This window comes from Sphingosinicella microcystinivorans (assembly GCF_003634215.1).
Taxonomy (GTDB): Bacteria; Pseudomonadota; Alphaproteobacteria; order Sphingomonadales; family Sphingomonadaceae; genus Sphingosinicella; species Sphingosinicella microcystinivorans.
Window position 1 is genome coordinate 1 of sequence record NZ_RBWX01000012.1, and the last position, 57,671, is coordinate 57,671.

At 62.8% G+C, this 57,671-nt stretch carries 49 protein-coding genes and 3 pseudogenes (1 of these 52 running past the window's edge); 30 read left to right on the plus strand and 22 right to left on the minus strand.

What is annotated here, in order from left to right:
* The 3 genes from DFR51_RS17335 to DFR51_RS17345 form a co-directional block, all read left to right on the plus strand.
* Positions 1 to 1,504, plus strand: a 1,504-nt coding sequence (locus tag DFR51_RS17335; RefSeq protein ID WP_121053445.1) for a DUF3363 domain-containing protein, incomplete at its 5' end; no start/stop codon positions are given.
* A gap of 90 nt (positions 1,505 to 1,594) precedes the next feature.
* The gene (locus DFR51_RS17340) at positions 1,595 to 1,993 is read left to right on the plus strand and encodes a ribbon-helix-helix protein, CopG family (protein ID WP_121053446.1); all 399 of its coding nucleotides are present in this window, start codon (positions 1,595 to 1,597) and stop codon (positions 1,991 to 1,993) included.
* Between the two features lie 29 nt (positions 1,994 to 2,022).
* Entirely contained in the window at positions 2,023 to 2,190 is a 168-nt protein-coding gene (locus tag DFR51_RS17345; RefSeq protein ID WP_276330583.1) for a helix-turn-helix domain-containing protein, read from the plus strand.
* Positions 2,191 to 2,303: 113 nt separating this feature from the next.
* On the opposite strand, the pseudogene DFR51_RS17350 reads toward DFR51_RS17345, so the two are convergent.
* The 3 genes and pseudogenes from DFR51_RS17350 to DFR51_RS17360 form a co-directional block, all read right to left on the minus strand.
* Positions 2,304 to 3,673, minus strand: a pseudogene (locus tag DFR51_RS17350) (IS1380 family transposase).
* Positions 3,674 to 3,731: 58 nt separating this feature from the next.
* A complete protein-coding gene (locus DFR51_RS17355) occupies positions 3,732 to 4,838 on the minus strand; it encodes a TonB-dependent receptor (RefSeq protein WP_121053448.1) in 1,107 nt (368 codons plus the stop codon).
* A gap of 123 nt (positions 4,839 to 4,961) precedes the next feature.
* A complete protein-coding gene (locus DFR51_RS17360; protein WP_160119102.1) occupies positions 4,962 to 5,939 on the minus strand; it encodes a TonB-dependent receptor plug domain-containing protein in 978 nt (325 codons plus the stop codon).
* A 135-nt stretch (positions 5,940 to 6,074) separates the two neighbouring features.
* Here DFR51_RS17360 and DFR51_RS17365 point away from each other — a divergent pair, with 135 nt between their 5' ends.
* A complete protein-coding gene (locus tag DFR51_RS17365) occupies positions 6,075 to 7,898 on the plus strand; it encodes a DUF885 domain-containing protein (protein ID WP_121053449.1) in 1,824 nt (607 codons plus the stop codon).
* A 33-nt stretch (positions 7,899 to 7,931) separates the two neighbouring features.
* Here DFR51_RS17365 and DFR51_RS17370 read toward each other — a convergent pair whose 3' ends face one another.
* The 3 genes from DFR51_RS17370 to DFR51_RS17380 all read right to left on the minus strand — a co-directional run bounded on the left by DFR51_RS17370 (position 7,932) and on the right by DFR51_RS17380 (position 11,888).
* Positions 7,932 to 9,278: a metal-dependent hydrolase family protein gene (locus tag DFR51_RS17370; protein WP_121053450.1), complete on the minus strand. Its 1,347-nt coding sequence runs from the start codon at positions 9,276 to 9,278 to the stop codon at positions 7,932 to 7,934.
* Positions 9,262 to 11,049: a gamma-glutamyltransferase gene (locus DFR51_RS17375; RefSeq protein WP_121053451.1), complete on the minus strand. Its 1,788-nt coding sequence runs from the start codon at positions 11,047 to 11,049 to the stop codon at positions 9,262 to 9,264. The genes DFR51_RS17370 and DFR51_RS17375 overlap by 17 nt, the downstream gene beginning before the upstream one ends.
* A 179-nt stretch (positions 11,050 to 11,228) precedes the next feature.
* The gene (locus DFR51_RS17380; protein WP_170151807.1) at positions 11,229 to 11,888 is read right to left on the minus strand and encodes a TetR/AcrR family transcriptional regulator; all 660 of its coding nucleotides are present in this window, start codon (positions 11,886 to 11,888) and stop codon (positions 11,229 to 11,231) included.
* Positions 11,889 to 12,043: 155 nt separating this feature from the next.
* Between DFR51_RS17380 and DFR51_RS19095 the strand changes: the two genes are divergently transcribed.
* Both DFR51_RS19095 and DFR51_RS17385 read left to right on the plus strand, forming a co-directional pair.
* Positions 12,044 to 12,211: a hotdog family protein gene (locus DFR51_RS19095; protein ID WP_160119100.1), complete on the plus strand. Its 168-nt coding sequence runs from the start codon at positions 12,044 to 12,046 to the stop codon at positions 12,209 to 12,211.
* Positions 12,171 to 12,533, plus strand: coding sequence for a MaoC/PaaZ C-terminal domain-containing protein (locus tag DFR51_RS17385; protein ID WP_121053453.1), 363 nt, complete (start codon positions 12,171 to 12,173; stop codon positions 12,531 to 12,533). Before DFR51_RS19095 ends, DFR51_RS17385 begins: the two co-directional genes overlap by 41 nt.
* A 452-nt stretch (positions 12,534 to 12,985) precedes the next feature.
* On the opposite strand, the pseudogene DFR51_RS17390 reads toward DFR51_RS17385, so the two are convergent.
* Together DFR51_RS17390 and DFR51_RS17395 are read right to left on the minus strand one after the other, a co-directional pair.
* Positions 12,986 to 14,175 (minus strand): annotated as a pseudogene (locus DFR51_RS17390) (IS91 family transposase).
* A gap of 3 nt (positions 14,176 to 14,178) precedes the next feature.
* Positions 14,179 to 15,087, minus strand: coding sequence for a tyrosine-type recombinase/integrase (locus tag DFR51_RS17395; RefSeq protein ID WP_121053454.1), 909 nt, complete (start codon positions 15,085 to 15,087; stop codon positions 14,179 to 14,181).
* A 159-nt stretch (positions 15,088 to 15,246) separates the two neighbouring features.
* On the opposite strand from DFR51_RS17395, the gene DFR51_RS19530 reads away from it, so the two are divergent.
* Positions 15,247 to 15,603, plus strand: a complete 357-nt coding sequence (locus DFR51_RS19530; RefSeq protein ID WP_121053455.1) for a DUF4238 domain-containing protein — start codon at positions 15,247 to 15,249, stop codon at positions 15,601 to 15,603.
* A gap of 38 nt (positions 15,604 to 15,641) precedes the next feature.
* Positions 15,642 to 16,322: a DUF4238 domain-containing protein gene (locus DFR51_RS17405; RefSeq protein WP_243445629.1), complete on the plus strand. Its 681-nt coding sequence runs from the start codon at positions 15,642 to 15,644 to the stop codon at positions 16,320 to 16,322.
* A gap of 446 nt (positions 16,323 to 16,768) precedes the next feature.
* Here the strand turns inward: DFR51_RS17405 and DFR51_RS17415 are convergent, their stop codons facing one another.
* The 3 genes and pseudogenes from DFR51_RS17415 to DFR51_RS17425 all read right to left on the minus strand — a co-directional run bounded on the left by DFR51_RS17415 (position 16,769) and on the right by DFR51_RS17425 (position 19,648).
* Positions 16,769 to 17,959 (minus strand): IS91 family transposase, encoded by a 1,191-nt coding sequence (locus DFR51_RS17415; protein WP_121053458.1) that lies wholly within the window; start codon positions 17,957 to 17,959, stop codon positions 16,769 to 16,771.
* Positions 17,960 to 17,963: 4 nt separating this feature from the next.
* A pseudogene (locus tag DFR51_RS17420) lies at positions 17,964 to 18,880 on the minus strand (tyrosine-type recombinase/integrase).
* A gap of 366 nt (positions 18,881 to 19,246) precedes the next feature.
* On the minus strand, positions 19,247 to 19,648 hold the full coding sequence (locus DFR51_RS17425) for a RidA family protein (protein WP_121053459.1): 402 nt from the start codon (positions 19,646 to 19,648) through the stop codon (positions 19,247 to 19,249).
* Positions 19,649 to 20,188: 540 nt separating this feature from the next.
* Between DFR51_RS17425 and DFR51_RS17430 the strand changes: the two genes are divergently transcribed.
* The gene (locus DFR51_RS17430) at positions 20,189 to 21,532 is read left to right on the plus strand and encodes a hypothetical protein (protein ID WP_126494537.1); all 1,344 of its coding nucleotides are present in this window, start codon (positions 20,189 to 20,191) and stop codon (positions 21,530 to 21,532) included.
* Positions 21,533 to 21,536: 4 nt separating this feature from the next.
* On the opposite strand, the gene DFR51_RS17435 is transcribed toward DFR51_RS17430, so the two are convergent.
* Together DFR51_RS17435 and DFR51_RS17440 are read right to left on the minus strand one after the other, a co-directional pair.
* Positions 21,537 to 22,850 carry a hypothetical protein gene (locus tag DFR51_RS17435; protein WP_121053461.1) on the minus strand — a complete coding sequence of 438 codons (1,314 nt, stop codon included), beginning with the start codon at positions 22,848 to 22,850 and terminating at the stop codon, positions 21,537 to 21,539.
* Between the two features lie 166 nt (positions 22,851 to 23,016).
* Complete coding sequence (locus tag DFR51_RS17440; protein ID WP_197723735.1) at positions 23,017 to 24,255, minus strand: DUF4185 domain-containing protein; 1,239 nt, start codon at positions 24,253 to 24,255, stop codon at positions 23,017 to 23,019.
* Positions 24,256 to 24,751: 496 nt separating this feature from the next.
* On the opposite strand from DFR51_RS17440, the gene DFR51_RS17445 reads away from it, so the two are divergent.
* The 3 genes from DFR51_RS17445 (at position 24,752) to DFR51_RS17455 (ending at position 28,769) form a co-directional block, all read left to right on the plus strand.
* Positions 24,752 to 25,258, plus strand: coding sequence for a DUF6152 family protein (locus DFR51_RS17445; protein WP_121053462.1), 507 nt, complete (start codon positions 24,752 to 24,754; stop codon positions 25,256 to 25,258).
* 45 nt (positions 25,259 to 25,303) lie between these two features.
* Positions 25,304 to 26,140 carry a hypothetical protein gene (locus DFR51_RS17450; RefSeq protein ID WP_126494535.1) on the plus strand — a complete coding sequence of 279 codons (837 nt, stop codon included), beginning with the start codon at positions 25,304 to 25,306 and terminating at the stop codon, positions 26,138 to 26,140.
* A gap of 271 nt (positions 26,141 to 26,411) precedes the next feature.
* Complete coding sequence (locus DFR51_RS17455) at positions 26,412 to 28,769, plus strand: TonB-dependent receptor (protein ID WP_160119099.1); 2,358 nt, start codon at positions 26,412 to 26,414, stop codon at positions 28,767 to 28,769.
* A gap of 199 nt (positions 28,770 to 28,968) precedes the next feature.
* Here the strand turns inward: DFR51_RS17455 and DFR51_RS17460 are convergent, their stop codons facing one another.
* Genes DFR51_RS17460 through DFR51_RS17470 form a run of 3 tightly spaced genes read right to left on the minus strand, consistent with a single transcriptional unit; the run spans position 28,969 to position 33,481 of the window.
* Positions 28,969 to 30,342, minus strand: a complete 1,374-nt coding sequence (locus DFR51_RS17460; RefSeq protein ID WP_197723692.1) for an efflux transporter outer membrane subunit — start codon at positions 30,340 to 30,342, stop codon at positions 28,969 to 28,971.
* A complete protein-coding gene (locus DFR51_RS17465; RefSeq protein WP_121053465.1) occupies positions 30,342 to 32,291 on the minus strand; it encodes a MacB family efflux pump subunit in 1,950 nt (649 codons plus the stop codon). Before DFR51_RS17465 ends, DFR51_RS17460 begins: the two co-directional genes overlap by 1 nt.
* On the minus strand, positions 32,291 to 33,481 hold the full coding sequence (locus tag DFR51_RS17470) for an efflux RND transporter periplasmic adaptor subunit (protein WP_121053466.1): 1,191 nt from the start codon (positions 33,479 to 33,481) through the stop codon (positions 32,291 to 32,293). The genes DFR51_RS17465 and DFR51_RS17470 overlap by 1 nt, the downstream gene beginning before the upstream one ends.
* Before the next feature lie 130 nt (positions 33,482 to 33,611).
* Between DFR51_RS17470 and DFR51_RS17475 the strand changes: the two genes are divergently transcribed.
* From DFR51_RS17475 to DFR51_RS18870, 3 genes are all read left to right on the plus strand, one after another.
* Positions 33,612 to 34,292 carry a response regulator transcription factor gene (locus tag DFR51_RS17475; protein WP_243446581.1) on the plus strand — a complete coding sequence of 227 codons (681 nt, stop codon included), beginning with the start codon at positions 33,612 to 33,614 and terminating at the stop codon, positions 34,290 to 34,292.
* Positions 34,289 to 35,593 (plus strand): HAMP domain-containing sensor histidine kinase, encoded by a 1,305-nt coding sequence (locus tag DFR51_RS17480; protein ID WP_121053467.1) that lies wholly within the window; start codon positions 34,289 to 34,291, stop codon positions 35,591 to 35,593. The genes DFR51_RS17475 and DFR51_RS17480 overlap by 4 nt, the downstream gene beginning before the upstream one ends.
* A 97-nt stretch (positions 35,594 to 35,690) precedes the next feature.
* Positions 35,691 to 35,939 carry a hypothetical protein gene (locus tag DFR51_RS18870; protein ID WP_126494533.1) on the plus strand — a complete coding sequence of 83 codons (249 nt, stop codon included), beginning with the start codon at positions 35,691 to 35,693 and terminating at the stop codon, positions 35,937 to 35,939.
* On the opposite strand, the gene DFR51_RS17485 is transcribed toward DFR51_RS18870, so the two are convergent.
* From DFR51_RS17485 to DFR51_RS17500, 4 genes are all read right to left on the minus strand, one after another.
* On the minus strand, positions 35,929 to 38,271 hold the full coding sequence (locus tag DFR51_RS17485) for a TonB-dependent receptor (RefSeq protein ID WP_121053468.1): 2,343 nt from the start codon (positions 38,269 to 38,271) through the stop codon (positions 35,929 to 35,931). The two genes, DFR51_RS18870 and DFR51_RS17485, sit on opposite strands and share 11 nt — an antisense overlap.
* A 188-nt stretch (positions 38,272 to 38,459) precedes the next feature.
* Positions 38,460 to 39,248: an SDR family NAD(P)-dependent oxidoreductase gene (locus DFR51_RS17490; RefSeq protein WP_121053469.1), complete on the minus strand. Its 789-nt coding sequence runs from the start codon at positions 39,246 to 39,248 to the stop codon at positions 38,460 to 38,462.
* Positions 39,245 to 40,039, minus strand: coding sequence for an enoyl-CoA hydratase/isomerase family protein (locus DFR51_RS17495; protein WP_121053470.1), 795 nt, complete (start codon positions 40,037 to 40,039; stop codon positions 39,245 to 39,247). The genes DFR51_RS17490 and DFR51_RS17495 overlap by 4 nt, the downstream gene beginning before the upstream one ends.
* 15 nt (positions 40,040 to 40,054) lie before the next feature.
* Entirely contained in the window at positions 40,055 to 41,746 is a 1,692-nt protein-coding gene (locus DFR51_RS17500; RefSeq protein WP_121053471.1) for an AMP-binding protein, read from the minus strand.
* 117 nt (positions 41,747 to 41,863) lie between these two features.
* On the opposite strand from DFR51_RS17500, the gene DFR51_RS19100 reads away from it, so the two are divergent.
* From DFR51_RS19100 to DFR51_RS17575, 15 genes are all read left to right on the plus strand, one after another.
* Positions 41,864 to 42,379: an FAS1-like dehydratase domain-containing protein gene (locus tag DFR51_RS19100; RefSeq protein ID WP_160119097.1), complete on the plus strand. Its 516-nt coding sequence runs from the start codon at positions 41,864 to 41,866 to the stop codon at positions 42,377 to 42,379.
* A complete protein-coding gene (locus DFR51_RS17510) occupies positions 42,376 to 42,855 on the plus strand; it encodes a MaoC/PaaZ C-terminal domain-containing protein (protein WP_121053472.1) in 480 nt (159 codons plus the stop codon). Before DFR51_RS19100 ends, DFR51_RS17510 begins: the two co-directional genes overlap by 4 nt.
* 103 nt (positions 42,856 to 42,958) lie before the next feature.
* The gene (locus DFR51_RS17515; RefSeq protein WP_121053473.1) at positions 42,959 to 44,092 is read left to right on the plus strand and encodes an acyl-CoA dehydrogenase family protein; all 1,134 of its coding nucleotides are present in this window, start codon (positions 42,959 to 42,961) and stop codon (positions 44,090 to 44,092) included.
* Entirely contained in the window at positions 44,085 to 44,879 is a 795-nt protein-coding gene (locus DFR51_RS17520; RefSeq protein ID WP_121053474.1) for an enoyl-CoA hydratase/isomerase family protein, read from the plus strand. The genes DFR51_RS17515 and DFR51_RS17520 overlap by 8 nt, the downstream gene beginning before the upstream one ends.
* Positions 44,872 to 45,639, plus strand: coding sequence for an enoyl-CoA hydratase/isomerase family protein (locus tag DFR51_RS17525; protein WP_160119096.1), 768 nt, complete (start codon positions 44,872 to 44,874; stop codon positions 45,637 to 45,639). The genes DFR51_RS17520 and DFR51_RS17525 overlap by 8 nt, the downstream gene beginning before the upstream one ends.
* Positions 45,639 to 46,106, plus strand: a complete 468-nt coding sequence (locus DFR51_RS17530; protein ID WP_121053476.1) for a MaoC family dehydratase — start codon at positions 45,639 to 45,641, stop codon at positions 46,104 to 46,106. Before DFR51_RS17525 ends, DFR51_RS17530 begins: the two co-directional genes overlap by 1 nt.
* A gap of 14 nt (positions 46,107 to 46,120) precedes the next feature.
* Positions 46,121 to 46,588 (plus strand): Zn-ribbon domain-containing OB-fold protein, encoded by a 468-nt coding sequence (locus tag DFR51_RS17535; protein ID WP_121053604.1) that lies wholly within the window; start codon positions 46,121 to 46,123, stop codon positions 46,586 to 46,588.
* Entirely contained in the window at positions 46,585 to 47,553 is a 969-nt protein-coding gene (locus tag DFR51_RS17540; protein ID WP_121053477.1) for a VOC family protein, read from the plus strand. Before DFR51_RS17535 ends, DFR51_RS17540 begins: the two co-directional genes overlap by 4 nt.
* Positions 47,554 to 47,558: 5 nt before the next feature.
* Complete coding sequence (locus DFR51_RS17545; protein WP_243445554.1) at positions 47,559 to 51,044, plus strand: indolepyruvate ferredoxin oxidoreductase family protein; 3,486 nt, start codon at positions 47,559 to 47,561, stop codon at positions 51,042 to 51,044.
* Complete coding sequence (locus tag DFR51_RS17550) at positions 51,031 to 51,918, plus strand: SDR family NAD(P)-dependent oxidoreductase (RefSeq protein WP_121053606.1); 888 nt, start codon at positions 51,031 to 51,033, stop codon at positions 51,916 to 51,918. Before DFR51_RS17545 ends, DFR51_RS17550 begins: the two co-directional genes overlap by 14 nt.
* Positions 51,915 to 53,072 (plus strand): thiolase C-terminal domain-containing protein, encoded by a 1,158-nt coding sequence (locus tag DFR51_RS17555; protein WP_170151806.1) that lies wholly within the window; start codon positions 51,915 to 51,917, stop codon positions 53,070 to 53,072. Before DFR51_RS17550 ends, DFR51_RS17555 begins: the two co-directional genes overlap by 4 nt.
* Positions 53,073 to 53,086: 14 nt before the next feature.
* Positions 53,087 to 53,509, plus strand: a complete 423-nt coding sequence (locus DFR51_RS17560) for a VOC family protein (RefSeq protein WP_121053479.1) — start codon at positions 53,087 to 53,089, stop codon at positions 53,507 to 53,509.
* A gap of 14 nt (positions 53,510 to 53,523) precedes the next feature.
* The gene (locus DFR51_RS17565) at positions 53,524 to 54,207 is read left to right on the plus strand and encodes an SDR family oxidoreductase (protein WP_207790689.1); all 684 of its coding nucleotides are present in this window, start codon (positions 53,524 to 53,526) and stop codon (positions 54,205 to 54,207) included.
* A gap of 181 nt (positions 54,208 to 54,388) precedes the next feature.
* On the plus strand, positions 54,389 to 55,009 hold the full coding sequence (locus DFR51_RS17570; RefSeq protein WP_121053481.1) for a TetR/AcrR family transcriptional regulator: 621 nt from the start codon (positions 54,389 to 54,391) through the stop codon (positions 55,007 to 55,009).
* Between the two features lie 13 nt (positions 55,010 to 55,022).
* The gene (locus tag DFR51_RS17575) at positions 55,023 to 56,213 is read left to right on the plus strand and encodes an acyl-CoA dehydrogenase family protein (RefSeq protein ID WP_121053482.1); all 1,191 of its coding nucleotides are present in this window, start codon (positions 55,023 to 55,025) and stop codon (positions 56,211 to 56,213) included.
* Between the two features lie 9 nt (positions 56,214 to 56,222).
* On the opposite strand, the gene DFR51_RS17580 is transcribed toward DFR51_RS17575, so the two are convergent.
* Both DFR51_RS17580 and DFR51_RS17585 read right to left on the minus strand, forming a co-directional pair.
* Positions 56,223 to 57,452, minus strand: coding sequence for an acetyl-CoA hydrolase/transferase C-terminal domain-containing protein (locus tag DFR51_RS17580; RefSeq protein ID WP_126494531.1), 1,230 nt, complete (start codon positions 57,450 to 57,452; stop codon positions 56,223 to 56,225).
* An 11-nt stretch (positions 57,453 to 57,463) separates the two neighbouring features.
* On the minus strand, positions 57,464 to 57,671 hold the 3' end of the coding sequence (locus DFR51_RS17585; protein ID WP_160119095.1) for a cytochrome P450. Its footprint extends 974 nt past the window's final position; only the last 208 of its 1,182 coding nucleotides appear in the window; its start codon lies beyond the right edge, outside the window — the gene reads right to left on this strand; its stop codon occupies positions 57,464 to 57,466.

A 57,671-nucleotide genomic window follows, 5' to 3' on the forward strand; every position in this document is an offset into this window, starting at 1 on the left:
GAAGCCGCTGGTGCGGCGGCTGATGACCGACATGGAGGAGGACTTGGGCACGAAGCTCGACTGGGTGGCGGTCGATCACTTCAACACCGGCCATCCGCACAGCCATGTCATCGTTCGCGGCAAGGATGAACGCGGCCACGACCTCATCATCGCCAGGGACTATATCACCCACGGTATCCGCGCCCGCGCCGAGGCCATCGTCAGCCTCGATCTTGGCCCGAGAACGGAGCAGGAAATCATCGCGGCCGCTGCGCGCGAGGTGGATGCCGAACGCTACACGGGGCTCGACCGGAAGCTGATCCAAGCAAGGAGCGACGACAGCCTTGTCCATCCCGGCCACCGTGACGGCACCGAGCAGGCGCTGCGCACCCGGCGCCTGCACAAGCTCGCGCGGCTCGGCCTTGCCGAGGAGGTGCGCCCCGGCTGGTGGCGGCTCGATGAGAATCTAGAGCAGACACTCCGCCGCATGGGCGAGAAGGGCGACATCATCCGCACGATGCAGCGCCAGCTTACCGCGCACGCTCTGGTACGGTCTCCGGCCGAGCAGCGCATCCACGATCCGAGCACGATGGAGACCATCGTCGGCAAGGTCGTTGCGCGTGGCCTCTCCGACGAGCACGCCGACCGGCAGTACCTCATCGTCGATGGGCTCGGCGGCGAGGTTCACTATGTCGATATCGGCCAGGCCAGCACTGAGACCGGGCACGGCAGCATCGTGCGCATCGCACCCACACCGCACGGCGTGCGTGATGCCGACCGCACCATCGCCGAGGTCGCCGCCGCGAGTGGCGGACGGTACAACATCGACCTGCACCTCAAGCACGATGCCCGCGCGACCGAGGACTTTGCCGAGGCGCATGTGCGGCGGCTCGAAGCCATGCGCCGGAAGACGGGCGGGGTGACGCGCGAGCCGGACGGTACGTGGATCATCGCCGAGGATCACATCGAGCGGGTGCAAGACTACGAGGCCGCGCTCGCCAGGGCCCGGCCCGTCACGATCGAGATGCTGTCGACAAAGCCCCTCGAACAGTTGCCTGGCCACGACGGCGAGACCTGGCTCGACCGCGAGCTCGCGTCAGCAAAGCCTGAAGCGCTCCGGCGCGGGTTCGGCGCTGAGGTGCGTGCGGCGCTCAGGCAGCGTTTGCTCTGGCTGGAACGCGAGGGGCTCGGCCACGCCGAGGGCGAGGTGTTCACGATGAAGCCTGGCGCACTCGCTACGCTTCGCCAGCGCGAGCTGGGCCGTGTCGCCGTGCAGCTGTCGTCCGAGCTGGGCCTTTCCCACACACCGGCCCGAACCGGCGAGCACATCGAGGGCAGGGTGGCGCGCAGCGTCATGGTGGGCGACCACAAGTACAGTATCATCGAGAAGAGCCGCGAGTTCGCGCTCGTGCCCTGGCGCCCCGTGCTCGAACGCGGCATCGGAAAGCAGGTCTCCGGCATCGTCCGCGAAAGCGGCATCAGCTGGACGATCGGACGCAGCCGGGGGCTCTCGATCGGCATGTAGGGCTCGCCGCCAAGCTTGGCGGTGGAAAGGCGGTCCGTGACGGCAGTGAGGCCGTAGGCGCCCGCGCGCAGCGGCGCGATACTCCGCTCCATGAAGACGCGACACCAGTTCTACCTTCCCGATGACCTCACCGAGCAGCTGCATACGCTCGCGAAGAAGCCCGGCGCGTCGAAGACGCAGATCCTCACCGATGCGCTCCGCGCCTGGATCGACCGCAAGGCCGCGCGCGAACTCGACGCGCGGTTCGGACCCAGGCTCGACCGGCTCGCCACATACACCGAAGCGAACAGGCATAGCCTCGACGCCATCACCGAGATGCTGGCGCTGTTCATCCAGCACCAGCTGACCCTCGTCGCGCACCATCCGCCGTTCGATGACGACGCGCGGAAGCTTGGAGGTGAGCGCATCGATGCGTTCCTGGAGCTTGTCGAGCGGCGGCTCAGCGGCAAGGGCAAGCGGCAGCGGCTGCTTGGGGCGGATAGGACGTGAGCGTCGACACAAGCCCGCGACCCATCACCGTGCGCATCCCTGAGGCCTGCCGGATGACCGGGATTGGCAGGTCAAAGCTCTACGCGCTCATCAAGGCGGGTGACATACCCAGGATCAAGGTCGGAAGCATGACGCTCGTACCGGTCAAGGGACTGGAGGGCTTCTTGGAAAGGTGCGGGCCAGAAACGGCCAGTTAGCGCCCCAGTCTCAGCCGTAACTGGCCGCGAGACGCTTGTCTGTAAGCGGCCGTTCGTCACCACGAGAACAAGACGGCTGCCTCCCCGGGGTTTCGGCGGCACGGCCGCGCGGGCTATGTGGGCGCAGGCTTGAGCGCGAGAACGATGGCGCGCAGCAGATCGGCGTCGGGACAGGCTGAGGCGAACGCGACGCGGATGCGGGTGGCGCTTTCCATGACGCGGGCAGCAACCTTGAGCAGCCGCAGGCGCAGGGTGGTAAACTCTGCCCTCGCCAGAGCGGCGGTCTTGGGGATCGCCTGCTGGACGCGCCACAAGAGCCAGTAGGCGGCGGTGTGCAGGATCAGGCGCATCTGATTGGCATTGGCCGACCGGCACGAGGTGCGGTCACTGGCCAGCTGGGTCTTGTGCAGCTTGATCAGGTTCTCGGCCTGCCCGCGTGCGCAGTAGAGCGTGTCGTAGATGTGCTCGGCCGAGCCTTGGATCAGCGACGTGACGACATAGCGGATGTCCATGCCCAGCGTGCTGGCTTCGATCCTGGCGACGACACGGCGCTGGCAGTTCCAGCTCTTCGCACCGTAGCGGTCTCGGCATAGCTCCGCAGCACCACCCGGCCTTCCTCTGCGCGGCGGACCGCGCAGGCATCAGCGGCAGTGACGATGACCGGATCAGCGCGCAGCGCGGCATTGGTCGGCAGGCCGAACACATAATCGACGTCGGCCGCCTCGCAGAACGCCATGACCTCAGGGCGGCCGTAATGCCCGTCGCCGCGGATCGTGATGTGGGTATCAGGCCAGTGGCGGCGGATATGGCGCACCAGACGCCGGATATGCCCCGCCGCCTCCTTGCCCGATGGGGTCTTGCCGGTGCGCAGCAGCATCGCCACCGGCCTGCCGGTCGCGGTGTCGTAAACATGGATCGGCAGGAAGCAGCGCTCGCCATGATGGCCGTTCCAGAACGAGAGCTGCTGATAGCCGTGAACGACATCGCAGGTATCGTCGATATCCAGCGTCACGGCTTCCGGAGCAGCGGGATAGCTGGCGCAGTAGATATCGATCATGGCCGCCAGCATCTTGCCCAGCTCGCGCGTGGTCGGCGCGTTCTCCCAGCGGCTCATCGTGGGTTGGCTGGCAAGTCCCGCACCTGCCCCCGGCAGCTTGCCCAGCGCCAGGCGGAACCCGGGATCATCGCGCAGAGCGTCGAGATCATCGGCGTCCTCATAGCCGCAGGCGATCGCCAGTACTCGGGCAAGGAAGATATCCTCAAGCCGATGGACCACCCGGGAAGGATCGCGGGGATCAGCAAGGCACGCCGCAAGCCGATGGCAGATCCCCATCATCCGCTCGGCTTGAGCCAGCACCAGCACGCCCCCATCCGAGGTCAGCCTGCCGCCATCAAACGCAGCTGTGACCTTCTTGCCGCGAACTGCTGGAAACGAAAAGACGGGCGCGCTATCATCGCATCCGGCGGGTGTGGTCTGTGGCATTTTTTGCCCCGTTGCAGGTCTGGCTTAAGCAACCACATTCCTACAACAATGCAAATGCTTATGCCACTCCCGCCAACCCTTCAGGCCACCGTCTGTGAATAAGAGCGGCTAGCGTGTTGATGATCAGCGCATTGAACAGGTTCTCGACCCGAGCCTGCACTTCAAAGCCCGACAAATTGATGCCTGCCCTCAGGTCCAGCGTCGTGGCACTCGGCACCTTCATGTTGGGGTTCAGCACAGTATTTGAATAGGAACTGGGCATGTCTGAGCGAAACCGTAGCGTCGAGCCGAAGCTCAGCTCGTTCCCATTGGCGAGCGGCAGACGGTAGTCGCCGATCAGGGCGAGCGTGAATTCCGGAGTCAACGGCAGCGGGTCTCCGGCAACTGCGCCGATGTTCGCAGACACGCCCGCGTCGACCTCGGTGATGCGGGCATTCGTGTAGCCTGCGTTGGCCGCCAGCGTGAGGCCGGTCACAGGCCGCGCCACGACCTCCATTTCGGCACCATCCACGCGGGCGGCGCCGCCATTCGCCTGCAGCACGATGTTGTTGAACAGGCCTTGCAGCTGGATGTCGGTCCAGTCGATCCGATAAATGGATGCGTTGATGTTGAACGTCCCTTCCAGCACCGTAGCCCGAACGCCAGCTTCATAGTTCCAAACCGAGTCCGGACGGATGGTCGTCTGCGCGCCCGGCGGCGGAGCCGGATTGTTCTGCGGTCCGCCAGGTCGGAACCCGCTTGCCGCCCGCAGGAAGGTGCTGATGTCTGGTGTCGGCCGCCACCGCACCGTGCCGAGCCATGTCGTGACGGTGTCCTCGAACTCGAAGTTCGCGATGGCGCGGGGCCGATAGAATACGACGGAGTTGGGTCCGCCCGTCTGCGCCTTCTGTTCGTTCCGCGCGACACGGATGCCGCCCGTCACGTCGAAATTGTCCGTGAAGTAGAAGGTCAGGTTTCCATACCCCGCCAATTCCTTGTAGTCCGAACTGGTGGTCGTGCGCACCAGCACGTCGAAGGGCGATGCCAGCGGCGTTCCAGTGCTGTCGGCGATGAAGAGATTGGCACGATAGGTGTTACTCTCGTCGGTGTAGAACAGGCCTGCAAGGAATTCGAACCGTCCCAGCCGCTCGGAGACCAAGCGGGCTTCGGCCGTGAACTTGTCCATGTTGGGGCTGAAATCGCCTGTGGCCTGGGCATTGGCAGGAATGATACTGCCGAAACCGATCGCCCGAAGGAATGGGATGTAGACTTCCGTCAGATCAGAAAAGAGGTCTGTTCGATATTCGCCCTAGCTTACGGTCGCAATCAGGGAGGCACCACCGAAATCATAATCGACCGAGCCCGAATACAGGCGGTATTCGAGCTTGCCGCTTTCGTCCTGCGCAGCACGATACTGATAACGTCCGTCGCGCGGCACAAGCGTCAGCGTCTCGTTGTCCTGACGTGCAGCACCCTTGTTTTCGATCGTCTGGATGGTGCCGCTGAGATCGACTACCAGCGCATCAACCGGCGTCCAGCGCACGGCCAGCTTGCCGCCCTTGATGATCGATTCATTCACATTGTCCGTCCCCAACTGGACATTGTCCGTCCAGCCGGGCGCCACGCGATAGACACCGTTTGCGCGCACCGCGAGCTTGTCGCTAACGATCGGCACATTGACCGATGCGCGGGTGGACCAGCCCACGTCACCGCCATCCAGCGCAGTCACGTCGCCCTGAACGCGCGCCGAGACGCCCGACGGGTGGGGCCGGTTGGACACTATGCGGATAAGGCCGCCGAGGCTGTTGGCGCCATAGAGCGTTCCCTGCGGCCCCTTCAGCACCTCTATGCGCGCAACGTCCGCTATGTCGGGATCCGGCGTCAGCAGGGCTCCCGCCGACAGGAAGCCGCTCGCGCTAAACGGCGTGTCGTCGATATAGACGGCCGAAGTGTTGGTGATGGACTGGGCGCCGGTGTTGAGACCCCGAATGATGAACGTGCCTTGCCCTGGGTTGCCAACGTCACGCTGGCTGAGCCCGGGGACAAGGCTGACATAGTCGCTGAAGCTGCGCACGCCCAGCGTCTCGAGCGTATCGCCTGACAGCGCCGTGACTGCGGCCGGCACATCCTGCAGCCGCTCATCACGTCGGCTCGCCGTCACCACGATGTCGCTCGAGAACAGCTCCGGGCGATCCGTCTCCGCTGTCGTCTGACTCCAGCCGGGCACTGCACCCACGAACGCCGTCGTGACTGCCAGCGCGAACCTTGGCACCCCACTATACGCCATCTGCCGTCTCCCTCCGCCGTAGATCTGTTGTGTGGTAGACAGGATCAAATAAGTGGCATAAAATGCAATAGTGTATGTTGAAGTCCGACGCACGAGGGGGCGGGGCATCGGCAGCTGGATCGAAGGAGGGTTGTCATGAAGCTCGGACTGATCGGAGGGGCCGTTTCCCTCGCGCTCGCATCGGCCGGTGGACCGGCCGCCGCAGGCGCACCCGCTGCACAGGCAGACCGCACGGCGGCGCTTGCGCCTGCCGCAGCTGCCAGCCAGGACGCCGCCGCGCGCGTTGCCGCCGCGCATGATGCTGTCCTCAGGGGTCTTACACCCCATGATGTAGCGATCAGGACCTACCTGGGGCTCGGCCTCCCGCGGTTCCGCCCAGACGATCGCGCCCGCCTCGATGCGGACGCAAGCTGGGCGCGCAAGCACCGTACAGTACTGGCTGCAATCGATCCGGCCACGCTCGACCCCCAGCAGCGCCTGACCCGAGCCTTCCTTGACAGGATGCTTGCCACGATCGAGGACCGCCCGGCGCTGTGGCTCACCAGCTTCCCCGTCACGCCCTACACGGCGAATTTCGAACATCAGCCCGTGCTGGCGCTTGCGGCCCAGGCACCTCTGCAGACAGCAGCGCAGCGGGCGGACTATCTGGCATCGCTCGAAAGTTACGGCCGCCTCGTTCGCTCGCAGGGGGCAAAGCTCGACACACAGGCGGCCGCGGGCATCCGCCTGCCGCGGCCCGCCATCCCGGGCGCGCGGACCGTGATGGAGAATTACGCGGCAGCTGCCGCCATGCTCGTACCGGCCGAGTCGCGGCTGGCGCATCTGCCGGCGGCAGAGCGTGCCGCCTTCCGGGACCAGGCTGCGGCACTGGTCCGAACCGACATCAGCCCCGCGTTCCTCGCCCTGCGTGACCGGCTCGACCGGTCCTATGCAGCGGCCGCGCCGGCCGCAGTCGGCCTCTCGCGCCTGCCCGGCGGCGAGGCGGCCTACCGCATTCTGGCCCGCGAAAGCACCGGCACGGACCTCACGCCAAAGGAAATCCACGCGATCGGTCTCGGGATCATGGCCGACGGCGATGCAGAGCTGACGCAGATCTGGAAAGAGGTGGGCTTCAGCGGAACGCGCACAGAGTTTGCGCGACAGCTGTCGGCAGACCCGCGCTTCGCGGCGCGGACGCCCGCCGACATCGAAGCACTCTTCCGCCGCCACATGGCACGCATCGAACCGTTGCTGCCGCGCTACTTCGAACGGCTTCCCAAGGCGGGCTGGACGGTCGAACGTGCACCCCCGCATGTGGAGCAGGGGATGACCTACGGCTTCTATCGTCTGCCGACCCCCGGGCAGCCGGTCGGCGCCTACGTCTACAACGGGTCTGACCCGGCTGCGCGCAACTACGCCAATGCGGCAGCGCTCATCTATCACGAGCTTCTGCCGGGCCACCATCTGCACGGGGCCCTTCAGCAGGAAAACACCGCCTTGCCGCTCCTACGTCGGGTCGGCGAAATCGTGCCGGTAACGGCCTATACCGAAGGCTGGGCGGAATATGCCGCAGACCTCGCAGGCGAGATGGGGCTCTACGACACCCCTTACGACCGCTACGGTCGGCTCGTCATGCGGCTGTTCCTCGGCAATCGGCTCGTTGTCGACACCGGCCTCAACGCGCTCGGTTGGTCACTGGACGACGCGCGGGCCTACATGAAGGCGAACACATTCGCCTCCGATGCCGAGATCGAGAGCGAGCTGCTGCGCTATTCGACAGATCTGCCGGGCCAGGCCCTAGCCTACGCGATCGGAAGCCGCGAATTCCACCGTATCCGCGCCGAGGCCGAGGACCGGATGGGGCCGACCTTCTCGCTGCCCGCCTTCCACACGGCAGTGCTCGAGACCGGCTCCGTGCCGATGGACCTGCTCGATGCGCATGTCCGCCTGGTGTTGCCCGGCCCCCCGCCCAGCCGGTGAAGCGGGAGGGGCCGGCGCCAGGCGGCGCAGTCGTCAGTCCAGCTGCCGCTTCACGATCACCCCGCCCTTCATGACGAACCCCACACGCTCGACGACGCGGATATCGACGAGCGGATCGCCGTCGACCGCGATCAGGTCGGCATAGCGGCCGGGCGCCACGCGCCCGACGTCGGCCGCAGCGCCGAGCAGGTCGGCCGCGTTGCCGGTCGCGGCCTGGATTACCGCCATCGGAGGCACGCCGGCATCGACCATCAGGCCGAGCTCAACTCCGTTCTGACCGTCGCCGTCGAAGCCAAAGATGTCCGACCCGGCGGCGATGCGAACACCCGCGCGATAGGCAGCCCCCAGATTCCGGGCCATCAGGGGACCGACCTCCAGCATCTTCTCCGCCATGGTCGGTCCAAAGACCTCCGGCGTCTTGCGGGCCGTTTCGGTCAGCCTGTGGACCACCAGCAGGGTCGGCACCAGAACAGTGCCGTTCTTCCGCAGCAAGGCGTATGTCGCCTCGTCGCCATAGGAACCGTGCTCGATGGAATCGACACCCAGGCGCGACGCGCGCTCGATCGCGTCCTTGCCGTGGGCGTGGGCAGCGACCCGCATACCCAGCGTGTGCGCCGTCTCTACCACGGCGCGGATCTCGTCGTCGGTCATGATGGTGGCCTTGGGATTGTCCCCCACCGACAGCACCCCACCCGATACATAGATCTTGATAAGGTCCGCCCCCTGCCGTTTCAGCAGGCGCACGCGATGCCGGGCTGCGTCAGCACCGTCGATCAGCAGCCCCGGCCAGTGCTGATGCGCCAGATCCGGATCGAGGCCGGTCGACAGATCGCTAGGCCCCGCGGTCGGCCCCAACGACGGGCCCGAGACCCACATGCGCGGCCCTTCGATCCGACCTTCTGCTATTGCGCGCTTAAGCGCCACTGCCATGGGCGCGTCGATCGAGCCGACATCGCGGACGCTGGTATAGCCCGCCAGCAGAGTGGCACGCGCCTGCGGCACGGCGCGTAGCAACCGATCGTAAACACCGTTCGACACCAACTCGCGCACCTGGTCGCCGCCGAAATGGCCCATCAGCATGTGCACATGCATGTCGATGAGGCCCGGCAACACGGTCCTGCGCGAAAGATCGATCACCTCCGCCCCGTCGCGGGTGATGAAGCCGGGCACGATGCGGAGGATACGGTCGTCGCGGATCTCGATCGAGACATCGGCACGTGGCGGTGCGCCGGTGCCGTCGATCAGCCGACCTGCATGTACGATCAGGTCCTTGGCGACGGCTGGGCCCGGAACGGCAAACAGCACTGCCGCAACGGCGACAAGCGCCCACACCCATCGGATGCGAAGCGTTGGTGCCGGCCTGTCAGAACGCCAGCGCATCACTGTTGCTCCGGTTGTGGGAGGCCGCCTCCAGCTCGCCGGTCGTCGGGTCGCGGGCAATGGCCACCCACTTGCCCTCGGCTGTGCGGATGTCGGCAAGCGGCAATTCCCGCCAGGTATAGCCGGTTTCGTTCAGCACATGATGGCTGAACCGGCCGGGCGGCAGGAGCATGGTTGCTTTACCCGCTGCATCGATCTGCGGCATGAAGAAGTCCGCCGTGTTGACCGCTTCGGCAACGTCCATGCCGAAGGCGGTGACGTTCAGCAGGCCCTGGAAGGTGCGCTGGTGAAGGCCCGACCCCATCGAGGCAAAGCCGATCACCGGGTCGGCGCCCTTGAACAGGATGCCGGTCTGCGTCGGGGCGGGCAGCCGGTCACCCGGCTTGACCCGCGCAAGTTCAGCTTGCTGGTACCCGGCCGGATCGCCGATCGTGATTCCGTCGATGGTGATGCCCGTCACCCCCCAGAAAGCCGTGTTGATCGAGTGGGTGATGGCGACCATGTTTCCTTCAGAGTCGATCGCGACCACGTCGTCCGACGATTTCGGGCCGTTTGGCAGGAACTTCATGGCCTTTCGCCCCTGTTGCATGGCTGCCCACATCTTCTCGGCATGCGCCAGGGTGACCCGGGATTCCGGCGAGAAATCCAGCTCGGGATACAGCTTCTTTGCCTCTGCGGGCGGCATGAACTCCACCGCAAACTGGGACGAGATGTCGAGCGCCTTCGCAAGCGCGGCCCCCGATGCGGTCCAGTGCGGGCCGTTGGCGAGGCCCGACACACGCGCCAGGTTCTGCGCCTCTGCCAGCAACAGGCAGCCGATATTGGGGGGCGGGCTGGCATGCACTGTATAGCCATTGCCGATCGGCGCCACCAACGCGTCGCTCCAGATCACCTCGTATCGGCGCAGGTCCTCAATGGTCATCTTGCCGCCGTCTGCGCGCACCGCCCGCACCAGCCGCTCGCCCCACTCGCCGCCATACATGTGGCCCGCGCCGGTTTGCGCCACCCGCCGCAGCGTCTCGGCCAGGGTCGGCTGGCGGAATACCTCGCCCGCGACATAGGTCGAGCCGTCAGCCTTCAGGAAGGTGCGTCGGGTTTCGGGCAGGCGCGCCAGGGCTTCGCGACGCAGGGTGAACATGCCGGCGAGTTCGCGGCTGACCGGAAAGCCCTCCTCGGCCATATGGATGGCGGGTTCGAACAGCGTCGCGAAGGGAAGCCTCCCGAACTTCTTATGGGCGCTTTCCACGCCCTTCATGAAGCCGCCCACGAGGGTCGCCCGCCCGGTCGGCCTTCCGGACAGGAAGGCAGGGCCGGTGGGTTGGCCTAACGTGCGGGGGATCGATTGCGGATCGGTCTCGCCCAGCAGGGTATTCCATTCGCCGTTCATGGTGTGCACGCGGCGGGTGCGGGCGTCGTAGCAGACGAGCGACTGGATGCCGAAGAAGCTGACCGGGGCGCCGGCGGTCAGGACGATCTGCGCCATCGCCGTGGTGAGCGCGGCATCCATGGCGTTGCCGCCGCGCTTCAGCGCCTCGAGCCCGGCGCGTGCCGCGAGCGCATTGTAGGCGACGGTGACCGCGCCGCGCAGGCCGCGCGCGGTGCCGGCCGTCGTGCGGTCGAAGAGCTGACGGGCCATGTAGCGGTCATAGTCGGCGCGCCAGCCGTCAGGAGACAGCGAAACAGCCGGTGCCGCCGACGCTGCAGCGGGCAGCGCAGCAGACCCAGCCAACAGCCCCATCAGTCCGACAGCCGAGCGTCGATCCATGTCCATCCCAATGGCTCCTCATTCGCAGGGTTAGCGCTTTCGGGGCAGTATTTCGCATCTGTCCTAAACATGCAATACTGCATTTTGAACGCGGCCTTTCCGATAGGCCGATTACCGCCGCAGCGCCACGGAGGCGGCGAGCGGGCCTTTTGTGCCTTTGGCGGCGCACCGAACCGGCGCGCTGGTCAACTGCCCTGGTGGGCCTTGCCTTTCCGGGGCGGCGATGTCCCCCTTGGACTGCGAAGCACCTGCTCCCCGCACAGCACGTCGTTATATAGCTTGGCGTCTCGCCGTCGATCCGCGATACTGGCCTTCACGCCGATCGCGTAGAAGCCGATCTGGTGGAAATAGAAGACACGGGCGCGCATGACCGCTTCGTCCTGCCCATAGCCAAGGATCGAGAAGAAGCGCTGAAGCCTCGCCATCCGGTTTCGATCGCGGCGCTCCACCGCCCAGGCAGCGCGCTGATCCGATCTGGCCCATTCCCGTACGGCCATGTCGAAATGTGGATCATAGCCGTCCTCCTCGATCAGCCGGTCGACCAAGCGCTCCAGCCACTCGACTGCCTCGGCAGGGCTGTTGCCCGGCTGTTCCGGTGGCAGGAACCGGCAGTCCGCTTCCCATGCCGCCAGCAGCCTCTCCAACAGTTCATCGCGGTTTGCGAAATTGTGGTAGAAGCCGCCACGGGTAACCCCCAGCCGGGTTGCAAGCCGGTCCACCTTAACCCCGGCAATGCCTTCCTCGACCAGTACACGCTTAGCCACTTCCACCCAGTCCTCTGCTGAGAACTTGGGTTCCTTGCCCCTGCCAGAGCGCGCACCAGCCTGCAGTTTCCTTTTCATCATAGCAGGCCGACCATACATAAGGGCAGCCGGTCACCCAATCGTATTCCTATCGCCGCGACATCGACGCCCGACCGCGCTTGCCCAAATAGCAGCCATACACTACTGAATGGAACTCTGACGCGGTTTCGGTTACACCTAGGCGGGAAGGGAGTCCTATGACGTCCAAAGGCGAGCTGAACGAAGACGGTTTCGCAACGCTCAAGGCGGGATATGTTATCGGGACATCCGAGTGGGTAATTGTCACTCAGCAACTGCTCGACAAGTTTGGAGCTGCCACGCTGGATGACGATCCGATTGCACCTCGATCCGAACTGGGCGCGTGAGACCGGTCCGTTCGGCACGACTGTCGCGTTCGGGTTCTGCACCATGTCGCTGCTTACCCATCTGCTGCATTCGGCGATGAAGACGGCCCCGGCGCGGACACCATCTGCCGAGGGCTACTACCTAAACTATGGCATCGACCGGCTCCGCTTCATTGAGCCGGTGCCTGTCGGCAGCCGCGTGCGGGGAGCCTTCGTCGTGAAGCACGTCCGCAACGATGCGCGCAACCGCATCCTCGTAGCCTTTGGCGTGACGGTGGAGATCGAGGGCCTGGACCGGCCCGCGCTGGTCGCCGAATGGCTGGGCATCTGGGTGCGCCCCTGAATGCGGCGGCCAGCCGCCCCAAATCAGACTTGCCGCCAATTTCCAGATCGTTGCAAGTAACGCAAGATTTGCCGACGACATCTTGGATTTCCGCTCAAAGAGACAAAGTCCCCTTTCGTCTGCCAGCTGCGGAAACCTGCCATTCGGCTTCCGTTAAGAGTTTCGGGCGCCGACAGGCGTACGAAAGTCCCCGAAGCACGAACCCGCGGGGTGGAGCACGTTGAGCTATGGGGATTTCGATCTTGGACTGATCCCGTTGCGGGATGTTCGGGCCAGCGCGGTGGTGTGGCGTGCGAGTAATGTGATGCTGCGAACGTCGTTGGGCAGCTCGATCCGGCATGGGGCCAGCGCGGATCGAGGGTTGCGGAGGAGCTTCAACCGGACAGGGGCGAGACTGTGCGATGGCCGCAGCAAGGACGCAGCGACGTGTGGATGTGACGGAACGCGCCGGGTCACGCGGCGATGCTCCCGGCTGGATGCTGCGAGCGTGGCGGCGCGCGGGGCTGCCTCCATCGGGCGAACGCTTCGAGGATGATCATCGGCCCGCCACAGCACGGACATGGTGGGCGGTAATCGACCGGTTCCTCCAGCGGGTCGTCCTGCGGTGGTGCGACCTCGAGCAGTGAGCGGGCGAGCGCGAGGCTGGCCTTGCGTGCGGAGCCGCGAGCAGTCCGTAATGGCGGATGCGGTGGAACCCGCGTGGCAAGGCATGCAGCAGGAACCGACGGATGAACTCGTCAGTGGCGAGCGTCATGAGCTGTTGTCGGTCGGCGCCGTTCCGGCGATAGTCCTTGTAGCGGAACGTGACGCCGGCCACGTCGAACCGGATCAGGCGGCTGCTCGAGATCGCCACCCGATGAGTGTAGCGCGACAGATAGGCGAGCACGGACTCAGGGCCGGCAAACGGCGGCTTGGCATAGACCACCCAGCGCTTCTTGCGGACCGGTGCAAGGTACCGCAGGAACGCGCGCTGATCGGCGAGGCCGGACAGGTTGCCATGGAAGTTGAGCTTGCCCACATCATGCAGCGCGATCAGCCGGGTGAGGAACAGGCGGCGGAACAGCGCTCCGAGTACGCGCACCGGAAGGAGGAACGCCGGACGCGACGATATCCACCGGCTGCCGTCAGGCGCGACGCCGCCGCCGGGCACGATCATATGGACGTGCGGATGGTGGGTCAGCGCCGAGCCCCATGTATGAAGCACGGCAGTGATGCCGATGCGCGCGCCCAGATGCTTCGGATCGGCCGCGATCATCAGCATGGTCTCCGAGGCCGCCCGGAACAGCAGATCATAGACGAGCGCCTTGTTGTGGTACGCGATGACGGCAACCTCGGCCGGCAGGGTGAACATGACATGGAAATAGCCGACCGGGAGCAGGTCGGCCTCGCGCTCGGCGAGCCAGGCACGAGCGGCCGCGCCCTGGCATCTGGGGCAATGCCGGTTGCGACAGCTGTTGTAGGCGATCCGCCAGTGGCCACAGTCGGTGCAAGCCTCGACGTGACCGCCAAGGGCAGCGGTGCGGCAATGCTCGATCGCCGACATGATCTTGAGCTGGTGAAGGCTCAGATGCCCGGCATGGGCGATCCGATAGGCGGGACCAGCAGTGCGGAAGATATCGGCGACCTCGAGCGAGGGTCGCACCGCTCAGCCCGGCGGTGCTGCTCCCGGCGTGAACAGGCCCAGCTTGTCGAGCGGGCTGATCACCGCGCGCACGGTGCGGGTCGCCACCTTGGTGTAGAAGGCGGTGTTCTCGAGCTTGGCATGGCCGAGCAGCGCCTGGATGATCCGGATATCGACGCCGTCTTCCAGCAGGTGCGTGGCGAAGCTGTGGCGAAGGGTGTGGGGGCAGACCCGCTTGGTGATCCCGGCCGCCCGTGCCGCCTCGACGACGATGCGGTGGAGCTGGCGCGTGCTGATCGGCTTCATCGCGTGCTGGCCCGGGAATAGCCACCCATCGCGGTGCATCACGCCCTGCTCCTGACCCAGCTTCCACCACTGCCGTAGCAAGGTGAGCAGATCGGCCGGGAGCATGGCGTTGCGATACTGCCCGCCTTTACCCCGTTCGACACGCAGCAGCATCCGCTCACTATCCACGTCCCGGACCTTGAGCATGGACACCTCGGCAACGCGCAGCCCCGCACCATAGGCGACCGACAGCGCGGCTTGGTGCTTGAGGCAGGTCGTGGCGCCCAGCAAGCGGGCGATCTCGTCGCGGCTCAGTACCACCGGCAGCTTGCGCATCTGCTTTATCCGCACCAGCCGCCGCGCGAGGTCCGGCCGGTCGAGTGTGTGGTTGAAGAAGAAGCGCAGCGCCGCGACGATGCTGTTCATGGTCGGCACCGGCACGCCGTTATCGCGCTGGTCGATCTGGAAGCTGCGCAGATCGTCGGCGGTTGCCGTATCTGGAGGGCGTCCCAGGAAGGTCGCAAACCGCCCGACATCGCGGATATAGTTGCGCTGCGTCTCGCGCGAAAAGTGCCGCATCGACATATCGTCGATCAGGCGCTGGCGCAGGGGACTAACTGGGACGGCAACAGAGATAAGCTCGTTCATCGTTCGACTCCTTGGTTGAAGGAGCCGCAATGGTCTGCCTGCAGCGGGTGTCACTCAATCCGGTCAGGCGATCACGCCATCGTCTCTACCTCGCACTGACCCGATCCCGCGCAGCGGGTTCGTGCTTCGGCGCAAGAAACGTCATAATTCGACGTGTGAATGGACGGCAGTTTCCAGCCATTCCATTCGGACCCGTCTGCGGCCGCTTTGTCGGCGACCGATCCTGCGGATTCAATGCGTTTCTCTCACGTCCATACCGATAGTCTTGGCCTCGGACGGGCGCGTCACTATCGTCCGAGGATGTCCAACCCGAAGCGTCACCACTACCTACCCGAGTTCTATCAAAAGGCGTGGATGGGCGACGACAATAAGGTCACTGTCTACCGGCGGCGCCATGGAGGCAGGCTCGACATCCAGCGCAAGGCCAAGAAGTCGGTTGGTTGGGAGAATGAACTCTACGCTGATCTGAGCGAGGCAGATCCCGAACTACGCCAACGAGTCGAAAGCGGTTTTTGAAGCGGGTCGATGGCCTCGCCTACGAGGCGCTCGCGGAGATGCTAAGTACGGCGGCACCCCCCGTCGATCGGCGAAGGGCAAGCGCATGGGCGAGGTTCCTTATGTCGCTCTTGCACCGCCATCCAGCAAGGATTGCACTGCTTCGTCAGGCAGTCGAACTGAACATGGACGAAACCGTCGAGAGCGTCCGCCAGCAGTATCCGTCCCTCAGGGGGAAGGACGACCCGGAGAGCTTCGAGGAGTACATCGCCAATTCGCGTGGGCGACTTCAGGACGGAGTGCTCGCGCTGTTATTAACGCGCATCGTGGACTCGGAAAAAGTCGGTAACGCGCTTCTCGCAATGACGTGGGCCGTTGGTGCGGCCCAGCGGACAAGATTCCGATTTCTAACGAGTGATCGTCCGCTGATGACGAGCAACGGCCTCGGCCACCGCGAGAGCTTACTTGTACTGCCAATCTCGCCGCAGTCCTACTTTATCGCAGCCAGACGCACTGAGACGATTGAGACATTCCGGCTCAACAAGCCGGACGACGTCATCGCCGGCGTCAACCATGCCATCTGTCTCCAGGCGGAGGAGTTCGTGATCGGCCACGACGAAGCGCAGAAGAGGTTTGTCGACAACCGACTGGGCGGATCCCCACTGCACCCGGTCGTCCGTGATAGCCGCGGATCGATTTTTTGGGAGAATCCGCATAAGTTCGATCCGTGGATTCCCTAACGGGGAGCCAGATTGGCGATCAACAGATTGGATCAGGCGCTCACCCTTAGATGTCAGCCATCTATAGAGGGTTGCCAGTGCGCGACAAACTGGTGAATGAACGACCGCTATTGATGCCCGAATTTAAGGCCACGAACGACGGCTATGTCGAAGGGTTTCGGGCGCCGGCAGGCGTACGAAAGCCTCACATGCAGGAACCCGCGGGTCGCACGTGATGATCTATGGGGATTTCGGATTTCGGCTGGCCTGCATGGCCGACCGCACGCCATGCGGAGACCGCTGAAGCGGAGTTTCGGATGGGGCGGAACACTTTGTCGATTGTTGTTGGCGGCTGGTTCGGGCTTCGGAATGACAGCGCGATAAGGCAGTATCGGGATAAGGCGTACATCTCCGCGGCCGCCAATGCATAAGCGCTGCGGATCGGTTCGGGATCAGGTCGTGCCGGGTCACGCGAGGACCTTCCCGGTTGTCGCCATCGTCGATGGCGGCGCGCGCGGCTGTTGCCAGCGTTCGAACGTCTCGATGATGATCATGTGCCCGCCGCAGCAGGGACACGGTGGGCGATAATCGTCAGGTTCGGCGATGTTGTCGTTTGCGGGCTCGGAGGCAACCTCGAGCAACCTGCGGGCAAGCGCGAGGCTCGCCTTCCGGGCGGAGCCGGCAAGCAGGCCATAATGGCGGATGCGATGGAACCCGCGCGGCAGGACGTGGAGCAGAAAGCGCCGGATGAACGCGTCGGCGCTCATGGTCATGACCCGCTGACGCTCCGGGCCGTCGCGCTTGTAGTCCTTGTAGCGGAAGGTGACACCCGACTCGTCGAACGCGAGCAGCCGTCGGTTGGAGATGGCGACGCGATGCGTATAGCGCGACAGGTAGGCGAGCACGGCCTCGGGCCCGGCGAACGGCGGCTTGGCGTAAACCACCCAGCGCTTCTTCCGGACCGGCGACAGGTGACGCAGGAACGCCCGGCGGTCAGCCAGATGCGCAATGCTCCCGCCAAAGAAGAGACGCCCTGCATCGTGCAGGGTCAGCAGCCGGCTGAGGAACAGGCGGCGGAACAAGGCGCCGAGCACGCGCACGGGCAACAGGAACGCGGGCCGTGACGATATCCAGCGCGTTCCGTCGGGGGTGATGCCGCCGCCCGGTACGATCATATGCACATGCGGATGGTGCGTCATCGCCGAGCCCCAGGTGTGAAGCACGGCGGTAATGCCGATCCGGGCGCCCAGATGTTTAGCATCGGCGGCGATGGTGAGCATCGTCTCCGACGCCGCCTTGAACAGCAGGTCGTAGATCGCAGCCTTGTTCTGGTACGCGATGTCCGCGATCTCTGCGGGCAGTGTGAAGACGACGTGGAAGTAACCGACCGGGAGCAGGTCCGCCTCGCGTTCGGAGAGCCAGGTACGCGCCGCCGCGCCCTGGCACCTGGGGCAGTGGCGGTTGCGGCAGGAGTTGTAGGCGATCCGGAAGTGCCCGCAGTCCTCGCAGGCCTCGACGTGACCGCCAAGAGCAGCGGTGCGGCAGGTCTCGATCGCCGTCATCACCTTGAGCTGGACAAGGCTCAGACGCCCAGCATGGGCGGCCCGATATCCGGGACCGGCAGCGCGGAAGATGTCGGCGACCTCGATCGCGCGCACCGGCTCACCCGGGCGGGGTCTGACCCTCCATCAGCGCCATGAGCCGGTCGAGCGGGCTCGCCACCGCCTGGATCGTTCGGGTGGAGACCTTGGTGTAGATCGCCGTGGTATCGAGCTTGGCGTGACCCAGCAGCACCTGGATGATGCGGATATCGACGTCCTGCTCGAGCAGGTGCGTAGCGAAGCTGTGCCGCAACGTATGGGGACCGACACGCTTCTTGATGCCGGCAGCTTCGGCCGCCTCCTGAACCGCGCGATGCAGCTGGCGGGTCGAGATCGGATCGGTGTAGCTGCGGCCCGGGAACAGCCAGCCATGCGGGAACATGACGCCCCGCCGTTTGCCCTCGCGCCACCACACCCGCAGCAGCGCCAGCAGATGCGGCGAGAGCATCGCGTTGCGGTCCCGCGCGCCTTTGCCCTGTTCGACACGAAGCAGCATGCGCTCGCTGTCGATATCGTCGACCTTGAGATGCGCGACCTCGGACACACGCAGGCCCGCGCCATAAGCCACACCGAGCGCGGCCTTGTACTTGATGCCCGGCGCCGCCTCGAGCAGCCGCGCCGCTTCCTCCACGCTGAGCACCTAGGGCGCCTTGTAGGGGCGACGCATGGCGACCAGACTGCGCGCGAGATCCCGCCGCTTCAGCGTCACGCCATAGAAGAAGCGCAGAGCCGAGACAGTGCCGTTGATCGTGGGAACGCTCGCTCCGGCTTCATGCTGGTGAACCTGGAAGCGACGCAAATCCTCCTCGGTAGCGGTGTCCGGCGGACGGCCGAGGAAAGCAGAAAGGCGCCGGACATGGCGAATATAATCCCGCTGCGTATGCGGCCGAGGCCCCGCATCATCATGTCGTGCTGCATGCGCTGACGCAGCGGGCTGACAGGGACGATGGCAGTCGATGGCGTGGCAGATGTGGACATGGTTGGCTCCTCTTCGTTGAAGGAACTCCATGTTCGGGGGACGACCTATCTCCGCCCAAAGCCTATAAATATCACGCTACGCCACCCCACGCGACAATCCCGCGCGAGCGGGTTCGTGCTTGTCGGCGGACGCCGCCGTCAATACCTGCCTCACGCTACGTAGACAGAACATTTGATGGCAGGAAAAGCACATGGTTTGGGAATCGAACTGAACAGGGCAAATTTGACGGTACATTTGACGGTATCAGAAACTGACACCCTACTCTGATCATTTTGAAAACATTTACAAAGTCACGTTTATTGGACTCCGGCCGTGGGCACCAGGGGTTTCTAGCCGTGTCGGAATCCGTGCGCAGGTCGCTCCGATCAGCAGGGGTCGAGCGCCGCGACGGCTTCCATCTCCACGAAATATTCGGGCGCCGCCAGCTTGGGGACCGGGATCATCGTGGCGGCAGGCTTGATGTCACCGAAGACCTCTTCACGAATGGCCCGCATCCGGGCCGGCGCGATCGGCGTGACCAGGTAGGTGGTCAGCTTGACGATATTGGCCGGCGAAGCGCCATTGGCGGCAAGAGTATTGGCGATGTTGGTGAGGACAACCTTGTACTGTTCTTCGACAGTGGGCGGAATAACCCCATCGCGCGTCTCGCCCACCTGGCCCGACGTGAAAAGCAAGCGCGCCTGCGCCGAGACGACTGCAGCGTGCGAATAGGCTCCGTAGGGGGGAACCACGGTGTCCGGGCTATTGAACTCGACAAGATCGGTCATGTCGTCTCCGTTAAGGTGTTCTGGGAATCGATTGTTCGCAGGTTTGACGCAACAATCAATCCAATATTACGCATATAGTATCGATATTGCAACAATAAGACTTGGCCTTTAATACGATGCTGGTGCAGTTCGGCCCGGGTGGGATCGCGCAAGTTTTGCAAGGTCCCCGGGGGCATGAGGAGAGATCATGAGGCCCTCCCAATTCGACATCCTGTTCGGGCCTGTGCGGATCGGATCGGTCAGCGCACAGAACCGGTTCTAGCAGGTGCCGCATCGCAACGGCATCGGCCATCGGGCATGGCGGGGATGCGTCGCACGAAGGCGGAAGGCGCCCGGGCGGGCATCGAACCCGGCCGCCAAGGTTTCGGGAACATGAGGGAAATCCATTCTGCGGCAAAATACCCAAAGCCGGAATTGCGCGGTCGAGACTGTTGACGCACTCTGGCGTGGAATAGCCGGGTCAGGGGCGTGGGGCAGCAGGTGGCCTTCGGCGGGCGGAGGCCATGTGCGCGATATGTCGTGGAGAGGTGGGCGCACGGGATGGTGACGAGCGAGGGGCAAAGCACGCAAGATCCAGACTCTTTGCAAGGCGCGTCCGCTGCCGATGGGGCGCACGACGCCGGGGCCGCGATTGCCATGGAGGCGTCCCGGTTCCGGGCTTCGTTGCTCGAAAGCAGCCGTTCGTCGACCCTGGTCAACCTGTTCGACTATCTTGTCGAGCGGGCCGATGACGAACGCTCTCCCAAGGAAATCGAGATCGCCATCGAGGTTTTCGGCAAGAGCGGAAACTTCGACACCTCGCAGGACTCCATGGTCCGCAGCCATATCCATCGACTGCGCCAAAGGCTCGACAGGTTCAATGCGGGGAAGACCGGCCCTCGGTTGATCATACCCAAGGGCGAATACCGTCTGGTCCGGACGGAAGGGCTGGATGATGACGAGGCGGAAGCGGCGCTTGCGGCGAAGCCCTTTTGGCAGCGCCTGCAAACGAGACGGACGATCGCCATCCTCGTCGGCGGCAACGCCGTGCTGTGGTCGCTCGCGTTTCTGTTCGCGAACTATTGGCCCATGCCGACGCCTCTTGCCCAGACGGAACTGTGGCGCCCGATCATGTCCCATGGACGAACGCCCGTGATCGCGGTGGGCGACTTCTACATGATCGCCGAAAGCGGCGATGACGGGCGGATGGAGCGCGTCGCCCTCAACGCGACGATACAGTCGGAAGCCGACCTTTCCGATTACCTGATGTCGAACCCGCAGCAGCAGGGCAAAGTGCACGCCCGCGACATTTATCGCGTGCCGGGAAGCATGGCGAGAGCCGCCATCACCGTTCTGAATCAGGTGTCAGCCATGCACCGCGGCTCGGGCAAGGTGGAAATCACCCCGGTTTCGCGCATTTCCCAGGAGCGGATAGATTCCAGCAATTTCCTGTATATCCAGTATTTTGCGCAGCTGGGTATGCTGCGTTCTCCCATCCTTCATCTGTCGGGATTCGCACCGGGCGACGAATTCGAAGAGATCGTGGATGTTGCATCGGGCACGGTATACCGGGTCCGCCATTCCGCAGCGGCCGGCAAGCCGGACCGGGGCAGCGCGGCGGCGGCCAAATCCGATGGTGTGGACTACGGCTATCTCGCCAGCTTTCCCGGAGCATCCGGCAGCCGCAACCTCCTCATCTCCGGAGCTGGCGACGCCGGCCTGACCCAGATGATCAAGATCGTCGGCGACAAGCGGCAACTCGACACTCTTGCCAAGCGCACCGCTGGAAAGGAGTCGTTTGAGGCGCTTTACGAGATCCGGACGATGGGTGGGCTCGTCTTCGATACGAAGCTCCTGATCGTGCGACCGTTGAAGACCGATGCGACCCAAGCCGGGGCGGGGTAGTCCGTTACCGAGGGGCCGGGCTCCAGTTCAGCGGCTTGGTCTGATCCCACACCCCTTTCATATCGATCGGGTGGGCAACCAAGAACGAACTCTGGTAGTTTTCCGAGAACATCGTACGCACTTGATAGAGTGCTTCGAAGGAACCGAAGGCGCCGTGAATGCGCTGGCCCAGCTGCCGCAGCCGCTTGGGATCCATGGCAAGGTTCACCATTTGCCTCACGCCTGCGTCACTGGTTCCCGAAATGACCAGGATCCGCTTTCCCGATGGGCCCGGAAAGCTGGCGATATAACCGTAATCGTGGCGAGGGACGATCTGGTCCGCCAGGACGTAGGGGCTTCCCGACAGGAAATGCCGTCCCGTCTTCTTGTCGACGAGTTCGTAGCACGTGTCCGCGCAGCGAAATCGCGACACTTCGAACAACGGGGCGCCGATCAATGGGCTCAAGGCATCGAGGGTGCCGACATAGATGATGTTGGATGACTTCATCATGGCCGCGTTGAGGTCCGACGATGTTGCCGGACTCGGCCGGAATTTCTTGATCAGCGGCCAAAGGTTGCCGATCGATTCCAGAATGTCGACACTGACCGTGCTCGCATCGCCAACCATCATGGCGACGGGACGGGGATCGCTATCCATGATGTAGTAGCTGGATGACGGGTCCTTTGAAACACGATCATAAAATTGACCCAGATCGGCGATGGACAAGTCCTGCGTCGGCTCGTCCACACCGGTATCGACGCTCTTGCTCAGAAACATGAAGTAATCGCCGGCGACGATTTTCGTGCCTTTCGTGTCGTCGAAGCCTCGCCACAGGGTCGAGCCGAGCGCATTTTCCCCAAGCCCAATCTCATCACTGAAATAGAGGCAGGCCAGCGCGACGTTCACCAGGAGAAGCGCCGTCGCCAAGATCCATACGGAAGACTTGCGATTCCCGCTCTGACGCGGCTCCAAGGGCGCCGTTGTCTCGTCGACGTCGCGCTCGCCCGGCAGCTCGAGCAGCAGCCCGTATTCACCGCGCGGGATGACGATTCGGGGACCGGTCCTGTCTCCATAATAAAGCTCGAGCTTCCGCCGCAGGCGGTGGATGCCCACCCGAACGCGCGATCCTTGTGCCGTCGCCGGCTCAGCGCTGCTCCGGAAGACTTCCTCGGCGACCTCTATTTCCTTGGGTCGACGGCCTTCCAGGGATTGCTGCAGCAGGAAATCGAACAGTCGAAGCAGGGTGTCGGATTGGTTGGACTTGATGAAGTCGCGAACCGCCTGCCCTTCCTCGGCCAGGGCACGGGCATCGTCGGCAGGGGAAATCATGCGGTTCATGCGCTATCCGAACACCCATCCGGAAACAAACAATCGACCGTTGCGCCCCCGTGGACCTTTGTCTCGGTCAGCCATGGATATGGTCTTGCCCCCCAAAGCACTGATTCTAGCGACGACCGCGTATGGCGACAAGAAGCCGCCCCCAGCCCCACGTCGCCCAAGGCGATCACTCCACGTCCAATTCGATCAACTGCGCATTGAAGCCATAGCCCGGCATGAATGAATGCATCGTCCTGTTCGCATCCAAAGCGGAATCGCGTGCGTTGTCAGGCGCGGCGCTGTCTGCCTCTTCGCCCTCTCCCGGCGCGTTCATCGCCTGGGCAATGTCCCGGATGCCCTTCAGGTCAGTCCACACCAGCCAGAAGCGCTTCCCGTCCGCCGAGATCCATTTGGGTGCAATCTGCGGGGAATAGGCCCGCGCTTCTGGATCGCCACCTGGCATCCATGCGAGGTCCTCGTGGACCTGGTGCCAAGGCCCCCAGGGCGTGTGCGAAATCCAAAATCCGAGATAGCTCTGCTTGCCGAATTCCGTACCATCCTCGGCGCGGCCGTTGCCGGATGCCACCATCATGTAGACGCCAAGCGCCTCGTTGAAGACGATGCTGGGCAACCATGTCTCGACCACGAGATCGCCGGGAAACAGGTTCGTTGAATTGACCCATCCGGTCGGGAAGACATGGACGGGATGGCGGTCGGCGAGGGCCTTGCTCCACCGTGGCTGCCCCTCCGTATCGAAACCGGCGAAAAAGGAATAGGCGCGCCGGTCGAGCATCCTCTCGATCCTGACACGGAAGAGCATGAGCTGGTTCATCCGCCCGTCGACGTTACCGTTCGGGCCGTAGACGTAGATATAGCCGTCCGCGTTGCCTCGGTAGTCCTGACCCATCTGCAAGATCGTCAGTAGCGACAGGCATCCATCCGGTTCGTTGAAGAAAGCAAAGTTGTCTTTCGCCTGTTCCGTCCAGCTTTCGTAGCGCACCGGCGAGGTGCCATCCTGGTTCCGCCAGGTGGAGCCGCCATCGTCGGAATAGATCAGCTTTGCCGTTGTCCAATGACGCGGCCTGTCCTGGGCCTGGTCCAGCGCCGAAAGGAACTGATAGACCCGGCCCTGCACGGCCAGCAGGCCGTGCCCGTGGTAGTGCGGTGCGTCTGCCGACTCCTGCGATTCATCGACTGCGGGATAATTCGCCACAAGACGCGCTCTGGCCTGTCGCGGATCGCGGCCGCCCATCGACCACAGCGACCGTTTGAAGAACCGGTCGGGCGGATCCGCCCAGCCGGCGCCGTCGTTGACGACGACCAGTTGTCGGTCTTCGGCGGTCCACGTCATCTTGTAACCGTCACCGATCGTGGGCAAGCGCACGATGGTGTCGTCGCGGCGTCGCAGGGACCGGACCGAAGCCATCCCGCTCCTTGGCGATAAGGCGGCTCTGGCCGGCCGGCTGAAGGCCGCAAGCAGGCCCAACGCGATCGACTGCAGTATGTCCCGTCGCTGTGACATGCGGCTGGCCCCCTTTGGAGAGTGGTGCGGTCGGCAGGATTGCCCGGCGCAAGATGTGTCTGCATCCGACAGGCGGAAAGATCGGCTTACATACTGGACATCGTCGGTCGCTGACGGCTCTTCGTCCGGGCGAAGAGCGGTGGCCATGCGGTCGCGTCAGGCGCCTAGAGCCACTTTGCCTGTCTATCCCTTCCACGGCGGTGGAAGAGAAGCCGGAAAGCGGTGTTGAAACCGTTCGTCTTATGTGCGTAACCCGCGGAAATCGGCCCGACCTCCCCCCAACCGCGGAACTCTGCGAAAAACGTGGGCCACGGATCGAATGAGGGACCGGCGGACACGTGCCGCTCACGCCGAGCTGCCGCCCGTTACCTTCGCAGGGCGACGGTTTCGCGACTGCTCAATGCATGACGGCGTTGTCCCGACCGCTCATCTTCAAGCCACAGACGAGGATCCGGAAGCTCGACAGGTCGAAAAGTCGGTGCCGGGTGTTGAGGCGGCGTGCCGTCCGATCGTCGCAGACGACAACGGGATGGAGATGGAAATGAAGTTTGTCAGCAAGGTTGCGGTGATACTTTCGCTGGGACTGGCCGCGAGCGCCGCCCCTGCCATCGCGCATCACTCCTTCGCGATGTTCGATCAGGACACGGTGGTCAGCCTCAAGGGGGTCAAGGTCGTCCAGTTCAGGTGGGGCAATCCACACGTCTTCGTCGTCGTGGAGAGCGGCAATATCCGCTACGCGCTGGAATGTTCCAGCCCGTCGGCGATGAACTCGTTGGGGTGGAAGCACAACAGCCTGAAGGCCGGCGACACGATCGACGTCACGATGTTCCCCTTGCGCAGCGGCAAGCCCGGCGGCGCGCTCAAAACTGCCACGCTCCCTAACGGCACGGTGCTGGGCGACTCTTGAGACGCGAGGTCTGAACAGCCGGTGCCGTGAACTGAGGGGAACATTATGAAAAACAAGACACCAGGGGCGATTGCTGTCGTGGTCGCCGCAGCATTGATGTGGTCGGCCGGTCCTGCCTTGGCGGCAAAGCCCGCCGCCGGGAGCGCGAAAGCCAGCCCCGACAAGCCGATACCGGCCGCAGCCACCAAAGGGGCTCGCGACCTCAATGGCGTGTGGCAGCGATACCCGCTTCCCTGGCCCTCCTATCTCGCCGACTTCGACGATGTACCGCCGCCCGACCAGGGCCCCGATCTGGAAGAGCCCTACGCGACGCAATGGCGCGAACAAACCCTGAAGCGGCGGCGCGCGTTCGACAGCGGCAAGCCGCTGGTTGACCCCAGCACATTGTGCCGCCCCGAGGGTATGCCGACAGTGATGCAGGCGATCTACCCGATCCAGATCCTCCAGACCCCCGGCCAGATCACGGTGCTGGCCGAGCTCTTCATGCAGACTCGCCGTATCTACATGGATGTGCCGATGCCTCCGCTCGATGACATCGCACCCAGTTACTATGGATTTTCATCGGGCCGCTGGGACGGTGACACGCTGGTGATAAAAACGCAGGGGATCAGGACGGATGTCCAGTTCTTCGAGATTCCTCACAGTGAAGCGATGACCGTCACCGAGCGCTATCGGCTGGCTGAGAACGGCAGGCTCTACCTGGATATTTCGATCGAGGATCCGGGTTACCTCCGGACCCCTTACGAATTCCGGTGGATCTACGAACGGGCCGCCCCTGGCTACCGCGTGCCCGAGTATGTGTGCGACAACATGCACGACGTGGTGAATGCTGACGGCACTGTCGATCTGATGACCGATGTTGACGAAAAGCCGGCAAAATAGCCGGTTAGAGGAGAGGCGTGAAACGTTCGCGCACAGTTCACGGGCAGTTACACACGTTTACGCGTCGTAACGATTAGCCCCAAAAATCGCTCACTGTTTCTCAAAAGTGTTCTGTCGATCGTATCGCCTGGGAGGGCGTCGAAAGGGGGCTTTCGGGATGTTGGAAATCGCGCTCGTCAAGCGACTTCCGGCACGGAGAGTGAGGTGGGTAGAGGCGACCCGTCTCACTGGAACGATCAGTGAAGAACGATACGTGAAAAGGGTGGGAAATATGACATCGGATGACATGAACCGTTCGGCGCGGCGGCACGGCGTCGGGAAATGGAGCACACCGATCTGGCGCACGGGCCTTCTCTGTGGAACGGCGCTCCTGTGGCCGACCGTTGCATCGGCACAGAACGAACAGTCCGCCCGGCAGAATGTGGCTGTCGCGTATGATTCCGACGCCATCATCGTCACCGCGCGACAAAAGGCTGAAGCGCTCACCGAAGTTCCGGCGGCGATCACAAGCATTTCATCGGATTTCCTGGAAAAGCAGAATGTCACCACCTTCGTCGACTTTGCGACCAAGGTGCCGAACCTGTCCTTCCAGTATGGCCAGGGCGGCTCGTTCCTGTGGAGCGGCGACCGCGAGACGACGATACGCGGCGTCGTAGGCGTTGGAACGACGGCCTTCTATATCGACGATACGCCGGTGCCGTCCTCGGTCAGCCCCCAGGTCCTGAACCTCGAACGGATCGAAGTCCTGAAGGGACCGCAAGGCACCCTCTACGGGGCGAGTTCGATGGGCGGCAATGTGCGCTATATCACCCGGAAACCGTCGCTCGACGAAAACGAAGGCACCTTGAGCCTTCAGGTCGGGAAAACGAAGGACGGCGGGTTCGATCACGACAACAACATCCAGAACAATTTCGTGCTGGTGCCCGACAAGCTGGCCGTGAACGTCGCCTTCGGATATTTGCAGGATTCCGGCTTCATCAAGCGCCGGTTCCGCGACGGATCCGGCGAATGGGTGACGAAGGACGGCGAAGGGCGCAACCGCAGCCTGACGGGTTCGCTCGGTATCCGGGCGCAGTTGACGGACAATCTGGAAGCAAATCTGAGCTTCCTGGGTCAAAGCAGCCGCCTTCGCGGCTTCCCCGGCGCCTACCTGCCGCTGCCTGGCTACAAACCGCTGAGCTATACCCTCGATCGCGATGTGGACGTTCAGGAATATTCGAAGGACCGGTGGGGCCTTGGTGCCTTGGTCCTGCGCTATGACGGGAATGGCTTCGAAGCCGTTTCCTCGACAAGCTTCTTCAAACGCAAGATCGAGCAGATCGACGACAATACCGAAGGCACGAACTTCTTTTTCCAGAGCGAGTTCGACATCGATTTCACAGGCGTGCCCTTTTACGTGATCATCAATTCACGTGAAAAGGCACTGACCCACGAGACACGCATCTCGTTCGATCAGGGAACGCTCCTTCCCGGGCTTTCCGGCATCGTCGGGGTGTTTCACAAGACGACCAAGAACAGGAACTACAATCCCGGGGTCGTCGTCCCCGAACTGGGCGAGGCGGGTCTCCTGCCGCCGTATCTTGCGAACGTCCTGACCAGGGAAACGGAGAAAAACACCGCCGTGTTCGGCGAAGTCTATTATGAACCGGCTTCGCAACTGACCTTGACGCTGGGGCTGCGCCAGTACTGGATCGATCAGCATCAGGACCCCAGCGTCGATACCGGTGCCCTGTTCGGGCCCGACCCGTTCTATAACGCCGCGAAGGACAACCGCGAATCCGGCTTGGTGCCAAAGGCGGTTATCTCCTATGAGATTGGCGATCGGGGCAACGTCTATGCTTCGGCGTCGAAGGGCTTCCGTCTGGGCGGCAGCAATTCAAGGCTGCCCTCGTTCTGCGGCAGCGACCTCGAAGATCTGGGCCTCACGCTCGACGGTGCGGGGCGATACAAGTCGGACACGCTGTGGAGCTACGAAGTCGGGGCCAAGAGCCGGATCGCCGACGGGCGCATGAACATCTCGGCGGCCGCATTCCGCATGGACTGGTCGGACATTCAGCAGGTCGGCACCCTGCCGACTTGCGGGCTGACATTCATGACCAACGCCGGCAAGGCCCGCATCAAGGGCGGCGAATTCGAAATCGCCGGTCGCCCGCTGGCCAACGTCCCGCTGACGGTAAGCCTGGGCATCGGGTATCTCGATGCCACGCTGCTCGATCCCGGTTTCCTGCCGCAACCCGCCAACAGCCGCCTGGGCTTGGTCCCGAAGTGGACCGGCAGCATTTCGGGCTATTACGAAACCCCGATCACCGCCAATGCCGACTTCTTCATTGCGGCGGACTACAGCTACACCAGCTCGACCAAAGTGCCGTCCGTGGCCGACGGTACGGCGGTTTTCTTCACCCGCCAGCCAATCAATCTCGTCAACGGCAACGTCGGCGTGAAGTTCGGTCGGTCGCAGGTCATGGTCTTCGCCAAGAACCTGTTCGACAAGCGCCTGACCTACGGCGATCAGCCAATGTCGGGGTTCGAGCGCCGCGAGCTGCTCGAGGACGGCAGCTATGAACGCCTGCTGCGCGGTGTCGTGAGCCGTCCGCGGCAGATCGGCGTGCAATACCAGCTTGATTTCTGACCTTTCGGCGTTGCCTTCGACGAGGCCGGCGGAGGCAACGCCCCTTCTGAAACGTTAGAGTGACGCGCGCCTCTGCGAGTCAGGGCGCGGAAGTACATAGCGCCAATGGTGAGATATCAAGCGGCGGCCGTCGACAAGGTGGCCTGGCGAGGGACCGCGCTTCGATACCTGAATGAGCTCCATGCGGGACCACGTTTTCTTATCGTTGCCGCCCGAAGCCTCCGCCCAGCGCCTGATGAAGCGTGACCTGGTTCTGGAACTTCTCAAGCTGGTTGGACGAAAGCGCCAGATCGGCAGCGCGCCGGCGTTCCTGTGCATCGAGCCAGGTGCGTAGCGACACGGCCCCGGCGCGGTAGCGGATTTCGTACAGGCGCTCGGCATCCACAGCGGCGTCTCTGGCTCGTCGCAGCGCGATGTTTTGGGTCGCCAGTTCGGCATGTGCGGAGAGGGCCACTTCCACCTCAGCCAGCGCTCCATATAGCGACTTCCGGAACAGGATCACCGCCTCCTCGTACCGGGTGCGAGCGATCTGCGTTTCGAAGCGCATCGCGTGGACGTTCAGGAAGGGCAGCGTCAATCCGGCGCCGAGCGTCGCGACGGGATTGGCCAGCACATTGAGAAGGGCGCTGCTCGAGGTTCCGAGCGCCCCGGTCAAGGTGAGCGCCGGGTAGAAACTGGCCTTTGTCGCGTCCGCGCTCGCGAGAACACTGCGCAGCCGCAGTTCAGCGGCACGAAGGTCCGGGCGACGGCCGAGCAGGTCGGCCGGCAGTCCCACTGCGATGCCCGGCAGGGGCTCGGTTCTCAGGCTTTGCGGCTCGTCTGAGGGTGCAGGAGCGCCGTTGAGCAGCACCATCAGCGCTTCGCGTGCGCGGACCCGCGCCTGTCGCGCCTCAGTCAAAGCGGCCTCCTGCATGGTGACGGTCTGCTCGATCTCGCGAACCTCCAGCGCGGAGACGTTCCCGGCTCCATACTGCGTTTCGACCAGAGATTGCGTGCGACGCGCATAAGCCAGACTCTGCTCACCAAGCGCGATCCGCTCATTCGCCAGAGCGATCTGCCAGTACAGTGAGGCTGTCGTGCCGACCAGCGTCAGGAAGACGCCGTCGCGGTCCTCGGCTGTCGCTTGTGCCTCGAAACGCGCCGCGTCGCGCCGCGCATCAAGGCGACCGAACAGATCCACCTCCCATGCAAGGCCGACCGATCCGGAGGCATTCTCGGTAGTTCGGCGAGCGGCGCCTGACATCGGCCGCGACAGCCCGGTGGCGAGGGAGCCGTTCGGGACCGGCACCAACGCGTTGCCGGCGAGCCTTGCCTCGAGCTGGGCGCGGCGCACGCGGACCGCTGCTGCGGCAAGGTCCGGATTGCGGGCAATGGCAAGATCGACCAGCGCATCGAGCGTTGGGTCGCCGAACGCACGCCACCACATGTCATTGCGCTCCGTCGCCTGCGCAGCCGAGGTCTGGTGGATGAATTCGGCGGGAAGCGTCGCGGCAGGCCGCACATAGGTGGTGCGGGCGGCGCAGCCAGTAAGAAGCGAGCCGGCGATCATCAGGGAAAGGACAGGTTTCATCATCAATCTCTTGCCAATGCCTCGACAGGATCAAGCCGGGCTGCGTTACGCGCGGGCAGGAAGCCGAACAGGATCCCGATGCCGGTCGAACACGCGAATGCGAGCAGGATCGAAGGCAGGGAGAACACCATCTCGAACCCGCTCGCCGTCAGGCGGACGACGAGCCCGAGCAGCAAGGCCAGAAGCACGCCCACCGCGCCGCCGATCAGGCAGACCAGAACCGCTTCGATCAGGAATTGCTGGAGGATGTCGCTCTGCCGCGCGCCGACCGCCATTCGCACCCCGATTTCACGGGTCCGCTCGGTCACTGAGACGAGCATGATGTTCATCACGCCGATCCCGCCGACGACCAGCGCAATGACGGCGATCGAGGAGATCAGCAGGGTCAGCGTCTGGCTTGTCTGCGTGATCGCCTTCCGGATCTGATCCGAGTTGAAGATGAAAAAATCCTTGGTGCCATGTCTGCGTGTCAGGAGCGTGGTGACGGCTTCCTGGGCTGCGCCGCTCGTCACACGGTCGGCGACACGCACGGTGATGCTCTCCAGCTTCGTCCGCCCCGTCATCCGCGTCGTCGCCGTGCTGTAGGGGATGTAGACATTGACGCCCGAACCGCCGCCGCCGCTTTGCGAAGGGCGCAGCACGCCAATGACGCGGACAGGCACCTGGCCCAGCAAAATCGTGGCACCGATGGGGTTGGCTCCATGCGGAAAGAGAGTGGTGCGTGCTTTCGTGTCGATCACCGCCACCTGTGCGGCGCGCGCCACCTCGGCCTCCTTGAACAGCGTGCCCTGCGCAACCTTGTATCCACGGACGCGGAAATAGCCTGCACCGACGCCGGTGATCTGGGCGGTCGCGGCGATATTGTCCCGCCGGGCGGTGACACTGGTCGAAACATTGGGCGACACGCTGTCGATATAGGTTTGCCGGGCCAGCACGCGTGCATCACCCTCGCTCAGCGTCTGGATCGAGGCGGCACGCAGGTCGCCGAAATCCATGCCGGGGAAGATGTCGATCGTGTTGGTGCCCAGGTCGCTGATCTGCGCCATCACCTTGGATTGCGCACCATTGCCGAGCGCCACCACCGAGACGACCGATGCAATGCCGATGATAATGCCGAGCATCGTCAGGAACGTGCGCATCCGGTGCGCGGCCATGGCCAGCAGGGCCATGCGGAATGCCTCGCTGAACCGATCTGCCGCTGCGCGCCAGGCAACGGCCGGCGGCTGTGGGGCCTCTGCCAACACCTGCGGCCGGGAAGGGACGCGCGTATACCGATCAGCGACGATCACACCGTCGCTGATCTCGATGACGCGGTCCGCATGCCCCGCAACCGCCATGTCGTGGGTCACCAGGATGATTGTATGCCCCTCGGCATTCAGCTCCTGAAGAATGCGCATCACTTCCTCACCGCTCGCCTTGTCGAGCGCGCCGGTGGGCTCATCGGCGAGAATGATCGCGCCGCCGTTCATGAGTGCTCGCGCGATCGAGACGCGCTGTTGCTGGCCGCCCGAGAGCTGGCCGGGCAGATGGCGCGTCCGTTCGCCCAGGCCCAGACGCGTCAGCAAAGCCAGTGCCCGCTCGCGCCGCGCGGTGGGATCGCGCCCCGCATAGATCGAAGGCACCTCGACATTGCCGACGGCGGAGAGGTCGGACAGCAGGTGATAGCGCTGGAAGATGAAACCGAAATGCTCGCGGCGCAGTGCTGCAAGCTCATCGGGCGCCAGCGCGCCTGTATCTCTCCCCTGCACACGATAAGATCCGGAGGTCGGGCGGTCCAGGCAACCAAGGATGTTCATCAGGGTCGACTTACCCGAGCCGGACGCGCCGACGATCGCCACCATCTCGCCGGCATGGATCGTCAGATCGACATCCTTGAGCACGGCGACGGTACCTTCGCCCGCCGGAAATTCGCGGCGCAGCCCCTTGGTTTCGATGATCGGGGGCATGTCCATCAGAACCCGATCCCCATACCGCCATCGGTCGCAGGCTCGGCCGTTTCCTGAGCGATGACGACTTTCTCGCGCGGCGAGAGGCCTGAGAGCACGACCGCATTCGTATCGTCGGCGATGCCGATGCGGACCTGCCGCGTTTCGACCCGTCCGCGCGGATCGACCACGCGCACCTGATAGCGGCCATCCGCCCCGCGTTCTCCGAGCGCGGCGAGCGGAACAAGCACCGAACGATGCGCGCGCGCAAGCAGGACGGACACCTGTGCCGTCATTGACGGGCGCAGCCGCCCCTCGGGATTAGGAACGTCGAACAAGGCGTTGTAATAGATTGCCGCAGTGCCGGCCGAGGCACCGCTCGCGCTCGTCGCGCCTGCGGCGGTCTCCGAAGCGATCGATTCCGGCGCCGGTTCGATCCGGTCGATCCGGGCATGATACGGACGATCGGGCGCGCCCAGCGTCGTGAACCGCACCGACTGGCCGGCCCGAACCTTCTGCACGTCAGCTTCCGAAATCTCGGTGCGCACAGTCATCACATCGAGGCGCGCGAGCATGACGATGGTCGGTGCAGACTGAAACGAATTGACCGTTTGCCCTTGCTTCGTGACGACCGCGACGATGGTGCCGTCCATTGGCGCCAGGATGCGTGTGAAGCCCAGATTCAGACGCGCCGTCTCCACCTGGGTGCGGGCCTGGACGATCTGGGCGTCAAGCGAGCTCAATTCGCCCCGAACGGCGGTCAGGGCCGCCTCGGCAGCCTCATAGTCGGCCCGCGACGTCGCGTCCGCCGCAAGCATGGTCTTCTGGCGGCGGTAGGTAAGCTCGGCCTGAACCAGCGCGCCTTGCCGCGCCTCTTTCTGGGCGACCAAGGCGCCGACTGCCGCCTCGGCATTGCGCAGGGCCAGCCGTTGCGGCTCTGCGTCGATATCGGCGATCGGGTCGCCCGCCCGCACCCGCTGGCCAAGCTCGACGTAGAGCTTCTTGACCTGACCGGAGACCTGCGCACCGACGCTCACCAACTCCTTGGGGCGGAGCTTGCCGGTCGCCAGCACACTCTGTTCGACGTCGCCCACCGTCACGTCGGCAGTGGTCAGGCCCTCCGCGGCCGACGGGCGCGCGGCGAGCCACCAGGCAAGTGCGGCGAGGACAAGGATGGCGGGAAGGCCCGCGAAGAGAAAAAGGCGGCGTGTTTTCATGCGCTGCCTTATGCCAAGCGCTGACCCGTCCGTGGGTAAGTTGATCGCAAGGGAAGCGAAAAGATTGCGTAAAGAGGGCTGACATCGCGCTCCGGAACTCCCAGCATCGTTCGGCGATAGAGGACGAGACGTGACCAACCTGCTGCTGATCGACGACGACGTTGAACTGAGCGCAATGCTGCGAGAATATCTTGCCGAAGAGGGATTCGCGCTCACGCTTGCAGGCAATGGCGAGGACGGAGTGCAGCAGGCGCTGACCGGGCGGTTCGAAGCGGTGATCCTCGACATCATGTTGCCGCGCATGAACGGTATCGAGGTCTTGAGCCGCATCCGCCAGACCAGCAAGGTGCCCGTCCTGATGCTCACGGCAAGGGGCGACGATGTGGACCGGGTGATCGGACTGGAGCTTGGCGCTGACGATTACATCGCCAAGCCCTATTATCCGCGTGAATTGCTCGCCCGGCTCCGCGCGGTCCTCCGGCGGACCGGAGCATCCAGCTCCACCGGCCCCCTGGCGATCAAGGCGCTGACGCTCGATCCTGCCCGGCGCGACGCGCGTTGGGACGGCCGGCCGATCGAGCTTACCGTGACGGAGTTCAGCCTTTTAGAAGCACTGATGCGGGCGGGCGACATCGTTTCTACAAAGGACGAGCTTTCGCTTGCCGCGCTCGGCCGGCAACGGCAGCGTTACGACCGCAGCATCGATGTCCATGTCAGCAACCTACGCCAGAAGCTCAGCCTCTCAAGCGCCCGCGACGTCGAGATCGAAACCATTCGCGGCGTCGGCTATCGCCTGGCGGTCGCGCCGTGAAGCGCCGGTTGTTCTGGAAGATATGGCTGGGCTTCTGGGCGGCGTACCTGCTGCTGACAACGGGGCTATGGTCCTATTGGTCGTTCCAGCCTGCCCCGTTTCGACCGGACTGGGACCCACCCCACGCGGCCGGCACGGCACTCGTTGAAACCGCCGCGACAGCGCTGGACCGGGATGGTCCGAGCGGCTTGGCGCAGCAGGTCGCGAACTGGCCCGGTTTTTATCGGGAGCGCCTGACCATCGCCCCCTTATCCACGGATTCCTGTGCGCCAACGGGAGACCCACGTGTCATCACCCGCCAGTCGCACGGCTATTGCCTGCGCTACGCAACGCCGCCGTTGTCCGATGCAGATGAAGACTGGATGTCAACGGTGGCGCCGCCCGATTACCTGATCGCGATCGCTCTGGCCGGCCTCGTCTTCAGTGCTGCGCTGGCCGCATACCTCTCCTCGCCGATCCACCGCTTGCAACTCGGATTCGACCGACTCGCGCAGGGGGACCTCAGTGTCCGGCTGGGGCCGACGATGGGTCGCCGCAAGGACGAGGTCGCTGACCTTGCCCGCGATTTCGATGCCATGGCGGAGCGGCTTCAGGAGCTTGTCGGCGCGCGCGACCGCCTCCTTCATGACGTCTCGCACGAGCTACGCTCGCCACTGGCGCGGATGCGACTGGCGGCGGACCTGCTGCGCCGCGATCCCGGCCGCCTCGACGCCTCGCTGGACCGCATAGACCGCGAGGCGGGTCAACTCGATGCGCTGGTGGGTGAATTGCTGACGCTCGCCCGGCTGGAGAGCGATGCAGGACGGAGCGAGGAATATTTCGATCTGCTGGAGGTGTTGCGGCTCGTAACGGACGACGCACAGTTCGAAGCCGAGGCACAGGGCGTGACCCTGAATGTCGACCTGCCGACGGATGGCGCCGATGACGACTGGCTGGTCCTCGGAAGCGGTCAGCTGGTTCACCGCGCGTTCGAGAACATCCTGCGCAACGCGCTGCGTTTCTCGTCTCAGGGATTCGCGGTCGGCCTCAGGCTTGAACGGGACGGCGCAGACTGCTGTATCGTCACGGTGGACGATGAGGGGCCGGGCATCGCCGACGGCGAAGCAACGCGGCTCCTTGAGCCGTTTGTGCAGGGCGCGCACCAGAGCGGTACGGGCTTCGGCCTCGGGCTTGGCATCGCGCGCCGCGCCATAGCCGCGAGTGGCGGATCGGTGGCGCTGGCGAACCGCGCAGGCGGCGGACTGCGCGTCACGATCGCCCTGCCGTTGGCGCGCGGCGCGTTGAACCAGCCCAAATTTTGAAGCGACCGGGGTTGACGGCACGCGCGGAAGCAAAGCTGCGACGCCGTGATCCAAGGGGCCAAAGCGGGCCGTCCCAAAGCGAATGAGCAGACGAACCATGCCGGATAGCGATATGAAGAACGCGCGGGAGGATGAGAAATGCGTGGGGCAAAGATGGAAAGTCAGCCTTGTTGGTGGCGCGGGCGCAGAAAGGCCGCGCCAGGCCGATACGAATCCAGGACCAAGACGCACACAGTTGCGCAAGCCGAGAACGGAAATATCCACAATCGTCTGGGTCGATATTCCCTGTATGCTCAACGTGCGCGCAGTCAGAACCGATGAATATATCGACCTTTTCAATATCTAAATTGAAAGGTTATACCATAAGTAGCAGGCATACCTGCGATCTTGGCCACATAATCGGTCAAGTGCGTGACATTGTTATAGTAGTATTCGTTTGTGATGTTGCGACCCCAGATTTGACCGCTCCAGCGACCGTCGCTCGATTCAAGTCCCAACCGGGCATCGAGCAGCGTATAGGCTGGCAGCTTAAACGCTGGCGTATTCCCGAACGTGCCGGGACTGCTGCTATGATACGTTACGGCACTACCAACCATGACCTGCATACCGCCGCTGCCGATGGGGAAGCGATACTCGGCGTCGCCGACAAACTGCCATTTCGGCGTATTGGGGAACGACTCGCCGAGGTAACTCGTCGGGACGCCATAGGGATCACGCGGCACCGCTGGCGCAACCGGGTCACGCAGCACCTTTGAGCGGATATAGGTCAGGCCGGATTTGATGCGCAGCCCCTTCGCTGGCTGCAGCGTGACGTTCGTTTCAAATCCGTAGACTTTGGATTTCGGAATATTGACCAGCTGCGGCAGGGGCCCGAACACCGGGGTCAGAACGATTCCCTTCAGCTGTTTGTCGTCGTAATCATTATAGAAGGCAGCGAAATCGGCGCTCAGCACGCCTCCCAGTGTCGTGAAGCGCGTACCAGCCTCGTAAGCCAAAACCGCCTCCTGCGTTACCGGCGTGAACTGGCTGGAAAGGATCGCGGGCACAAGGGCGTAGCTGCCGGACTTGTAGCCTTTGGTCACATTTGCATAGACCATCACGTTGGTATCGAATTTGTAGTCGACACCGGCGCGCCATGACAAATTGTCTTCATCCAGTTCCGATTTCGCAAGGCCGGGCGCGAAGGTCGCAGCATCCAGCGTGACGCAGCCGAACGCCGGAATGCTGACCGGCATTCCGGTAAACAGACCGCCGAGAAACTCGAACGCCGTGGCCGCGGTAACACCAACCGGGCCAAGCCCTTCATCCTTGATGCAGCCCGAAAAATCGCGCTTCTGAGACGTGTAGCGCACCGCGCCCTGCAAGGTCAGCTGATCAGTGACATGCACGTCCAGGCTGCCGAACGCCGAAAGCGTATCCACCTTCTGATCGGCAATCTGGCCAAGCCGTGTGAACAGGAACGGACCAATCTGATTGTTGGTGCCCTGATTGGTGGTGATGGTCGATTCGGCAGCGCTCTCGTACTGGTAATTACCGCCGATCATCCAGTCGATCATGCCCGAACTGCCCGCAAGGCGCAGTTCCTGGGCGAACGTCTCAAGATCGGAATCATGCGCGTTGATACCGAACGCGCCGAACGCCGTTCCGTCGATATCCATGGGCGAGCTGCCCTTGAACCGGTTATACGCGGAAATGGATGTCAGGCTGACGTCATCGGAAATCGACCAGTCGGCACGCAACGATGCCTGATGAAAGCGATCATTGCGCGCATAGTCCCGGCCCGCATCCCAATCCGCCTCGCGGGCATTGTTCCGCGCGACGGGCGACGCCTCCATCGCATCGGCGATATATTGCGTGAGCGGCGTCACGGCCACTGCCGGTGCGAAATCCACGAACTGCGCCGCCTGCGTTTCACCCTTGTCGCGCCATGCGGACAGCGCCAGCTCAAAGCTCAGGCTTTCGCTCGGTTTCCAATCGAAGATTGCTCTGCCATTGAGAAAGTTTTTCTTCCCGAGTCGGTCGGACGGGCGCGTGCGACTATACTGCCACCCGTCGGAAAACTCGCCTTGCATAGCGATGCGCGCAGAGAGCGTATCCGCGATCGGCCCGCTCACGAAACCGTTGAAGCTGATCTCGTTGAACCGCGCAAAACCTGCGCTGGCACCCATATCGAAACTGTCTGTCGGCTTCGCCGCAATGAAGTTTATGGCGCCGCCCGTGGAATTCATGCCGAACAGCGTGCCCTGCGGCCCCTTGAGAACTTCGACCCGCTCAAGATCGAGCATGGCACCGCGCGACATCACGGAATAGGGCAACGCGACCTGATCACTATAAACCGTGACCGCCGGGCCGGCCGATGTCGAATTGTCGTTGTAACCGATACCGCGAATTGAAAACACCGGTGTTCCGAAAGCGCCCTGTTGATAGCTGAAGCCCGGCACCGCCTGCACCAGCTGCGCGGTATCGACGATGCCCGCACGGCTGAGCGCGTCGCCTGTTACAACCGAAATCGACATCGGCACGTCCGCAAGGCGCTCGGAGCGCTTCTGTGCAGTGACGACAATTTCCCCGATATCCTCGAAACCTTCGCCGGGAACGGATTGCGCCAATGCGGCGGCAGTCGGCAAGACAGCAAGCGCGGAAACCCCGGCGCAGAACTTCGAGACCTTCACGGACATGTTTCCTCCCCCAATGGCTATCTATGTTCTTTTTTGCATGCCGATTACCAACACGCTTTCATCGCCGCACACGAACAAGGAAGCCTGCACGCGCTTTCAACGGCATGACAAAACCCTACGTACGCTCCAACTCACATTATACTCATCTGGAGTATCGGTTCGGCTCGAACGGGCGTCAGCTCCGACTGTCATGATTTCTCGGCGATCACGGGGGCGACGAGCGCCGCAAATCGCGTACGCACTTCCTCTTGCCATTCAGGGTGCGTCAGTATGTAAAGATCACCCGCAAGTGCCTGAGTGAGAATGATGGCAGCGGCGGCCTCCGGCTGCAGAACCCTACTGAGCTCAGGACGGAAACGCGGCCCTTCTCCCGATCCGCTTGCAGGCTGGATCGCTGTGGCTATCCAGCCTGGACAAGCAACCGAAACGACGACCCCTGAAGGCGCGAGTTCCTGCCGCAACACTTCGGAAAGTCCGACCACCGCAGACTTGCTTGCGACATAGGCGGCGAAGCCGGGTAACGGCACCAAGCCGGCCATGGACGCGATATTGACGACATGCGAGATCTCCCTTGCGGCAGTCATGCGCGGCGCGAATGCCGTGACGCCATGGACGATTCCCATCAGATTGACGTCGATGATCCGACGCCATCGGTCCAGCGGCATCGAAAGTGCAGGTCCGAAGTCGGCGATACCTGCGTTATTGATCAGAACATCGCAGCGCCCGAACGTATCGAAACAGATATCGGCCAACCGTTCGACCGATCCGCAATCCGCAACGTCCACCGCTGCCGGAGTGGCATCACCACCTCGGCCCGTGATTGCCGTACAGACTCGGACGGCGCTCTCGAAATCCAGATCCGCAACGAGCACTTTTCCACCTGCCGAAGCGAAGCCTTCGGAAAGCGCCTTGCCGAGACCGCTCCCCCCGCCCGTGACGACACCGACACGGTCGCGCAGCCCCGCGAAGTCGTTCATCGACCCGTGAACTGCGGCGCGCTGCGATTCTGAAAAGCTTCCACGGCGATCCGATGATCTTCCATCAACATCGTGAGATTTTCATAGGCCGCCGCACGATCGATGATTGCGTTTGCCGTGACTTTCAAACCGGCATTTATCGACGCCTTGGTCCATTTGATAGCGTGGATGGCGCCCGCTGCCAATCGCTCGGCCATAGCGCGGACCTTGGCATCGATCTCCTCGATTGACACAGCCTCTGTGATCAGGCCGATCGCCGCAGCTTCCGCGCCGGAGATAGGATCGCCGGTCAGCAGATATCGTTTCGCGCGGGCATAGCCGATCAGTTGCGGCCATATGACGGCCCCGCCGTCACCGGCCACCAGGCCGACAGCCACGTGGGGATCGGCAAAGCGTGCATCGGGTGTCGCGTAAATGAAGTCGCAGAACAGCGCCAGCGAGCAGCCGAGCCCGACTGCCGGGCCAACGACGCGCGCGATGACCGGCACCTCCAGATCGAGCAAATTGTTCTGGATACGCCGGTCGTTTTCTATTGCCGCAGCCGTAGCGGCGGGATCGGCCTGCAACGCGGCGAGCCAGCCTATGTCGCCTCCCGCACTGAAAGCCTGGCCCGTTCCGGTAAGGACGACGACGCCGACCTCCGGATCCCGCGCAATGTCCGCGAAGATGCGGGAGAATTCGTCGTGGAGCAGCGGGTTGACGGCGTTCTTTACCTCCGGACGGTCGATCGTGACGGTCAAGATTCTCCCGTTTCTTTCGATCTTGAGCCCTTTGTAACTGGAATAGTCCATGATCTCCCTTTCCGATCAGGCAGGTGTCTCTCCAAGAAATCTTCGTATCATTTCAGGCCGCAATTCATGTTTTTTGACCTTCCCCGAACCGGTGACGGGCAAGGCATCAACGAATGCGAAATAGCGGGGCACCTTCCAACGCGAGACACGCTCCCGCATCCACGAACGGATGGCCTCCTCACCGGGTGCCGACCCCGATGCGGGCCGGATCACGGCGCAGAGTTCCTCGCCGTATTTCTCGTCGGGAAGGCCGATGACCGCGACCTCGTTGATGTCGGGGTGTTGCAACAGGAAGGATTCGATTTCAGCCGGATAGAGATTCTCCCCGCCGCGAATAACCATATCCTTCAGACGTCCCACGATGGCCACGTAGCCATCTGTGTCCATGGTCGCGATATCGCCGGTACGCAGCCAGCCCTCCCCATCGAACGCCTTGGCACTTTCATCCGGATCGCCGTAGCCGATCATCTTACCGGGGCCCTCTACGCAAAGCTCGCCCGGCTTTCCGCAAGGCTGTATCTGCCCATGGTCGTCGACAACCTTCAGGCTGACGCCAGGAAGGGCGAGGCCGGAACTGTGAATCTTTCGTTCAGACGGATCACCCGGCCGCACCGTCGCACATACGCCGCAGCTTTCCGTCTGGCCGTAGCCATTGAGCATCTCCACATTGAAGAAGCCCTCACAGCGGCTCAGGAAAGGGGCCGGAACCGCGGCGCCGCCGACGATAATCCTGCGAAGGGCGGAGAGATTTCGCCGCCGATCCGGATCGGCTTCCATCATGGCGGTAAGCATTGAGGGGACGCCGATAAAGCCGGTGCAACGTTCACGTTCGAGAATGTCGAGCGCCTCTTCTGCCTTGAAGATATGAATGGGAAGTGTCGTGGTCCCGTTCATCAGCGCGCCCGGGGTGGAATTCCCCGATCCGCCGACGTGGAACATCGGAAACCCGTGGCAGACCCTGTCCCCCTCTCCAAACCCCCACGCCGCGTAGGACAAGGCGCCGATCGTTACGATCGGGCCATGAGGTAACAGCGTCGGCTTGGGCAAGCCCGTCGTCCCCGATGTGTATTGAATCATCAGAAGGTCATTTGCCTGCACCTCGGGCAAGAGACCGTTCAAGGAAGCAGACGCCTCCATCCGATCCACCTCGTCGCCGATATGATAGAGCCCGCGAAGCCGTGGCACACTGCGCCTTACCTTTCCCACGATGGCGCGCATGTCTTCGCCGCCGGCGGTCCCGTCGTGGAAAACCGCAACGGCGTCGGACGCCGCAAGCGCATATTCGAGTTCCGCCGCACGATAGAGCGGATTCAGCGCGACGAGGACCATACCCGCCTTGGCGATAGCGAATTGCAGCAGAATCCAGTTCGGGTGATTGGGCGCCCATAAGGCAATGCGTTCGCCCGGGCGATAGCCTGCGCCGATCAGCGCATAGGCAAGTTTCGTCGAGCGTTCATGCAGCTCGGAAAACGACCAGCGCACCCCTGCGACGCTCGATTGACAGGCAAAGACGACAGCCTCCGCATCGGGCCACCGCGCGGCGGATCGAGCGAGAGCACGCCCGAGCGGGAGATGATCACACCCTCCCGCTGCCGCATCGGCGGGCCAAAGGGATTGGCTGAGCGGCACGTTTCGCCTCCTCGATTCCGGAAAGGGTTCCGCGCGGAACTTCAAGCCCTCCGAAATAACGCGGGCGAGCGGCTTCACTTGCTCGCATACGGCTCACCCTCAGTCATATTCGGGGTCATGCGATTGCGGCGATCCATACCCCGCATTTATAAACTGTCTACGGCCTTGCCCCTTCCCCAGATCCGAGAAAATCGAATGGATGATCTACCCGAAGCCATAAAGGACTGGATCGGCCGCGCGACGGTCGTCGTGGACCACGTTGTTACCGTAGAGCAGGGCCTCTGGACCAATTTCTGTGTCGCCATAGAAGACGGCAACCTCCTTTACTGGGATTATCCTGCGTCGCGCGACCATACCGAAACCGTCATCGCGCCGCCCGCCATGCTGCCGAGCTGGGCCATCGAACATGCGTGGGCGCCCGGTCGTGACCGGCCGACGATGCGTACGCTGGAACTGCATTTCATGGTCAAGGATGCGCTTGGACTACGCAATGGAATCGTGACAGAGGTCGAACTCGAATTTCACGCTCCGCTGCGCGCGGGAGAGTCCGTGCGTGCCGAACAGATTCTTCGCTCCGTCAGCGATGAAAGGGAAACACGGCTCGGCATCGGTCGCAACTGGGAAATCGACGTCGTCTACCGCAAACCCGATGGAAGCCTTGCCGGTATCCAGCATCTTCATTTCCTGGCTTACGGAAAGATTGATTCATGAACGAGGCGGTGAGAGGCACGATCACTCCGAAGGTCGGCGACCGGTTGCCCGAACTTGTGATCCGCATAACGCGAAAGTTGATAATCGCCGGAGCGACGACAAGCCGAGACTGGCAGCCCCAACACCACGATAAGGACGCGGCAAAGACTGCGGGTCTCTCCGACATCATCATGAACAACTACACGCAGGCCGGTCTTATCAGCCGCTACATAACCGATTGGAGCGGGCCTATCGGCCGCATCGGCCGGCTGAAATTCGCGATGCGACGCCCGATTTATCCCGATCGCGACGTGCGTTTCGCCGGCGGCGTCGTTGCCGTCGACAAGGACAGTGGACAGATTTCCTGGGTCAAGGTCGATATCACGCTGAGCGACGCAGACACGCTTCTGACTTCGGCATCGGTCAAGTTCGCTTTGCCCGCATATATCAGCGCGAAATCGCCCTGGCATTGCCATCCCTCGGAATGGCGCCCCTGAACCGATCATCGAAAGGAAAATGCGAGCGGCAACCGAGTTGAGACGCTCCGGGCCAACCCGCACAGTCCGCACCGCAGTGAGCCCGCGGAGCCCGTAAAATCGTATGGAATTAGACCTCTCAGCAGAACAGCTCCTGCTCCAGGATACGGTGCGTCAGCTCTGCGAGAATTGTTTTCCGTTCACCGCGCTGCGCAGGATTGAGACCGACCCCGACGGTCTTGACCGAGCCTTCTGGGCGCAGCTTTGCGAAATCGGCGTACCCTCCATGCCCATCGCCGGGGAGCACGGCGGACTTGGCATGGGAATGCTCGAAACGGCGCTCGTGTTCGAGCAACTCGGGCGTCACCTGGCGACCACACCACTGTTGACGAGCTCCCTTACCGCAGCGTCTTTGCTGGCTTCATCGAAAGGCACTGAGCGTCGCGACCATTGGCTGGCCCATATCGTTCAGGGCGGAATTGTATCGGTTGCATCCGATGAACCTAACGGCTTGCCCAATATTGCGGACAGCCGCACGTCGTTTGAGAGAACTTCGGATGGCATTCGTCTTTCGGGCGTGAAGCACTTCGTGCCGTTTGCCTCGATCGCGGAGGGCTTTCTCGTCCTTGCGCTCGATACTACGAGCGGCGAGCCCGCGCTGGTGATGATCCCCCGCGACGCAACCGGCATCACGATCCGGCAGCAAGCGAATCTCGCGACTGAACCGTATTTCCAGATCGAACTCGCCGGCGTCGAACGACCGGCAGACGACGTTCTCGTGATACAGGATTTTCAGGACCACTGGCGGAAAACAACCGCGCGCGCTTACATCGCCACGGCAGCACAAGCCGTAGGAGCGGCGCGACATGCGCATGAAATCAGCCTTCGCTATTCAAAGGAACGGGAAGCGTTCGGTCAGCCGATCGGCGGCTTCCAAGCGATCGCTCACTATCTTGCCGATGGAATCGTGGAGATCGAGGGGTGCCAGACCCTCTTTCACCAGGCCGCGTGGCTGCATGATGAAGGGTTGAGCTTTGAAGCGGCGGCCGCAATGGCAAAATTGCAGGCCGGGGCCATGTTCCGCCGTATCTCCACGATGGCCATCCAGATCCACGGAGGTCTCGGCTATACGACGGAAGCGGATCCACAGCTTTTCTTCCGCCGTGCCAAACAATGGCAACTGTTGAACGGAGACGATTCCTTTCTTGAAGATGAGATCGCCAGACTGACCATCGATACGGCGGTCACCGATGTTTGAGACAATCGACTATCATGTCGAAAACGGCATTGCACTATTCCGCCTGAACCGGCCGGACCGTTCGAACGCCATCGACCAGCGCATGAACATGGAACTTCCACTGGCGTGGGAGCGCTTCCGCACGGATCCATCGGCTATCGTCGCTATCGTGACCGGGAGCGGCAACAAGGCGTTTTGCACGGGAGCGGACCTGCACGACCTGCCCGCGCTCGACGATCGAGCGACGGCCGCGGATGCTATTCGCTGGACGAGTCTTCAAAACCGCGTCTGGAAGCCGGTGATCTGCGCCGTAAATGGTCTCACCGTGGGAGGCGGCCTGCACTTCATCGCCGATTCCGATATCGTGCTTTCCAGTCGCCACGCCGAATTCTGTGACAGCCACGTCAGCGTCGGGCTCGTATCAGGCTTGGAACCGATCTCTCTGGCGCGGCGGATACCGATGGAGGCAGTGCTGCGGCTCGCGCTGGTGGGCCGTGACCAACGCATGACCGCCGAACACGCGCTCCGCCTCGGCATGATCGGCGAGGTCGTGGAGGCCGACGCACTCATGCCCCGCGCCTTCGCAATCGCACACAGCATCACGAAGAATTCCCCAAGCGCCATGGCACGAACAAAACGCGCGATCTGGCGTTCGCTCGAACTTCCCCTTCATGATGCTCTGGAACGTGCGTGGGAGGATATTGCCCGGCACAATCGAGGCGCTGACTTCGCCGAAGGCTGCGCGGCCTTTGCGGAACGGCGCAGCCCGATCTGGCAGCCATGGAACGGCGAAGACGCGGATGCGTAGCCCTGCCACCATATCCGTCGAACGGATCGGAAGCGTCGGTGTTGTCGCGCTCAACCGACCTGACCGGCTCAATGCGTACACACCCGATATGGGAGACGAGCTGGTGGATGCCTTCCGCGCCCTGTCCACCGATACGGAGGTCGGGGCAATCGTCGTTACCGGCTCGGGTCGCGCCTTTTGCGCGGGCGCGGACCGGGACTTTCTAAACGGGCAGCTGAGCAGAACGGGCAAACAGATCGGCGAGGAGCACTTTATCGCGGGTTTTGCCGAAGAGCTCTTCGCCTTGCACAAACCTACCATTGCCGCCGTCAACGGCCCGGCAGTGGGAATCGGCGTGACCATGCTGCTGCCCTTCGATTTTCGGATCGCGGGAACGCGTGCCCGGTTCGGTTTCCCATTCGTCGGTCTGGGTTTGATGCCGGGCATGGGTTCCACCTATCTTTTGCCGGCAATCGTCGGCCCGGCGCAGGCAAAACAGATCCTGCTTCTCGGCAAGACCATAGACGCGCACGACGCTCTCGATACCGGCCTTGTCCATGAAGTCGTCGACGACCGCGCATTGTTCGACCACGCACTTGCGCTTGGCGCCCGACTGGCTGAGCACGACGGGGCTGTGCTCGCCGGATGCAAGCGCATCTTGAACCACCAAAGCGTGGCCATGCTCCGCGAAGCCGTTCAGCGGGAGCGGGAAGAAACACAACGTCTCATCGAAAACGGGCGCCGCACTGCAGATCACGCTGACGGAAGGTTTTGTTCCTGATGCACGAAATCCGCTTTGACGACATTCCCGCACTCCGGATGCGCATATCGGATGAATATGGTCCGTGGAGCGAGGCGCTCGATGTGCCTCAATCGATGATTTCTGCCTTCGCGGAAATGACCGGCGACCGGCAATGGATTCATGTCGATGTTGAGCGCGCCGCGAAAGAGAGTCCATTCGGCATCACCATCGCACACGGCTTTCTGGTGCTCGGGCTTTCCGCCGTCATCAAGAACAGCGCCGACTATGTGGTCGTGGGCCATGGCAGCGCCCTCAACTATGGGCTCGAGAGGGTACGCTTCATTGCCCCGGTTCCGGCCGGATCAAGGATTCACGGGCGAACTCGCATGGTCCGTGTCGCCGAGGAAAAGGGCGGGACGATGCTGACGATTCAGGTCGCGATCCACACCGTCGGCTCCGCGAAACCCGCACTGTGTTTCGACTGGCTGCTCCTTTACCGGGGGTGAAGACAGGAACGACGATGATCGAGACCATTCCCCTGCCTGTCACCGATAATCCTGTCGACGCCGATTTCTGGCGCGGTTGTCGCAACGGCAAGCTGCTGGTCCAGTCTTGTATCGCCTGCGGCCACGCACAGCACCCCCCCCGTGCGATGTGTCCTGTCTGCCGGTCGACCGATCTCGGTTGGCGGGAAGCTTGCGGCACAGGGCGCATCTGGGCGTTCACGGTCGCACATCCGCCGCTTCTGCCGGCCTTCGCGGCCATTGCGCCTTATGCCGTCGCCCTGGTTGAACTCGATGATTTCCCGGGCATCAGAATGGTCGGTGCGATGATTCAGGATGGCGCATCCGCGCTGGGCGGAGTCGATCCAGGGGCGCTCTCCATCACCGCGCCTGTGCGCGTCGGCTTCGTGTCGATGGCAGAGGACGTCGCCTTACCTTGTTGGACGCCCACGAAAACGGCTCTTCCGAAGGACAAGATATCATGACAGTCAAAGCGCTCGGTTACATCGGCCTGGGGAGCAAAGACCCCGGCGCCTGGCTTCGCTTCGGAGTCGATATGCTGGGCATGATGCCGGCACGGGCGATTCCCGGTGAAGGATGGGGCGCCGCGGTTGACGGGCGGGTTCCCGGCGTCGCGCGCGATGGCACCGTTTTTCTCAAGATGGACGACCGCCAATGGCGCATTGCCGTTCATCCGACCGACGGCAGCCGTGAACTCCTGTATCTCGGCCTGGAACTGGATGACCATATCAGTCTCGAACGATGCGCCGTGTTGCTGCAGGACGAGGGCTATGCCGTCCGGCATGCCCGGCCGGAGGAAGCGCGGTCGAGAGCCGTCACCGGCCTTTTCTTCTGCGAAGATCCGTCGGGCAACGTGCTCGAATTCTTCTATGGGCCCACGACCGACTATAATTTTGCGTCTCCGGTACCCGGGCAACGCTTCGTCGCGGGCCATCTCGGCCTTGGCCACGTCAATCTGTTCCTCGACCGGCAAGCCGCCTGCTTCGATTTCTACACGCGCCTTCTAGGCTTCAAGCTCTCGGATTACATCCGATACGGAGAGGAGGCCGCGCTGCAATTCCTGCGCTGCAACCCCCGTCATCACAGTCTTGCCATGCTGGATTTCGGCGTGGGCAACGTGCTGCAACACCTGATGGTCGAGATGGAAACCATTGACGATGTCGGCAAGGCCCTCGATCGCGCAAAACGTCTAGGCTTTCCAGTGGTGAGTGCGCTGGGGCGCCACCGCAATGACGGCACGCTCTCGTTCTACATGCGCTCGCCGGGGACGGTCGACGTCGAGATCGGCTGTGAGGGCAAGATTCTCGACGAAACCTGGGTAGCAAACGAATTCTGCGAAGGTGATGTTTGGGGGCATGACGGCCTCGTCGAAGCGGTGATCCAGTCCGGCGAGAATGCGCGGCGACACGCCGAGCCCGGTTCGGAGTGATGGCCGTGGGCAGGATCGACACCGACTATCGACTGGATGATCGTTATACACGAACCGAAGGCCGCGTCTTTCTGTCTGGCTCGCAGGCGCTTGTGCGCCTGCCGATGATGCAGCGGCAGCGGGATCTCGCTGCCGGCTTGAATACGGCGGGCTTCATCTCCGGCTACACGGGATCTCCGCTCGGCGGCTATGACATTGCCCTTTCGCAGATCCCGGAACTGCTGGCTCAGCATCACATTCATTTCCAGCCGGCGATCAACGAGGATCTCGGCGCAACCTCCGTGTGGGGATCGCAGCAGGTCCACCTGGCCGGGCAGGCACGCTACGATGGCGTATTCGGAATCTGGTATGGCAAGGGTCCGGGCGTCGACCGGTCGGGAGACGCGCTCAAGCACGGCAGCTATTCCGGTTCTGCTCCCAAGGGGGGCGTTCTCGTTCTGGCGGGCGATGACCACGGCGCAAAATCATCCACGATCGCGCATCAGAGCGACCATGCCTTCATCCATTTCGCCATACCCTACTTCAATCCGGCGACGGTGCAGGACTATCTGGACTATGGCCTGCACGGGTTCGCCCTCTCCCGCCATTCGGGATGCTGGGTTGGCATGAAGTGCGTCACCGATACGATTGAAAGCAGCGCGTCGGTTGATGTCGATCCCGATCGGATTCGCACCGTTCTGCCAAAGATCGATGCAGGTGGTGCAGGGCTCAACACACGCTGGGGGATTCCCGCACTCGTCGCCGAGAAGCGGCAATATCAGGAACGACTCCCCGCCGTGCACGCCTACGTCAAGCTGAACGGCCTCAACCGCACGGTTGTTGCGTCCCCTATCCCACGTCTGGGTATCGTTACGACCGGGAAGGCTTTCCTCGACGTGATGCAGGCGCTTGAAGACCTCGGGCTCAGGCTGAAGGATTGCGAAGCCATCGGCCTTTCCGTCCTCAAGATCGCAATGCCGTGGCCGCTCGAACCCTCTTCACTTCTCGACTTCGCCGTGAACCAGCAAGAACTGCTCGTCATCGAAGAGAAGCGCCCGGTCATCGAAGAGCAGATCGCCCGACTGTTGGTAAACCTCACACAGCGGCCGCGCCTTTTGGGCAAGCAGGACGAAGATGGGTTGCCGCTGGTGCCTGCCGAGGGCGAACTCGCACCGCGCCTCGTCGCAAAGATCGTCGGTGAAAGGATCTTCGCGCTTACAGGGGACGATCGCGTCGCGCGCGCTCTGGATCGGGTGCGGCGGGCAGATGCCGACGCTGCGACCTCCGGGGCTTCGCTTGTCCGACTGCCCAGCTTTTGCGCAGGCTGTCCGCATAATCGGTCGACGAAGGTGCCGGAGGGCAGCATGGCGTTCGGCGGGATCGGCTGCCACGGCATGGCGACCTTCCTCCCCGAGCGCAGCACCCCCACCCTTTTCCAGATGGGCGGCGAAGGGGCATCGTGGATCGGAATGGCGCCCTTCACAGAGCGTTCGCACATCTTCCAGAATCTGGGTGACGGAACTTACTATCACTCGGGCTTGCTGGCTATCCGCGCGGCCGCTGCGGCGAACATCAACATCACGTACAAGATCCTGGTCAACGACGCGATCGCGATGACCGGCGGCCAGGAAATTGCAGGCAAGATGCGGGTCGATGTTCTGACGCGCCAGCTGGAAGCCGAGGGTGTCCGCGCGATTACGGTGGTATCCGATCAGCCGGAATCCTACCCGAAGGACGCGGTTTTCGCGCCGGGCACCACCATCCATCATCGGCGCGAGTTGGATGAGGTACAGCGACGGCTGCGCGAAACTCCCGGCGTCACGGCGATCGTCTATGATCAGAACTGCGCGACCGAACTCCGCCGTCGCCGTAAACGCGGCCGTGCTGTCGATCCGGACCATCGTCCTTTCATCAATAGCCGGGTATGCGAAGGCTGCGGAGACTGCTCGGTGCAGTCCAACTGCATCGCCATCGAGCCGGTCGAAACGAATTTCGGGCGCAAGCGCCGCATAAACCAATCGGCCTGCAACAAGGATCTTTCCTGCCTCGACGGCTACTGCCCCAGCTTCGTGACCATCAAGGGTGGTCGCTTACGCAAGAAGGCAGGCTCGGGCTCGACATCCAATGGCGAACACATAGCAGCGGCCCTGCCGGCACCGGCGTGCGCACCGGTCGAAACGCCTTTCAATCTGCTGATCACCGGCATCGGCGGATCAGGTGTGGTGACGCTCGGCGCGATTCTGGCGATGGCCGCTCATCTTGAAGGCAAGGGAAGCTCGGTTCTGGACGTGACGGGACTTGCCCAGCGCAACGGACCCGTCACCAGCCACATCCGTATCGCGGCTTCCCCCGATGCCCTTCACGCGACCCGCATAGTCCGTGCCGATCTCGTGATCGGGAGTGATATCGTGGTGAGCGCTAGCCCGGCCGTACTGAACATCCTTTCGCCGGGGCACACGCGCGCCATCATCAACAACCATGTTTCGCCAACATCCGATTTTGCGACCAATCCGGACCTCAATCTCTCCGCCGGAGCCATGGAGGAGATGATCGAGGCGCGCGCAGGCGAGGTGGAGTTCATCGAAGCGAACAGGATCGCTTATACTTTGATGGGTAACGAGGTTGCAGCCAATCTCATGCTCGTCGGCTATGCAGCGCAGCGCGGATGGCTGCCAATTTCCATCCCCGCGATTGATCGCGCGATAGAACTCAACGGCGCATCCGTGGAGATGAACCGGCAGGCACTGGCTTGGGGCCGAATCGCAGCGGCGCAGCCGGAGCGGCTTTCGAGCCTCGTCTCGCCGGTTTCCGAGAATCGCGAAAACACAAACGTCGACGAGATCGTCGAACGAAATGCCGCCGAGTTGTACGCCTATCAGGACGCTCAATATGCCGAACGTCATCGCCGCCTCGTCACCATTGCAGGACGGGCGGAGAAACGGCTCGGCGTGGACAGTACGGCATTCGCGCGGGCGGTCGCAAAGAACCATTTCAAGGTGCTTGCGTACAAGGACGAATACGAAGTCGCCCGGCTGCTGACCGGCACCGCATTCGTGGACACGCTTTCCGAGACATTCGACGGCGATTTCCAGATCGAATATAATATGGCCCCGCCGTTCCTGCAGCGGCGCGATCCGCGAACGGGGCGCTATCCCAAGCGCCGCTTCGGCGCGTGGATGACGCCGGTTCTGAAACTTCTTGCACACGGAAAAAGGCTGCGCGGCACAGTTTTCGATCCCTTCGGCTATGCCGCGCATCGCCGAGCAGAGCGGGCGCTGATCGTCGAGTACGAACGCGATATCATCAGTTTGGCAGATGAACTGACGGCGGATCGCCTCGCACTGTCCGTAGAAATCGCATCCCTGCCGGAAGGGATACGCGGCTTCGATACGGTGAAGGAGGCGTCGATGGCTGAGGCGCGGCAGAAGAAGCGCTTGCTCGAACAGGAATTGGGAGGTGCGGCGAACACCGCCGCGCGGCAGAACGATGGGAAACAGCATGAACAGGCTTGATGGCAAGGCTGCCGTCGTCACGGGCGGAGGACGCGGAATTGGACGCGGCCACTGCCTGCAGCTCGCCGCCGCGGGCGCGAAGGTAATCGTAAACGACATGGACGAAGAGGTTGCCGAAACCGTCGTCACGGAGATTCGCGCGGCGGGCGGGATCGCGGAAAGCGGCGTCGTCGGTATCGATAGCCGCGCAGGCGCCGAAGCGTTGATCGCGCGATGCATCGAGCACTTTGGCCATATCGACATTCTCGTCAACAATGCCGGTAACTTGCGCGACCGAACGTTCCTCAGAATGACCGACGAAGAGTTCGATGCTGTCTGGACGGTTCATGTCAAGGGCACCTTCTGGTGCAGTCAGGCCGCTGCTCTCGCCATGCGGGACAGCGGCCGCGGCGGCTCGATCGTCAACACGACCTCCGGCGCGCATTTCGGAAGCTTCGGCCAGACGAATTATGCCGCCGCCAAGGGTGCCATCGCGTCGATGACCTACACCTGGGCGCTGGAGCTCGCCCGCTTCGGCATTCGCGTGAACGCAATCGGTCCGACGGGAACGACCCGCATGTCGGACACGTTCGCGGGCGGGGCAAGCCCTCTGCCCTATATCGATCCCACGCTGAACGGGGCGCTTGTAGCCTTCCTGTGCAGCGATCTTGCCGCGGGCGTGAGTGGCCAGATATTCGGGTCTGGCGGGGAGCGCGTCTCTCATATGGTGCAGCCCCATTATGGCAAGACGTTGATCCGTGAAGGCGGATGGACGATCGACGCGCTTGTCGAGCATTTTTCGCGACAGTTCGCAGGAGAGTTCGGACCGCTCGGTATGCTCGGAGAGCCCTATCCGTTTTACGGCGGGGTCACCACGGAGCATGTGACACCGTGAGCGCCGGCGCCTTCAAGGATCGGACCGCGATTGTCGGCATCGGCCAAACCCGCTTTGCAAAAAGCCTGCCCGAAACCGAACTTCAACTGGCCTGCATTGCGATACGCGCGGCGCTCGGAGATGCAGGCATCAATCCCGAAGAGGTCGATGCGCTCGGCTGCTTTACGCAGGAAACTACGCCGGAATTCGAAATCGCGCGCAATCTCGGCTTCGGGGAGCTGCACTTTTTTAGCCAGGTAGCCCATGGCGGCGGCGCGATATGCGGAGCGGTCGGGCAAGTGTGTTCGGCGATCGCGCTCGGAATCGCCAAGGTCGGGGTGGTGTGGCGCTCGCGGAAGCGAGGTGACCCGTCGAAACGGCAATGGGCGGGCGTTCAGCCGCGCATAGACGACCACTGGAAATGGTCTCGCCCGCACGGCCTGTCGCGCCCGGCGGACGAAGTAGCGATGCTAATGCGCCGCTACATGCATGAGTTCGGTGCCACCCGAGAGGATCTGGCGAACGTCGCGCTTACGCAGCGCGCCTATGCCAATGCCAATCCGGACGCGTTGATGCGCGAGAAAACTCTCGGTCTCGATACGTACCTGAATGCGCGCATGATCGCCGAACCGTTGTGCCTTTTCGACAATTGCCTCGAAAGCGATGGCGCGGTGGCCCTCGTCATCACGAGCGCCGAGTATGCGCGCGACCTGAAACAGAAGCCGGTCCTCGTCCACGCGTTCTCGCAGGGGATGAATCGGGAGCATCAGTTGATGACCGATTATCACGGACCTGACCCCTTCCATTCATCATCCGCCGCGACCGCACGCAACCTCTGGAGGCAGTCCGATCTCTCTCCGCCAGATATTGACGTCGCCCAGATCTATGATGCGTTTTCTCCTCTCGTGTTGTTCAGCCTTGAAAATTACGGGTTCTGCGGGCGCGGCGAAGCTGCTGCCTTCGCTGCGTCCGGCGCGATCGGGCCTGGAGGTCAGCTTCCGGTCAATACGTCGGGCGGCAGCTTGTCGGAAGTCTACCTGCACGGCGTCAATCTCGTCACCGAGGCTGTTCGGCAGTTGCGTGGGACAGCGGCGAACCAGGTCCCTGGAGCCGAGAGCTGCCTAGTAAGCAGTTGCGACAGCACGCCCAATGGTGCGCTGGTTTTGAGGAACTGAACTGGGAGGACGAGATGGCCGCATTACTTGCGGGAAACAGCGTCGATGTTGGCATCGTCACGAACAACGAAGACGCGATGATTGGCTTTTACTGCGGTATCCTCGGCCTTTCCCTGGCCGGAGAAGCAACGCTTCCCAACGGTGCCAGGATTCGCCGCATTGCCTGCGGCCAATCTGTGCTGCGCCTCTACATACCCCCTAGTCCCGTTCAACCGAGACCAGACGAACACTGGTCAGCGGTCGCGGGGCTTCGCTATTGCGCGATGCGGATCGACAATCTCGCCACTGTCGTTGATGATTGTCGGCGCGAAGGCGTGACGATCGTGCAAGATGTGGTGGAGCCCCGAGCCGGCGTATCGGCGGCCCTCATCGCCGATCCGGACGGCAACGTGATCGAGTTGATGCAAGTCGGGAACGGGAAACAGCAAGCAGAATGACTCTCAGGAAAACCTTGCTGATCACGGGCGGAAGCCGTGGTATCGGCCTGGCGGCCGCACGCCGCTTTGCCGAGGAAGGGTATGACGTCATAAGCCTGTCGCGATCGGCAGCGGCACTCGACGGGGCAACGCACATTGCGGCAGATTTCGCGGATCCGGCTTGGACGGCGGCCGCTGCCGGACCCGTATGTGCGGCGCTGGCGGGAAGTGACAGTATCTGTCTTGTCCACAACAGTGCGCTTCAGATACCCGGCAGCACCGCGGAGATTGATGTCGACGGCCTGCGGCGTTCGCTCGAAGTCAACGTCGTCGCCCCGGCGGCGCTCAACAGGATCGTGCTCCCCCTCATGCCTCGGGGCTCCTCGATCCTCTATGTGGGCTCGACACTTAGCCAGCGTGCCACGCGCGGCATGGCAGCCTATGCAGCGAGCAAGCACGCCGTGGCTGGCCTGATGCGAAGCACAGCCCAGGATCTTGGGGGCACGGGCATACATACAGCCTGCATTTGCCCGGGGTTCACGGATACTGAAATGCTGCGAAGCTATGGCGGCGATGCGCTGAAGCATCTCGCCTCGCTCGTTACCCAGCAACGCCTGATCACGCCGCGCGAAATTGCCGACCTGCTGCTCCACGCAGCCCTCAATCCCATAGTAAATGGCTCGATGATTCAGGCGGATCTGGGCTTCATCGAGCCGTAATCGCAGCCTTTCAAACGTGTATGGAATGCCGCCCAATTCAAAATGCGACTTTAATGTGAGCTTTTTTCAGTTTTAGTGTTAGCCTGTCGGCGGCCGAAATCAGACCAAAACGGCCGTGCCGGGTGGCAAATGCGTCCCTTAGAACGCCCTCACCCGCCCTAGACGACGGGGAGGAGCAGAGATGAGGCCACAGATCGCAGAACTCTCACCACGCAAGGTTCCTCAGCAGCAACGTGCGCAATTCACTGTGGATTGCATTCTCGGCGCTGCTGAATCGATCATCATCAAGAGCGGCTACGATGCCGCCACGACCAACCATATCGCCGAGGTGGCGGGCGTCAGCATCGGATCACTCTACCAGTATTTCTCCAGCAAGGAGGCGATCGCCGCCGCGCTGGTCGAAAACGCGGTCTCGAAAGCAACCGAAGTGCTTCGCGAATGTATTCTCGCGAACATGGGAAAGCCGCTGGCCGAAGCGATCAGAACGATCATCACCGTAATCCTGTCCACAAGGCGCGAGTATAATTTCATTTTCATGCTGTTGCCGCGCCAGGTTCCGAAGCTCGGCAAGTTGTCCCGCAGTGTGACCACCGAGAAGTTTCTCTACAACACGATCCGCACCTTCTATCACCATCACAGACACGAGATTGTGGTCGAGGATCTGGAAATCGCCATGTTCGTTGCACAGCATCTCGTTGTGGGAAGCATCGACGCCTATCTCGAGGACAATTCCATCCTCATCACCGATGAGCAGTTGGTCGACCACATCGCCGATGCCGTTGTCAAATACCTTACAAAATGAGCCGGAGGGGCGGGTGGATTTCGATTTCGACGCAGATCAGAAGGCATTCATAAAAGAGGTTCGCGAATTTCTCGAAGATGTCCGGCAATGGCCGGATGCCGCGGACATCATGTGCCCCGAGCGGGAATCGGATTCGATCCTTGCGGATACGCCTGCCCGAAAAAGGTTCAATCGGGAACTTGCGCGGCGCGGCTACCTCGGCTTGTCATGGCCCCGTGAATATGGAGGGCAGGGCCGGCCCGGCATCTACGAATATCTCCTCAACGAAGAGCTTTCCCGTGTCGGAGCGCCCTTGATCGGAAAAGGCGTCGGCTGCGTAGGCCAGACATTGATACGGCATGGATCGGACAAGTTAAAAAGCGAATTCCTGCCGCGCATTCTGAAAGCCGAGATCGAGTTCGCTCTGGGGTATACGGAACCGCACGCCGGATCCGATCTCGCGGCACTCCGCCTCCGTGCCGACCGCGTCGAAAACGGCTGGATGCTGAACGGTCAGAAGATGTTCACGACCTCGGCGCATTTCGCCGACTGGTACTGGCTCGCTGCACGCACCGATTTCGATGCACCGAAGCACAAGGGCATCAGCCTTTTTCTGCTGCCGATGGACCAGCCGCGCATTACGATCCATCCGATCGAGACCATGGGCGAACACGTAACGAATCAGGTCTTTCTCGATAACGTGTTCGTCGGGGACGACTACGTCGTGGGGGAACTGAACAAAGGGTGGCTCTACATTTGCGAGGCGCTCGACTACGAACGCTTCACTTTCTACACGTTCAGCCCGCTTGAAGAAAAACTCAAGGCGCTTCGCGCGTTGCTTTCCGCGAAGGCCGATGATCGGCGTGCCATCGCGGATCGGCCCCACGTACGTCGGCGCCTCGCCCGCCTCACTTCAGAGGTGGAGCTTTCCAAAATGCTGCAACGGCGTGTCGTTCACGCCGCGTCCCAGAACCGCGTGCCGACGATCGAGGCGGCCATGTGCAAGCTTTACAGCACCAGTCTTCATCAGCGTCTCGCGGATTTCGCGCTGGACAGTCTGGGGTTGGACGGATTGCTGCACAAGGGAGACCCAAAGGCGCCCGCGGTCGGAAAATGGGAATGGTCCTATCGCGCAACGGCGCTTGATACGATCGGCGCCGGATCGTCGGAGGTACAGCGGAATATCATCGCCCGCCGTCATCTCGATTTGCCGCTCCGGTTCTGAGCCGGAGGATTACGCCCCGAGTGCGGCCTGCAACGCCCGGCGCGCACCGGGCGCCGCAACGCGGATGATTGCAAGCGCCCTCGCTTCGGCGTCTTTCCCGCGCAGGTCGGCAACGCCGTACTCAGTCACCACCGCATCGACATCGTGCCCCGCCACGCTCACCGGCACATCAGGTGCAAGCCGGGGAACGATCCGCGATCGGCCGTTTCCCGTTGAGGGAAGTGCGATGATCGAGAGCCCACCGCGCGATCTGTGCGCTGCGGCCGCGAAGTCCGGCAACCCGCCGCACGCGCTGACATGGCGACCGTTGACCTTTTCCACATTGACCTGACCGAACAGGTCGATCTCCAATGCCGAATTGACCGCGATGAACCCATCGATCGCCGAAAGGGTCGAGAATGCGTGGGTATAGGATATCGGTCTCAGGACGATATCCGATCGTTCGTGAAGCCAGCGTTGAAATCCATGCGACCCGACGAGCGTCGCACAGCAGATCGGGGCGCTTCGATCAACCGCCCCGGATTCGACCAGCGCGCGCAGCGGATCGCTGAGCAGCCCTGAATGGAGTCGGAGCCTGCGCCGCTTAGCGAGATGCGCGAAAACACCGGCAGGAATTTTCCCGATGCCGGTTTGCAGCGCGCTGCCGTCGCCGACAAGGCTGGCGACATGGAGCGTGATCGCATCCGTGACCTGATCAGGAGCTGCCGTACCTTCCGGCCACGCCGGTGGGGTCCGATCATCTCGAACAATATGGGTAAAAGCCTCCAGATCGAACGTGAAGCCACCGGGAAGCGTCGGCAGATCGGTACACATCACCGCGACGCGGCATGAGGCGCTCGCCATGGCGACGTCATAGAACTCGGCGCAAAGGCCGGTCGAAACCCTTCCCGAACTGTCCGGCAGGCTGACGGGAACGAACACGATATCGGGCGCGAAGCGGTCAATTTCACCACCAACCCCTGAATAGGTGGCGACGATCTGCCGATAGACCTCTGGCCCGCCTGGTCCTGCCGGAAAGAAGCCGGCGACGCCGCGAACCGCCCGCATCGCGGCCCCATCGAAGCGGTTCAACCCCGCAACGAAGGACGTCAACGCCGAAAGGTGTGAGAAAGCGTCGCCCCGTACGTCGGCTACCGCGTGGAGCGCGAGCGGTTCGCCGCTGGTGCCCTGCAGGAACAGTCTTTCGCACTGCCGTAGGAGATGAGGTACATTATCGAGGCCGATTAATCTTGCCGTCACGGCCCGTTCGCTCAGCGCGGATCGAAACAGATAGGCACAGAGTTGAAGCCTTGCAGGAATTCGCCGACGATGCGGCGGCAACTGTCCCGCTCGACCTCGAACACATCGATAGCGCCCAGCATTTCTTCCAGAAGAACACGGCCCTCCAGACGCGCGAGGTGCTGCCCCAGGCAGAAATGAATCCCGGTACCGAAGGACAGATTGCGCCGCTGGACACGG

Excerpts from the sequence above, each read along its gene's own strand:
- DFR51_RS17340 (WP_121053446.1), top strand. The coding sequence starts at position 1,595 with ATGAAGACGCGACACCAGTTCTACCTTCCCGATGACCTCACCGAGCAG.
- DFR51_RS17355 (WP_121053448.1), bottom strand. The coding sequence starts at position 4,838 with ATGGACAAGTTCACGGCCGAAGCCCGCTTGGTCTCCGAGCGGCTGGGA.
- DFR51_RS17360 (WP_160119102.1), bottom strand. The coding sequence starts at position 5,939 with ATGGCGTATAGTGGGGTGCCAAGGTTCGCGCTGGCAGTCACGACGGCG.
- DFR51_RS17365 (WP_121053449.1), top strand. The coding sequence starts at position 6,075 with ATGAAGCTCGGACTGATCGGAGGGGCCGTTTCCCTCGCGCTCGCATCG.
- DFR51_RS17370 (WP_121053450.1), bottom strand. The coding sequence starts at position 9,278 with ATGCGCTGGCGTTCTGACAGGCCGGCACCAACGCTTCGCATCCGATGG.
- DFR51_RS17375 (WP_121053451.1), bottom strand. The coding sequence starts at position 11,049 with ATGGACATGGATCGACGCTCGGCTGTCGGACTGATGGGGCTGTTGGCT.
- DFR51_RS17380 (WP_170151807.1), bottom strand. The coding sequence starts at position 11,888 with ATGATGAAAAGGAAACTGCAGGCTGGTGCGCGCTCTGGCAGGGGCAAG.
- DFR51_RS19095 (WP_160119100.1), top strand. The coding sequence starts at position 12,044 with ATGACGTCCAAAGGCGAGCTGAACGAAGACGGTTTCGCAACGCTCAAG.
- DFR51_RS17385 (WP_121053453.1), top strand. The coding sequence starts at position 12,171 with ATGACGATCCGATTGCACCTCGATCCGAACTGGGCGCGTGAGACCGGT.
- DFR51_RS17395 (WP_121053454.1), bottom strand. The coding sequence starts at position 15,087 with ATGAACGAGCTTATCTCTGTTGCCGTCCCAGTTAGTCCCCTGCGCCAG.
- DFR51_RS19530 (WP_121053455.1), top strand. The coding sequence starts at position 15,247 with ATGGACGGCAGTTTCCAGCCATTCCATTCGGACCCGTCTGCGGCCGCT.
- DFR51_RS17405 (WP_243445629.1), top strand. The coding sequence starts at position 15,642 with ATGCTAAGTACGGCGGCACCCCCCGTCGATCGGCGAAGGGCAAGCGCA.
- DFR51_RS17425 (WP_121053459.1), bottom strand. The coding sequence starts at position 19,648 with ATGACCGATCTTGTCGAGTTCAATAGCCCGGACACCGTGGTTCCCCCC.
- DFR51_RS17430 (WP_126494537.1), top strand. The coding sequence starts at position 20,189 with ATGGTGACGAGCGAGGGGCAAAGCACGCAAGATCCAGACTCTTTGCAA.
- DFR51_RS17435 (WP_121053461.1), bottom strand. The coding sequence starts at position 22,850 with ATGAACCGCATGATTTCCCCTGCCGACGATGCCCGTGCCCTGGCCGAG.
- DFR51_RS17440 (WP_197723735.1), bottom strand. The coding sequence starts at position 24,255 with ATGGCTTCGGTCCGGTCCCTGCGACGCCGCGACGACACCATCGTGCGC.
- DFR51_RS17445 (WP_121053462.1), top strand. The coding sequence starts at position 24,752 with ATGCATGACGGCGTTGTCCCGACCGCTCATCTTCAAGCCACAGACGAG.
- DFR51_RS17450 (WP_126494535.1), top strand. The coding sequence starts at position 25,304 with ATGAAAAACAAGACACCAGGGGCGATTGCTGTCGTGGTCGCCGCAGCA.
- DFR51_RS17455 (WP_160119099.1), top strand. The coding sequence starts at position 26,412 with ATGACATCGGATGACATGAACCGTTCGGCGCGGCGGCACGGCGTCGGG.
- DFR51_RS17460 (WP_197723692.1), bottom strand. The coding sequence starts at position 30,342 with ATGATGAAACCTGTCCTTTCCCTGATGATCGCCGGCTCGCTTCTTACT.
- DFR51_RS17465 (WP_121053465.1), bottom strand. The coding sequence starts at position 32,291 with ATGGACATGCCCCCGATCATCGAAACCAAGGGGCTGCGCCGCGAATTT.
- DFR51_RS17470 (WP_121053466.1), bottom strand. The coding sequence starts at position 33,481 with ATGAAAACACGCCGCCTTTTTCTCTTCGCGGGCCTTCCCGCCATCCTT.
- DFR51_RS18870 (WP_126494533.1), top strand. The coding sequence starts at position 35,691 with ATGCCGGATAGCGATATGAAGAACGCGCGGGAGGATGAGAAATGCGTG.
- DFR51_RS17485 (WP_121053468.1), bottom strand. The coding sequence starts at position 38,271 with ATGTCCGTGAAGGTCTCGAAGTTCTGCGCCGGGGTTTCCGCGCTTGCT.
- DFR51_RS17490 (WP_121053469.1), bottom strand. The coding sequence starts at position 39,248 with ATGAACGACTTCGCGGGGCTGCGCGACCGTGTCGGTGTCGTCACGGGC.
- DFR51_RS17495 (WP_121053470.1), bottom strand. The coding sequence starts at position 40,039 with ATGGACTATTCCAGTTACAAAGGGCTCAAGATCGAAAGAAACGGGAGA.
- DFR51_RS19100 (WP_160119097.1), top strand. The coding sequence starts at position 41,864 with ATGGATGATCTACCCGAAGCCATAAAGGACTGGATCGGCCGCGCGACG.
- DFR51_RS17510 (WP_121053472.1), top strand. The coding sequence starts at position 42,376 with ATGAACGAGGCGGTGAGAGGCACGATCACTCCGAAGGTCGGCGACCGG.
- DFR51_RS17515 (WP_121053473.1), top strand. The coding sequence starts at position 42,959 with ATGGAATTAGACCTCTCAGCAGAACAGCTCCTGCTCCAGGATACGGTG.
- DFR51_RS17520 (WP_121053474.1), top strand. The coding sequence starts at position 44,085 with ATGTTTGAGACAATCGACTATCATGTCGAAAACGGCATTGCACTATTC.
- DFR51_RS17525 (WP_160119096.1), top strand. The coding sequence starts at position 44,872 with ATGCGTAGCCCTGCCACCATATCCGTCGAACGGATCGGAAGCGTCGGT.
- DFR51_RS17530 (WP_121053476.1), top strand. The coding sequence starts at position 45,639 with ATGCACGAAATCCGCTTTGACGACATTCCCGCACTCCGGATGCGCATA.
- DFR51_RS17535 (WP_121053604.1), top strand. The coding sequence starts at position 46,121 with ATGATCGAGACCATTCCCCTGCCTGTCACCGATAATCCTGTCGACGCC.
- DFR51_RS17540 (WP_121053477.1), top strand. The coding sequence starts at position 46,585 with ATGACAGTCAAAGCGCTCGGTTACATCGGCCTGGGGAGCAAAGACCCC.
- DFR51_RS17550 (WP_121053606.1), top strand. The coding sequence starts at position 51,031 with ATGAACAGGCTTGATGGCAAGGCTGCCGTCGTCACGGGCGGAGGACGC.
- DFR51_RS17560 (WP_121053479.1), top strand. The coding sequence starts at position 53,087 with ATGGCCGCATTACTTGCGGGAAACAGCGTCGATGTTGGCATCGTCACG.
- DFR51_RS17570 (WP_121053481.1), top strand. The coding sequence starts at position 54,389 with ATGAGGCCACAGATCGCAGAACTCTCACCACGCAAGGTTCCTCAGCAG.